This window comes from Halochromatium roseum (assembly GCF_016653315.1).
Lineage (GTDB): Bacteria > Pseudomonadota > Gammaproteobacteria > Chromatiales > Chromatiaceae > Lamprobacter > Lamprobacter roseus.
In genome coordinates this window covers 1-57,671 of the sequence record NZ_NHSH01000042.1, presented here as the reverse complement: position 1 = coordinate 57,671, position 57,671 = coordinate 1, and the positions used below count along the sequence as shown (strand labels likewise).

Below are 57,671 nucleotides of genomic sequence, written 5' to 3'. Positions count from 1 at the left end.
CCATCCTCGTCCCCTGCCTCCAAACTATCACGCACGGCTTCGATCAGGTCGATCAGGTCCTCTTTATCCTCATCGCTCGCGCTCTGCAGCAGGCGCTCCGCCTTGTCAAGGAGGGCCTTGGCGCGAACCTGCCCACGGTGCTGCTCGGTGTCGGCATCCGCGCTCCCTTCAACCTCAGCGTCGCCATCGATGAGCGTCGCGAGGCGTTGCTTGGCCGCATCAAGCTGCTCGGATTCAAACCGGGCCGTCGCGTTATCGATCTCGATATGCTTTTCCAGCCCAGAGCTCTTCTCGATCGCCGTGACCTTGAGGATGCCATCCAGATCCAGATCAAAGCGCATCAGGATCACGTTACCCGCAGGCACATCACTCAATCCTTCGACCCGGAACGAGCCGATCTCGGTATTGTTGAGCGCATCGCGATCCTCACCCTGATAGATATGCACGTCAACCGAGTCCTGACCATCGAACATGGTCTGGAAGGCCTCGGTCTTGCTGGTTGGGATCGGCGTATTCTTGCGGATGACCGGCACGAAGCAGTACGGATAGGGCATGCCATTCATCTCGCTAAGGGCACTGGTGCCGAAGGTATAGGGCGTCACGTCCACCAGCACGGTGCTGGTTGCCTGACCCGCGATCACCGCAGCCTGGATCGCAGCGCCCGCAGCCACACAGAGATCGGGATCGATCTCGGCGCGTGGCTGCATCCCAAGCAGTTCCTCGAGTCGCGCTTGGATCACCGGGGTGCGCGTGGCACCACCCACCAACACCACCTCGTCGATGTCGGACACCGTCAGCTCGGCCCCCTTGAGCGCCGTATGCACGGCATCTAGGGTCTCGTCGATGTAGGCTTCGATCATCGCCTCGTAGTCGAGGCGACTGACCTCCAACGACAGGTTGACTGGCGGGTTGCGACCGGGCAGCAGGTATTCCTCGTCGATGCGCGCATAGGGGGCATCGCTGAGCGCGATCTTGGCCGTCTCGCAGGCGCGCGTGATGCGCGCCATCGCGGCCTGATCCTGGCTGGGATCACAGTCGTGCTGTTCCTTCAGATGGGTGACCACATGCTCGATGAGCTTGGCGTCGAAATCGTCGCCACCGAGATGGTTGTTGCCGTGGCTGGCCAACACCTCGGTGATCTCGCCGCCGGCACGCACCACCGAGCAATCGAAGGTGCCACCGCCCAGGTCGTAGACCAGGATGGTGCGCGGCTGCTCGGCATCGACCTCGTAGGCCAAGGCGGCAGCGGTCGGCTCGTTGATGATACGCACCACCTCGAGCCCGGCCAGCTCGCCGGCATTGCGGGTCGCTTGGCGCTGGGCATCGGAGAAGTAGGCCGGCACCGTGATCACGGCCTTGCCGACCGGCTCGCCTAGCTGTTCTTCGGCGGCGCGCTTGAGCCGCTTCAGGATCAGTGCCGAGATCTCCTGCGGGCTGTAGGACTGATCGCCCATCGGCAGCCGGACATCCTCACCCATGCGTCTTTTCACCGAGCGAATGGTCCGCTCCGGATACAGGGCATACTGATTACGCGCGGCCTGGCCGACCAATAGGGCGCCGTCATCGGCAACGCCAACGATCGAGGGTAGGATGCGGGAGCCATCGACCTCGAGCACCTCCGCACGGCCATCGCGTAACACCGCGACCTCCGAGTTGGTGGTGCCAAGATCAATGCCGATGATGATGTCGCTCATGGAGAAGGCTCGGTCGGTGTCTGGTTAATGGGTTCAGCAGCGGGTGCAGGCGGTGTAGATGCAGGAGGTGTAGACGCGGTCGTTGCAGAAGCGGCCGGTGCCGCTTCAGGCCTGGTCGGGGCGGCAGTGCGCACAGATGATGCAGGTCCAGGTGGCTCAGCCGGTCCGACCGCCTCAGGGCGGTTGACGACCACCTCAGCGATCCGCAGCAGCTCGTCCTCGAGCAGGAAGCCAGGGCGGCGTTCGGCGATCACCTGACCAACGGGGATCTCGGGATCAAAGGCCAGCTCAGCGGCATGCATGCGATGTGGATCAAAGGTCTTGCCAAGCGCCGGTAGCGGCCGCACGCCACGCCGCGCTAGGGTCTCATCGAGCCGGCGCAGGTTCATCGCCAGCCCCTCGGCCATGGCCGCTGCGAACTCACGCGCGCGGCGCCGACCGAACAGCCCTTTAGGCTTATAACCAGCCGTGCTCGCCTGTCCGGCCTGCAGCCGGTCGCGCAGCTCCAACAGCTCGAGCAGCAGCGCTTTGTGCTCACGCCGGCGCGCGCCGCGCTCTTGCTCGCGCCGCCGCTGCTGTTCCTGCTCAAGGCGCGTCTGAGCCGACTGCAGGGCCTCAAAAAGCCCACGAAATTCATCGAGCGCCATCTTAAACTGGCGCGATTCGAGCTTGACCTCGTTCTTCAGCGCCGCGACCTCAGCCAGCAGGCTGAACAGATCCGGCGCCTTCGGGGCGTTCTCCTCAGCATCGCCAAACAGACTCGCATTGGCTTGGGTAGCCGCGGGCGGTTGATCCAGGTAGAGACGAAAACGTTCCGCGAGCCGATCCTTGGTGGCCGTATCCATTTAGGGCTCTCCTCTCAGCAAGGCTTGAAACCGCTCCGGCGCAGGTCGCTGCCTGCCCGAAGCGTCTGATCCAGGGGACCGTTCATTAGCCGGCTTGGCGTGGGAATTAGCGTTGGGCTTGGCGGAGGGCTTGGCCGCAGACGAGGTCGTCGACTGGGCGGCGCGCCGATTCACCTCGGCCCGGCGCAAGATGTCGATCGGTTGCGGCGGTGCGGTCTCGAACAACCGATAGGCAATCCGATCACGCCGGGTGCGCAGCTGCTCATAGGCCTCGCGCACGGCCTGAAACGCGGACGGATCGCGGTCGGGCGGACAGCGCTTGATCGCACTACGATAGGCCGTTTCTACGGCAGCATCGTCGGCATCGGAATCGATGCCGAGCACGAGAAAGGGATCAGCCATCAGAATAGATCTAAATTAAAAGGGAATTTCTTGGACTTGCGTTTGCGCTGTTTGGAACCGGAGCCGGAATTCGGCAGCGGCAACCCATCGAGACTGTCCGCAGCACTCAACACAATCGCTTCGAGCATCTCGACCACCGATTCCTCGCCCTCTTCTTCCGCTATTTCAAGGAAATGGGCACGTAAGACCCCGGGCATGCTGGATTCCTCGAGCGCCTGCTTCAATGGCTTGCGTTGTAGGGCGTCGAGCAGTTGATCGAGCCCAAGCGCACCGGTGAGCAAGGCCGCCATCTGATCGGGTGAACCCTCACCCCAGCCTGGGTCCAAGTCCGGATCAAAGTCCGGATCAAAGTCCGGATCAAAGTTTGGCATGGGCAGGCCACCGAACGGGAGAAACTGCCGCACCAGCTCGCGCAGCTGGTTAGCCACGCGCATGTCACCAGCCTCCTCGGCTCGCTGCAAGGCATCGCGCATCCGCTCCAGTTCTTTTGGCTTCGGGTGGCCCTGATCGGCATATTGGCTGTGATAGAGGTGAAACTCGAAGATCGGCGTGCGCGGCCAGCGCTTCAGGGCCGCGCGGGCAGCCTCCTGACGTGCGGCGTGGAGCCGCATGCGGCGCAGGAGCTCGCAGGCCACCTCGAGCTCCGAGCGCTCGAACTGCTTCCAAGGAGCCCCCTTCAGCATCGCCTTGAGCTGATCGCTCAAGCCCTTGGTGAAACGTTCTGTTTGATCGAGAAACTGTCGCAAATGGGCGATGATTGACCGCAGATCAGCAGCATCACGAACCTTCTCCGGCTTCCACTCCAGCAGCTTGGCAATCTGTGACTGGCTCAGCGCGAGCTCATCAATGGCGACCATCAGCTCGACACGACCCGCGAGACCCTCGCCCCGCTGCTGCAGTCGCTCCTGCAAGCGGGCACGTCCCGCATCGCGATCGACGTAATGCATCGCCAACACATCATCGATCCAGGTCAGGCGCTCACGCAAAGGGTCTTGACCCGCGCCACGTGCGACCCAGTTCCGCGCCTCGCTGACCTCCTTGAGCGCGAGATCGCCGCGCCGGTTGCGGATCTGTTTCGCAGCATGCTTAAGATGCGCCTTGACCAGTTGCTGACGTACACCGGTATTGATCGGATCGACCTTGAGCATCTGCTGCGCCAGCCCGGCAGCCTTCTTGAAGGCATTGCTGGCAAGCGCCGTTTGCATCGCAGCCTCCAACACCGCCATATCCCGGGGCCAGCGCTTCTGAGCGGTGCCCAGGATGCGCCGAGCGTCCTTCAATCGATCGGCGCGCCGATACCAGTTGATCAGCCGCAGATAGGTCTCGCGATGGTCCGGGTCGAACGCTAGGCTGCGCTCAAGCTGCCGAGCCGCAATCGCTTCGCTCGAATCGGGATCGGGGTCAACAGGGCCCTTGCTCGGATCGGTCTCGAGGAGTTTGTAGTACGCATCGAAACGCCGCAGGGCGAGGGCCGCCGCGAGCAATCGATCTTGCGCCGCAAGGCCTGCGCCAGTGCAATGCGGGTTGCTCAGCGCATCGGCCACCGCCTCCCAGGCCTCGGGTGGATCCCAGCCGAAGCCGCCCTGTGGATTCTCCGCGTTCCAGGCCTCGACCAAGGCCTGCTCCAAGTCAGTCAATTCGCGCCAGCCCTTCGGACGCGGACCCCAGGGCTCGGAGATGGGCGGCAACAATCGCAACGAGGCCTGTTGCACCCAGTCTGCGCCGAGCAGATCCCGATAGCGTTGCAGCAGTCGCAATAGACCTTGATGATCCATCGCTTGCCGATTGGGCGTTTGTCGATCAGCGAACTTGGTTGACTGCGACCTGGTTGGCTGCGACTTGGTCGACCGCGACTTGGCGCCCAGCGCAGCCAGCGCCTGAGCCAGCTCGAACTGCTGTGGCGACCAACCACGCAGCTCTGCGGCGAAGGCCGCTTGCTGTGGTCCAGCGTGCTCGAGCGCACGAATGAACCCGGCGTCATCGAGCAACGCCAGTTCGGCCGCACGCCTTAGCGGGGCAAAGGCTGAGTCATCGCCGATGCGCTTGAGCATCGCACGTGCCGCCTCCGGCTCGTGCTCGGCGCGCACAAGCGCCTTTAACAACGAGGCCCAGGACCGATAAGGCGAGCGGAACGGGATCTGCGCCAAGGCCGCCTCGAGCGCCTGCGCCTCCTTGGCGCAGTAAGCCTCGAGCGCGGTGCGCGCCGGCTCGGCATGGCGTCGAATCAGGTCATCGGCATCGAGCCGCGCAAGGAGCTGCTGATCACCAGCCAGCACCGCCGCTGCCAGCTGCTCACCGATGCGCTCGCGCTCGGCAGGCGTCAGCGCATCGCGGTGTGACCAGTGCTTGAGCACCGGCTCTAGATTGCCAAGACGCAGGCACAGCAGGCCGTGCTCCAGGGCCGGCGGCACCTCGGGGCCAAGGCCAGCACGGTTCTCCCAGATCACCAGTGCCTCCTTGAGCATGCCCTTCTCGGTCAACTCATGCGCGCGTCCGGCATAGGCCTCGGCGAGCGCGAGCCGCCGCGCGGCACTGCGCTCGCTGGCCGCATCATCCTTGAGCAGCGCCTTGAGATCGGCAATCGCTTCGCGGTAACGCCCGGCCTCAAGGGCTTGCAGCGCCTCGCGCTCGCGCACCTCGGGACTCTGCGTCGCGGCCGCTTTGGCGCTCGCCCGATTGACTGGTTTGTTTCGTTTCTTTGCCATGCTGTAAAGCCTAACGAATCCATCTGCAATACGCGAGAGTTTCAACATGATTGATCCGGGGCTGAAGACCCTGCCGGCATCGGGTAATCGGCGAGCGGCCGCGGCCGACCCAAATGGTAGCCCTGCGCATAGTCGACACCGATCTCGCGAAGCACCTCAAGCACCTGAGCATTCTCAACGAACTCGGCGGTGCTCTCGAGCCCCATGACGCCGGTGATGCCCACGATTGCCTCCACCATCGCCCGATGCACCTCGTTGCTGTCCAGCTCGCGCACGAAGCTGCCGTCGATCTTGACCAGATCGACGTTGAGATCGCGCAAATAACCAAAGGAAGACAGGCCGCTGCCGAAGTCATCGAGAGCGAGGCGACAACCAAGTTGCTTGACCTCATCGATGAAGCGCTTGGCCAGATCAAGGTTCGACATGGCCGCCGTCTCGGTGATCTCGAAACAGATCGACGATGGACCGATCGAATGGCGCCTGAGGCACTCGAGGATGCGTGCCGTATGCTTGTCGTTGCCCAGCGTCGCGCCAGAGAGGTTGATCGCGCAATGCTTGATCTGCGTGCCACCTTGGGCTTGGTAGGCTGAGAGCCACTGCAGCGTGTGCTCGACCACCCAGTAGTCGACCTCTGGCATCAATCCGTAGCGCTCAGCGGCCGGGATAAAGGCACCTGGCGGCAACACCTCGTCATCCTCGCCGGCGATGCGCAGCAGGATCTCGAAGTGGCTGCAGCTATCCTGCGCTTGATCAAGCGGCACGATGCCTTGGTAGAAGAGCCGGAAGCCATCCTCATCGAGCGCTTGCTGAATCCGCGAGACCCATTTCATCTGTCCCTTGCGCAGGCTCAGCTCGCGGTCATCCGGGTCGTACAGGTGCACCCGGTTGCGCCCGGTATCCTTGGCCGCATAGCAGGCCGCATCGGCGCGGGCGAGGGCATCCGCGAGGTTGCCGAGGGCACGCGACAAGGGCACGACACCGATGCTGGCGCCAACCCCGAAGACCCGATCCTCCCAGGGGAAACGCAAGGCATGCACGCGCTCGCGCATCCCCTCGACGATCTTGAGGCCGCGTTCAATCGGGCAGTTGGTCAGGATCACGCCAAACTCGTCACCACCCAAGCGCGCCAGGGTATCCGCGCTGCGCAGTCCCCGCTTGAGCAGCGTGGCGATTTGGCGCAACAGGGCATCACCAGCGGCATGCCCGCAGACATCGTTGACCAGCTTGAACTGGTCGAGGTCCAGATAGCAGAGCAAATGCTGAGCAGGACCGTCCTCGAGCTGGTCGATCAGCTCGGTCAGACGGTGCTCGAACTCGCGCCGATTGATCAACCCGGTGAGGGCATCATGCTTGGCCTGATAGGTGAGCTGACGCTCCATCGCCCGCGCCTGGGTCTTGTCATGAAAGACGACCACGAGTCCGCGCAGCCGGCCTTCGGCATTGCGAATCGGCGCTGCCGTGTGCTGCACCACATGGACGTTACCGTCACGGCAATAGAGGAGACGAGATGTCGACTCGACCAGGGTCTCACCATCCCTCAACACCCGCCGCGTAATCCAGTCGGTCGGCATCTCGGTGGGCGAATCGACCACCGGAAACACCCGGTAGAGCGGCTGACCACCGGCTGCCTGCAGCGACCAACCGGTCAGCTCCGCGGCGATCGCGTTCATGTAAACCACCCGACCGACACTGTCGGTCGTGATCACACCGTCGGCAATCGCCTCGAGGGTGATCTGCGCCAGCTCCTTCTCCTCGAACAGCTGCTCCTCGACCCGGCGCCGGTCGCTGACGTCGCGCATCAGGCAGGTATAGCTGCCGGTCGCGCGCGAGTCCGGGGTCACCGCCAGCTCGACGAACACCGGTTGACCCGCCTCGCGCCGGCGCAGGGCAACCTCAACCTTGCCCTCTTTCGAGAGCAAGGCCGGATCACGATGCCAGACTGCATGTAGCTCAGGGTGCTCATCCCCGCCCTGACCTCGGCTAACGCGGTGGCTGTCAAGATCGAAGAAATCAGTGAAGGCGGTCCCAACCGCCGCTTCGCCGGCAACGGCAAGGATCTTCTCCGCGCCTGGATTGAGGCTGGTCAAAATACCTGCCTCGGTGAAGGTGAGGATGCCATCGCGCAGATCACGCACAATCGCCTGACTACGCGTGACCGCCTGCTGCAGCGAATCCATCAACCGATTATGTTGCGCGGCGATCTGCCCCACCTCGGTGAAGGGCTCGACGGGCACGCGCAACGAGAGATCTGCCGAACGCTCCTGACGTCTGAGCGCGGTCATCAGATCGACCAGTTCGGTCTTCGCGCCATGCTCGGCAACGTTGAGGCCAATCTCCTCTTCAGCCACACCAACCCGAAGCCGGTAATATCGATTGATGAGGCGCAGCAATAGGTAGGACAGGGGAAACGCCCAGGCGCCGGCAATGACGATGCCGAAGGCTTGCACAGCCAACTGCTCGATCATCGAGAGGCCGGTGCCAAGCAGCGCTGGGGCGCCGAATAGGGCAACCGCCAAGGTGCCCCAGATGCCGGCAATCAGATGCACCGGTATCGCACCAATGGCATCGTCGATCCGCAGACGGGCTAACAGCTCGATCGCGTAGACCATGAACAGGCTCGCCAGCGCACCAATCAGGATGGCCTCCCAAGTGGCAACCACATGGCAGCCAGCGGTGATGGCGACCAGGCCAGCAATGACACCGTTTAATGGCACCGCAACCCGATCCAACGAGCGCCAGGCAAGCCAGCGCGTCAGCAGATGAGCCGCGACGCCAGCGGCCGCCGCCGACATCAAGGTATTGACGATAATACTCGGCACCGCCGCATCCAGTGCTAGGGTGCTACCACCGTTGAAGCCGATCCAGCCGACGAGGAAGAACAGCACACCGAGCATGGCGAGCGGCAGGTTGCTGCCGGGAATCAGCTGTGCCTCACCCGCGGAGAAACGACCCGTGCGCGGGCCGATCACCAATACGGCGGCCAGCGCAATCCAGCCGCCGACGCTATGCACCACGGTTGAGCCGGCAAAGTCGACGAAGCCCAGGGTCGCCAGCCATCCGCGCTCACCACCTAGCGCACCGCCCCACGCCCAGTGTCCAAACAGCGGGTAGATCAGCGCCACCGTGATCAGGGTAGCGAGATGGTAGCCATTAAAACGCATCCGCTCGGCGACTGCGCCGGAGACGATGGTCGCCGCTGTTGCGCAGAACATGAGCTGGAAGAGGAAGAAGGTCGCATCCCAGGGATCGCTCGTGGAGAGGTCGGGAACGAAGCGATCGCTACCGATCCAACCACTCTTCGAAGCACCGAACATCAACCCGTAGCCGACGAGGTACCAGGCCAGGCTTGTGATCAAGAAATCCGAGGCATTCTTCAACGCGACATTGATCGCGTTCTTGCTCCGCGTCAGCCCAGACTCCAGACACAGAAAGCCGGCCTGCATGAGCAACACCAACACGCTGCTCATCAGCACCCAGAGAATATCGATTCTGGCAATCTCGTCCATGGCCTTTCGGTCGCTACGGCTGACTATGCATCGATTATCGGTGATCAGCCAGCCGCATCAATAGCTTCAGCGCAACGTCACTCGAGATCAGTTGGTCATCATCCGGCTGAGTGGTGGCGCACCATCATGGCGGGGTGCCAGGCTGGGGATGCGCTACATCACCTCAGCCAGATGCGAGCCCAACGCCATGTCTGCACCATAGATGTGGGCGCTGAGCCAATGTTCGAGAAATTCGATCTCCTGCGCCGATAGCGGAGCCCCAGACCGCTGGAGTTGCTGTTGCAGCGCCTTACCACTGCTGATCAACTCCTGATGCTCGGCCCGGTGTTCATCCAGCCCCGGATAGTCATACTTCTCCATCAGCCGTTCTTCATGCTGGAAGTGCCAAGCCGTGCAGCTGATGAGCTCATCCATCAACGCTTCGATATAGGCCTGCGGCTCCCCCTCCTCGGTGGCATGGCCAAGCCGATTGAAGAGTTCAAGCAGACGGCGATGATCCTGATCGATCTCCAGCACATCAACACTCAGCGTCTTGTCCCACAGCAGCTCTTTCATGGCAATCATCCAGCAGCGTTGAACCCGTTGTGGCGAGAAGCTTGACTGCCCAGGGGGCGGACGTCAATCACGCCAAGGTTCACTGCCCAGTGGCCAGCAGCGCTACCCAATAACTTGCCAAGGCGAGCCAGGCCGTCTTAACCCGTGCCAACACGCGGTTGTTCTGCCCGATGTCATCGCCGGCTCCCCACCCGGCTGCGATAAGATCGACAGCATCTTCAAGCAGTGCCATGGTCCTTCATGCTCGATCCAGACCGCTCACAGCCGGAAACGCTCCTGTCGCCGATCGCGACGCCAGACAGTCTCGACAGCGCTGAGCGCGCGACCGCAACCCCTCGCATCCGCGAGATCCCCTACAACTACACCTCGTTCTCGGACCGCGAGATCGTCATCCGCTTCCTCGGCCTGGAGCACTGGCAGCGCATCGAGCAACTGCGTGGCTCGCGGCGCACCGGGCGCTCGGCGCGGATGCTGTTCGAGGTGTTGGGCGACATGTGGGTGGTGACCCGCAACCCCTATCTGCAGGACGATCTGCTCGAAGACCCGAAACGCCGCCGGCTCTTGCTCGACGCGCTGCGGCATCGACTCGAACAATTCGAGCGACGCCTGAACGAGAACGCCGAGGCCGCCGCCCTGCTCAGCGCCGCGCGCGAGGCCATCGCCCGCTTCGATGCCCAGCTCGACGCTGATCGCGCGCTGCGTCAACGCCTGCGCAAGCGGCTCAGCGGCATCACCCGCAAGGACAACATCGACTTCGGCGGCCTCGCGCGGGTGTCACACGCGACCGACGCCACCGACTGGCGCGTCGAGATGCCGTTCGTCGTCATCCTGCCGGATACCGAGGAGGAAGTCGCACCGATCGTCGCCGCCTGCATCGACTGCGGCCTGTCGCTGATCCCGCGCGGCGGCGGCACCGGCTATACCGGCTCGGCGGTGCCGCTCTCGCCGCGCTCGGCGGTGATCAACACCGAGAAGCTCGAGGCGCTGTCCGGCGTCGAGCGCATCGCGCTGCCCGGCGTCGCCGAGCCGGTGCCGACGGTGCGCTGCGGCGCCGGCGTGGTCACGCGCCGGGTCGCCGATCTGGCCGATGCCCATGGGCTCGCCTTCGCCGTCGACCCCACCTCGCAGGACGCCTCCTGCATCGGCGGCAATGTCGCCATGAACGCCGGCGGCAAGAAGGCGGTGCTCTGGGGCACCGCGATCGACAACCTCGCCTCCTGGCGCATGGTGACCCCGGATGCCGATTGGCTCGAGGTCGAGCGCCTGGATCATAACCTGGGCAAGCTGCAGGACACCGAGGTGGCCCGGTTTCGCATCAGCCGCTTCGAGGCCGATGGCCACACGCCCAAGGGCGAGCCCGAGCTGCTCGCGATCCCGACCGCGCGGATGCGCAAGCCGGGACTGGGCAAGGATGTCACCGACAAGGCCCTCGGCGGGCTGCCCGGGGTGCAGAAAGAGGGCTGCGACGGGCTCATCACCTCGGCCCGGTTCATCCTGCATCGGATGCCGGAGCATGTGCGCACGGTCTGCCTGGAGTTCTTCGGCACCGATCTCAATCGCGCCGTGCCGGCCATCGTCGAGATCAAGGACTTCGTCGATGCGCGCACGGATGTGCAGATCGCCGGCCTCGAGCATCTGGACGAGCGCTATGTGCGCGCGGTGCGCTATTCGACCAAGGCCGCCCGGCGCGAGCTGCCGAAGATGGTGCTGCTCGCCGATCTGGTCTCGGACGATGAGACGGCGGTGGCTGCAGTCGCCGAGGCCGTGGTCGAGCTGGCCCAGGCGCGCGATGGCGAGGGTTTCATCGCCATCAGCCCCGAGGCGCGCAAGCGCTTCTGGCTCGATCGCGCCCGCACCGCCGCCATCTCACGCCACACCAACGCCTTTAAGATCAACGAGGATGTGGTCATCCCGCTGCCACGGCTGGCCGAATACAGCCGCGAGATCGAGCGCCTGAATATCGAGCAGTCGATCAAGAACAAGGACGCTATCATGGCGGCGGTGCTCGACTATCTGAATGGCCCACTGCGCGAGGCCCTGCCGGCCGGCGAGTATCAACGCTCGGATGAGGCGCTGGCGATCCTTGAGGCCAAGTGCGCCGCCGCCCGTGACGCGGTGCGCGCCGCCCGTCAGCGTTGGCAGCAGATCCTCGCCCGACTGGATCAACCCGCCACCGAGCAGACCTTTTTGCTGCGCGACCCCGAGCGCGCGCTGATCCGCGACGGCGACAGCCTGCTCGAGATGATGCTGCGCCGCGACCTACGCCAGACCTATCGCAAGGAGGTCGGCAACCGGCTTGCCGAGATCTTCGCGGGTCAGGATCTCACTGGCGTGCGCGAGCGCCTCGCCGAGATCCATCGTCAACTGCGCGGCGCGCGGCTGTTCGTCGCCCTGCACATGCATGCCGGCGATGGCAACATCCACACCAACATCCCGGTGCACTCGGCCAACTATCAGATGCTGCAAGAGGCCGATCGGCTGGTCGATCGCATCATGGCCATCGCCGAGCGGCTCGATGGCGTGATCTCGGGCGAGCATGGCATCGGCCTGACCAAGGTACGCTACCTGGCGCCGGAGAAGCTCGCCGCCTTCGCCGAGTACAAACAGCGGGTCGATCCGCAAGGACGCTTCAACCCTGGCAAGCTGCTGCCCGGCTCCGGACTCGATGGCGCCTACACGCCCTCGCTGCAATTGGTCGAGCAAGAGGCGATCATCCTCGAGGCCACCGAGCTCGGCGCGCTCAACGACGACATCAAGCACTGCCTGCGCTGCGGCAAGTGCAAGCCCAAGTGCATGACCCATGTGCCGCGCGCGAACCTGGACTATTCGCCGCGCAACAAGATCCTCGGCACCGGGCTGATCATCGAGGCCTTCCTCTACGAGGAGCAGACCCGGCGTGGGCTCTCGGAGCGGCACTTCGATGAGATGAACGATGTCGCTGACCATTGCACCATCTGCCACAAGTGCCTGACGCCCTGCCCGGTCGATATCGACTTTGGCGATGTCACCATGCGCATGCGCCGCATCCTGGTCGAGCGCGGCAAGAAACGCTCGAGCCCCGGCGCCAAGGCGGCGATGGCGTTCTTGAATACCCAGCATCCGCAGGCGATTCGGCTCATGCGCAAGGGGCTGGCCGAATGGGGCTTTCAGGGGCTCAACCTGGCCAATGCTGTCGCCAAGGGCCTGCAGCTGACCGAGCAACCCAACGCGCGCCCGGGCGCCAGCAGCGGCACGCCGAATCCGGTCGGCCAAGCGGTGCAGCTGGTCAGTCGCTCGATCCGGGTCGATCTGCCCAAGCGCACCTTCCGTCAGGTGCTCGGGCTCGAAGACCGCACCCGGGTGCCGATCCTCGCCGATCCAGCCAAGGTGACCGAGGACTCAGACGCGGTGTTCTACTTCCCCGGCTGCGGCTCCGAACGGCTGTTCTCGGACATCGGCCTGGCGACCCTGGCGATGCTCTATGAGCAAGGCAGCCAGACGGTGCTGCCACCGGGCTATCTCTGCTGCGGCTATCCGCAGCGCGCCGCTGGGCTCGAGGACTCCGGCCACCAGATCACCACCGAGAACCGGGTGCTGTTCCACCGGGTCGCCAACACGCTCAACTATCTGGACATCCGCACCGTCATCGTCTCCTGCGGCACCTGCATGGATCAGCTGCTGCAATACGAGTTCGAGCGTATCTTTCCGGGCTGCCGGCTGCTCGATATCCATGAGTATCTAATGGAAAAGGGCGTGAGTCTGGAGGGCGTCAGCGGCAAGCAGTATCTCTATCACGACCCCTGCCATACGCCGATGAAGACCTATCAGCCGACCTCGGTGGCGGAAAAGCTGATGGGTCAGCCAGTGCCCTTGTCAGACCGCTGCTGCGGCGAGGCCGGCACGCTGGGCACCAGCCGACCGGACATCGCCAATCAGGTCCGCTTCCGCAAGCAGGAGGAGCTAACCAAGGGCATCCAGGCGCTCACCGGCAAGCCCCGCGTCGAGCACGGCGAGGTCAAACTGCTCACCGCCTGCCCCGCCTGCCAGCAGGGCCTGGCCAAATATGCCGACGAGACCGGCCTGATGACCGATTACATCGTCGTCGAGTTGGCCAAGCATCGCCTTGGCGAGGGCTGGCAGCAGCGGTTCTTGGAGCAGGTGAAGGCTGGGGGGATTGAGCGGGTGTTGCTCTAAGACCACAGCAGCCAGTGGACATAGACTGGACCATCGAGCGCGTCGCCAGCGAGGTTACCGCTGAGCCAGACATGGTGATTGAGGCGTCGGCTTCGATGAAGCACGGTGCTTCATCGTCGGGGGCGGTGACGCGCTACGAAATATGACGGGCGCTGTTATCATGCCGACCTCGGCACAACACAACGCCCTGGGTTCATCGACTCGACATCTGGATGTTGATGACCTGCCCTCAGTGGGCATCACCCCAATCACTTCCCGAACATGAGAGTGTCCCAATGGCGCTTGACCAAAAAGCTTTGCAGAAAAAGCGAGCTAAACGAGAAAAGAAACGTCAGCAAACGAAGACGAAGTCTGTCAGAGCCTCCTCCGGTGCGCTATCGTTGACGCGCGAATGGGCCGTGGTGGGCCAGGCGCCCATCGCTGACGTGTTCGTTCCGACAAACCTCTTCGAGCAAGGCATTGGCACGGTTTGGTTATCTCGTCACCTGCCTGATGGTCGGTATGCGATCGCAGGAATCCTCGTGGATGTCTTTTGTCTTGGCGTCAAAAACGCCTTGTACAAGATCGCCGAAGCAGCCGAGTATCCTGAGATTCTGGATCGCATCCATTCGAACCCCGCGGAATCCATGGAACCTCAACATCCGAGTTGCGCACGCAAAATAGTCGAAGGGGCACTGGCCTATGCCGAAAACCTCGGTTTCGAGCCGCATGCGGACTACCGGATCGCACGCTTGATCTTCGGTGACATCGAGGCAAATGCATGCCCGGTGAGCTTTACCTTTGGCCAGAACGGCAAGCCGTTCTATATCAATGGCCCCAACGATACTCCAGCGATGCAGCGACGGATCCTAAAACAGCTCGAACGCCGCTGCGGACCCGGAGCTTACGACTACCTGATGATGATGTAGAACCCGCGCATGTTGCGCTGAAGCAGGCAGGATCGCGTCACCGCTACAGGAGTCATGTGATTCAGCGCGTCCTCAGACAGCGCTGGTACCATGAGCCCTACCCAAAGAAAACGCCACCGCGGAGGCAACAGGCAAGATGGAGATGACAGGCAAGATCACGCAGGTACTGCCGGAGAAGAACGGCACCTCGGCACGTGGCCCCTGGCGTAAGCAAGAGTATGTGATCGAGCTACCGGGCGACTTTCCGAAGCAGGTCTGCTTTATGCTCTGGGGCGACAGGATCGATCAGTTCGGCATCCGTGAGGGGCAGGAACTGACCATCAGCTTCGACCTGGAGAGCCGTGAGTTCAACGGTCGCTGGTACACCGATGTGAAGGCCTGGCGCGTAGCGCCAGCCGGCAATGGCGAGCCGGGCGGTGAGCCGTTCCGCGATCAGCCGCCGTCCTTCGATGAAGAGCCGCCGTTCTAGTCGAGAACCGAAGCCTTATGCCGACGCCAACACAGTCCCCATTGATCGACGTCGAAAGCCTTGAGGCCCAGCTCGCGACCCAGTCGGGCGACATCGTCGTCTTCGACTGCCGCTGCTCGCTCGACGACAGGGGCCTCGGCCATCGCCACAGGTCACGACTAGCCCAATCGCCGTTCGGCTCAGCGCCGGATCGGATCGGATCAGCTCAGATCATCAGTCTGAGCGTCCGTTTGCGTCGACCGCATCAGCGACAACCCGCTGTGCGACCGAGGCCCCACGGTAGAAGGTCGTCGCAAACGTGCCAACCAGGCGGTTGGCATCGACAACCCGCCATTTGATTGCCCCACGACCGGCACGATCGCCATTGCGCTCAAACACCCAGGCAATGATCTGACCACGCTCACGCACACCATCGACAACCTGCAGCGTGGTCTGCTCCCTCGCTCCGGGGCGGTCACCATTCACCAGCAAGGTGACACCTTCGCCGTACAGCCGCCCGCGCTGCTCGCGCAGACTGAGCCGATAGTGAAAGCTCCAGGTCTTGTAGGGTCCCCACTGGACCAGATGATGGATATCCCAGTTGCCGTCTAAGGCGATGTAAGGGGTAGTATCGAGGCGACTCTGAACCACGGCGACCGAAGCGAGCAGCAGCACCACGCCCGCCAGGGATAACAGAAAGGCACTCAGCGGACGTATCTTCATCGCTGACTCTCCAGGCTTGGCATAATCGGGCCAGCATGAATGCCTTTGCCGTCAGACTGTGAGGTGATTTCTTGCATTCTGGCCCTTAGGTTCTTTACCCTGCCAACTCGTTCGCTGCTTCACGCCAGCATCCCTGCGTCAACGGTCGCGAGGTCGCAGACCCTGACGCGAAAGACAGGCCTCAAAGCCGGCCGTCAACGATACGAGTGATCTATGTCTCAAGAACAGCCCATCCGTCAAACGCTGCCGACTGGGGTGATGCTCAATGCCTATCCAGACAGCATCGGTGGAAAACTTGCCGACATCGTCGCCGTACTGAAACGACCGGAGTTCAAAGACAGCTTCTCTTTGTTCTACATCCTACCAACCTTCTTCAATAGCGACCTCGATCGCGGATTCTCGATCATCGACTACGGCCTCAACGAAGAATTGGTCGCCCCCGAGGATCTCGCAGAACTGAACGCGCTCAATATCCAATTCAAGCTGGATCTGGTGCTGAATCACCTCTCGGTGCAGTCGCACCAGTTCCAGGACCTGATTGAGCACGGCAACGACTCCCCGTACAAGGACTTCTTCGTCGACTGGAACGAATTCTGGCACGAGCACGGCACCGAGGCGCCGGATGGGACCATCATCCCGACCGAAGAATACCTACAGAAACTGTTCATGCGTAAGCCCGGGCTGCCGATCCTCAAGGTACGCTTTCCGGACGGCTCAGATCGCTTGTACTGGAACACGTTCTATCAGGATGTCAGCTACAAAGAACTCGAGCCCGAAGACCTCGCCGAGGTTGAGGGCCTCTCCAAGGACGAGGCCCCGGCGGTCGCTTCCCTGGTCAACCAAGCCATCGCCGCGAAAACCGATCCAGCGGCGATCGACCTCGACGGCTATACGGAGCACAAGGACGCCATCCTGGGCGTGATCGAGCGCAAGCGCCAGTACCTCGGGCAGATGGATCTCAACGCACGCTCCGAGAAGGTCTGGAGCTTTTACGAAGAAACCTTACGCAGGCTGCGTGACTATGGCGCCAAGATCATCCGCCTCGATGCCTTCGCCTATCTGCATAAGGTTCCGGGCGAGCCCAACTTCTTCAACCGCCCCGGCACCTGGGATTACCTCGAACGACTGAAGCGCATCGCCGAGGCCAACGATCTGATCGTCTTCCCCGAGATCCACGCCGAGTACGGGACCGGACTGCACGAGGAGGTCGCCAGCAAGGGCTTCCCGATCTATGACTTCTTCTTCCCTGGCCTGGTCATCGACGCGCTCGAGCGCGGCAGCAATCAGGCCCTGCTGCGCTGGATCGACGAGATTCGCACCAAGGGTCTGCAGACCATCAACATGCTCGGCTGCCACGACGGCATCCCGCTGCTGGATCTGCGTGGCAAGGCCGAGGCCGGCAGTTTCCGTGAAGGTCTGCTCGACGAAGAGCAGATCGAGGCCACCATGGCCCGCGTCACCGAGCGCGGCGGACGGGTCAAGAACCTCTATGGCCCGGATGGGCGCAAGATCGCCTATTACCAGATCAACGCCACCTTCTTCAGTGCCCTTGGCGAGGACGAGCAGAAACTGCTGATGGCGCGCGCCATCCAGCTCTTCATGCCGGGCATCCCTCAGGTCTGGTACCTGGATCTGTTCGCTGGCAAGAACGACTACGAGGCCGCCGATCGCGGCGGCGCTGCCGGCCACAAGGAGATCAATCGCACCAACCTCTCGCTCGAGGATGTCGAGGCTGGGCTCAAGCGCCTGGTCGTGCGCGACCAGCTCAAGCTGATTCAGCTGCGCAATACCTGCCCAGCCTTTCAGGGCAGCTTTGAGGTGCATCCGACCGACGAGCACCACCTGCGCATCAGTTGGCGCAATGGCGACAGCCTCGCAACCCTCGACGCCGACCTACGCAATAGCAGCTTCAACATCAGTGCGAGCGACGGTACAGGCGAGGAGAAAAGGCTCTCTTACGATCGCTGAGGCATGCCGCCGACGTTGGCGGAGTGGAATTTCTAGACTCGCCCTAGCTGATTGGTGCGGGCAAAACGGATTGACTTGACCGACAGCATGCCAGCTAAGCCTGGGGAGACAGCACGACTGATTGCTATTGCTATACTTCCGTGCCCGGGCATTGAGTGCCAAACCCTAACCGTCAGGGCATTGACCTACTTTTGCTATGAAGATGCTGGTTGTCGATGATTCGCGCATGGCTCGGCGCATCCTCATTGGGATGCTGCCTGAGCCTCTGCGCGACAGCGCCGAGATCCACCAGGGCGTCAACGGCGAAGAGGCCGTCGCACTCTGGCACGAGCAACGCCCTGATCTGATCTTCCTCGATCTCACCATGCCAGTGATGGACGGATTTGATGCCCTGGTGGCGATCCGAGGGCAAGATCCGGACACCCCCATCCTGATCGTCTCGGCGGATATCCAGGCTGGCGCCGTGGCCAAGGTCATGGCCAGCGGGGCCAATGGCTTCATCGACAAATCAAAGCTCGCGGCTGAGCTGCATGACAACCTAAAGCGTTTAGGGTTTCTCTGATGCAGCAGCTGAACGAGGATCAGATCGATTGTCTGGGCGAGCTCATCAACGTCGCCTATGGCAAGGCCACTGCTCGGGTTGCCGACATCATGGGCGCCTTCGCCACCATGCGCCCGCCGCAGATCGCGGTGATCGATCGCGAGCGCTTCCGCGAGCTCCTGCAGCAGGCCTGCGCATCCGCAACCAGCTGCTATCTAGCGCGACAGATCTTCATGGGCGATGTCAGTGGCGAGGTGGTCTTCCTGCTCGATGAAGCCTCTGCCACCAACATCACCGCCTATCTGCAGGCGCAGCTGGGCTCGGACGACAACGATGACGATGATGTGCTTCTTGAGTTGGGCAATATCGTCACGGCCGCAATGATGAATGAACTCTGTGCGCAAATGGAGGCCCGCGTCACACTCGGCGAGCCCGAGCTGCATCGGATCAGCGTCCTCCCAGAGAGCAGCCAGAGTTCTGCGCCGGCAGCCTTCGATCATGTGATCAAGGTCGAGACCGTGATCGAGTTCGCCGAGCAGCAAATCCACGGCCGCATCTTCATCTTGACCCACGGACAATGCTTCGAGTGGATTCGGCGGACCCTCGATCGGATGCTAGACGACCTGCCGAGTTGATGACCTCGCTCGCCGATCATCTGTCGACTGGGCTTGTGATCGTCGACCCAGAGCTGACTGTGCAGGCTTGGAATCGTTGGATGACCGAGCATGCCAAGCTCGCGCCCGAGGAGGCGATTGGCCGCTCGCTAGAATCACTGTTCCCAGACCTACCGGTGGCAACACTGCGACGGCGGGTGAAGGCCGCCCTGCAATTGCGCTCGCCATCTTATGTGCACCCGCGCCGAGGCTATCTGTTTCCGGTCCCACTCGACCGGGTCACAGAATCCAATTTCGTTCACATGCAGCAGCGTATTCGAATCCTGCCCTATCAGGATGACGCGTGTAGGGCGATCATCGTCGTTGACGATGTCACCGCGACGCGCGAGGCCGAGGCCCGCGCCGCCACCGCGGCAAGGGCGTCAGAACGCTATCTGGAGTTGCTTGACAGCAACGTGATGACGCTGGCCGTCAATGCCGACGATGGTCGCATCATGCGCGCCAGCTCCGCGCTCCTCGAAAGCACCGGCTGGAGCGCCACGGCCATCGCTGGCCAATCGTTGCAAGCGCTCGGTCTCGGGCCACTCGACGCGCTCACTGAATCCGCCGATGGCGTGCTCCCAGAACGGCCGCTGCGCCGGGCTGATGGCAAAGCACTTTGGGTCCGCGTGCGCCAAGCCCGGGGGTTGATCGAGGATGAGGTTGGCGCCGAACGCCATCTGGTGATCCAAGACATTAGCTTGCAGAAAAAGATCCAGACGCTATCAGAGCGCGACACCCTGACAGGCGCATACAATCGGATGAAGTTCGATCAGCTCCTCCAGGCGGCCATCTCCGCTCACGCGCGTTATGGCCAGCGCTTTTCCATCGCGCTCTGCGATATCGACCACTTCAAACGCGTCAACGATGAGCATGGCCATCTCGCCGGTGACGCAGTGTTGAGGCAGTTCGCTGCGCTGCTGCAAGCGCAGACACGCGCCAGCGATGCGCTGGCCCGCTGGGGCGGCGAAGAGTTCGTCCTCCTACTCCCGATGACCGGTGCGCAAGCAGCAACCACGGCTGCAGAAAAGCTACGACGAGCCATTGCTAGCGATCACTGGCCAGTCGTCGATCAGCTCAGCGCCAGCTTTGGCGTGGCTGCCCATTCGCCGGGCGAGTCGGCCGATGCCTTGCTCGATCGCGCCGATCACGCCCTCTACCAGGCCAAGGAGACAGGACGCAATCGTGTCTGCACTGCTGAAGAACCTGATGCCAGCCCCGATCGACCCCGAGATGGCGAGCACGACTGAGTAACCGCACCAGCCAACAGGTGGAGCAGCGATCAGTCATCAGTCATCGTCACGACAGACCGTCAGCCGCGCCAGCTCACCCCAGGCGTCGATCTCAGCCTCGAACTCGATCGGCCGGCAACAGACCGGACAATCCTCGATATAGCGGTGACTGAACGAGCCATCGACCTCAGTGGCAATGGTTTCGCCGCAATACGGACAGTGCACCTCAGTATGTTCAAGCATTAACGGACCTCTAGGACAATGACATGCTGATCCGGCCGTCCCTGCTGAACGAGCGCCCGCCATTTGACGGGCCTCGGTCGATCTGTCGAAATGGGCGAAGATAGCGCTGCGGCGCTCAACTGGACTGAAACGGAGACACCGCGATGCGAGTCCTTGCGACCGATCTTGACCGAACCCTACTTCCAAATGGCAGCTGGCCCGCTGATCCTAACGCGATCGAGCTGTTCAACGACCTGACCGAACGCCAAGGGATCTTTGTCGTCTATGTCACCGGGCGAAACCTGCGCCTCGCCGAGAATGCGATCCACGAGTTCGGTATTCGTCACCCGAATGTACTCATTGGCGATGTTGGCACCTCGATCCGCCGTTTCGAGGGCGGTCAGTGGCAGATCGATCAGGCCTGGGTCGAGCACGTACAAAGGGTCTGTCCACGCTGGGACGCCGCTGCCGTGCGCGAGGCCGTGGCCGACATCGACGGCATGCGCGAACAGGAGGCCGAACATCTAAGCGCGTTCAAGCAGAGCTATTACGTCGATCACGCGAACCAGGATGCAGTGATGGCACAGGTGATCGAGCGCACCCAGGACCGCTTTGACGAGGTCGCGATCTACAGCTTCGACTCACAGAGCGGCGATGGTCTCCTCGACTTTCTGCCGAAAGCAGCCACCAAGCAGACCGCGCTCGAGTTCCTCGCCGAGGAGCTGGGCGTGCCTAAGCAAGAAGTGGTGTTCTGCGGCGATAGCGGCAATGACATCTTTCCCCTCACCGCCGGCTTCTCGGGCGTGCTGGTGCGCAACGCCGATGAGCAGCTCGTTGAGAAGGTGCGCGAGGCCATGGCTGATAACCCGAGCCTACGCGCCTATTTCGCCAAGGGCGGCTTCAAGGGGCTGAGCGGCTACTACAGCAGCGGTGTGCTTGAGGGTGCACAGCATTATGGGATATTAGCGCAAGATTGAGATGCCAACACACAAGGCGATTGCCGGAAAAGCGCTTACCGAATTGCGCAGTATTTTCGTTTGCCTAAGACCGCTTAAATCGGAGACCAGGCCATGACCGAGAACATAGAGAACTTGGTGCTCGAGCATCTAGGAGGGATTCGCGGCACCCTGGCAGAACACGGCGAGCAAATGGATCGAATCGAGCTGCGACTCTCGACCGTCGAGTAAACCCTGGGCGGTCTGTATGCCCTATCCGCTAGCGACCGCCACGCACTGACACACCTAACTCGGCGCGTCGAGCGCATCGAGCAACGCCTTAGCCTGAGCGACGCTTGAGCGGCAAACCGCAAGGCTAGTCTGGGTCGGGATAACCATCCGGGTTCTGGCGCTGCCAGCGCCAGGCATCGCTGACCATCTGCTCGAGGCCACGCTCGGCCTGCCAGCCGAGCAGCGCACGGGCTTGGGTCGGATCGGCATAGCAGGCAGCGATGTCGCCAGGGCGCCGCCCGACGATCCGATACGGCACCGGCCGGCCGCTTGCGGCCTCGAACGCGCGCACCATCTCGAGCACGCTATAGCCCTGCCCGGTACCAAGATTACAGGTCAGCAACCCAGGTGCATCCCGCAAACGCTCCAGCGCCGACAAATGACCAAGCGCCAGATCCACCACATGGATATAGTCGCGCACCCCGGTCCCGTCTGGGGTTGGATAGTCATCACCAAACACCTGCAGTGCCTCGCGTTTGCCGGCCGCCACCTGGGCAACGAACGGCATTAGATTGTTCGGAATCCCATTCGGATCTTCACCGATGCTGCCACTCGCGTGCGCCCCGACTGGGTTGAAGTAGCGCAATAACGCGATGTCCCAACTCGGATCGGCGCGGTGCAGATCGCGCAGGATCTCCTCGATAAAGAGCTTGGTCCGGCCATAGGGGTTGGTTGCAGAGAGCGGAAAATCCTCGCGGATCGGCACCGTTGCCGGGTCACCATAGACCGTTGCCGAGGAACTGAACACCAACCGCTTAACACCAACCTTGCGCATCGCACGGCAGAGCGCAAAGGTACCGCCAAGGTTGTTGTCGTAGTATTCGAGCGGGATCTCGCTTGACTCACCGACCGCCTTGAGGCCAGCAAAATGGATCACGGCATCAAACGCATGCGCCGAGAACAACGCCTCCAGTGCAGCCTCATCGCGCAGGTCAGCCTGTACGAAGTCGAGAGGCCGACCGCTGATCACGCGCACCCGCTGCAGCGACTCGGCCTTGCTGTTGCAGAGATTGTCGACCACGACCAATTCGTGCCCAGCAGCCAGTAGCTCAACGCAGGTATGACTGCCGATATAGCCCGCCCCGCCGGTGACTAAGACCTTCATCGTTGCACCTCTCGCTGCAATGCCGCCGATCAACTCGCCGACCGATAGTGTATGGATGGATGGATGGATGGCTTGCCCGCAGTATATCGCCATGCACGCTGATTGCCGGGCATCCGCGTCTGTTAACGCGCCAGGTTCTGCACGCCTTCAGCTGTCGGTTACCGTGAAACGAACGCGTCATCGTCCAGAGTGGCAAGCCCCCTGCAACCGCAGCCGCGCCCTGAGCTGCCGCATCAGCTCGGCGTCAATCACCTCCTCAGTCAGCACCAGTTGCGGATAACGCAGCCAACCAACCCGAAAGTGCAAGATCAGCAAGCGCACCGAGATCAGCGTGCTCGGCAGCAGCACCGCCTCTCGCTGGCGGCCGTTCTGAAAGCGGAGCTGCCAGCCCTGTTCCGACCAAATCGCCTCCCGCAGCGACCAGGGTGCCAGCGCCAAGACCTGCGCCCAAAGCCCATAGCCAAGGCTGAGCGCGACGAGCAGCATCAACAGCATACGCGGCCCCAGCTCGAGCGGGATCAGCAGCAGAACCCAGGCTGCAAGCAGATGCATCACCACCAGCAGCACTCCCAGCCAGATCGAGCGACGCGGCTGCAGCCGCAGTGCCGACCGACGCCGATGATCGCTCACCGATACAACCCGCTAAGCCCCAGCGCTGCACCCGCTCCAGCGACTCGGAAACAGGCTCTCCAGATCGCCAGATCGATGCAACACGGCAACCCCGAGCGTGAAGCCGCGATAACGCACCAGGACTTGGCCTGGACGGCAGTCGACTCTCTGCCCAGGGCTTGGACGCCACAGCTCGCGGCGCAGATAGCGATCGCGCTGCTCGCTACTCAGCTCGAGCGTCTGACGACTCGCGGCCGCGCCGAGCAGCAACGCCGCGCCCGTGGTGAGCTTCGGCGGGCGAATATTGGTTCGATAGGCAAACAGACCACTCCCCTGCAACGACGGCACCGCTGGTGGCAGGTGATCCGCAGCCATCAAATGCAGCCCGCGGCGCGTTTGGCGATGAAAGCAGCGTCCGGCTAGCGCTGATGTCGACAGCCCATAATGCTCGTCGAGCCCCTGCAGCCAACCGTCATCATCGGGCTCGAGCTGCAACCGGGCCGGATTGGGCGCATCCAAGCTCGGCGCCTGAGCGGCTTTCTGCAGGACCGCAACAAAGAAGCCTCCAGTATCGTTTGCATGCGGCCAGATGCGTAGACAGCGCGTCAGGCTCGGATCAAGCTGGCGGCCTTGCCACTGCGTCACCCCCGCAGCAGCCACCAAGCCGGGTAGCTCGCACGACAGCAGTTCCAGGTTGCCGTTCTGCTCATCGAGAATCTCCGCCACAACCAGCTCATTCTCCTCTGGCGCAAAGGTGCAGGTCGAATAGACGATGCGCCCGCCGGGCCGGCACAGCTGCACCGCCTTGCGCAACAGCGCACGCTGGCGGCCCGCCATTCGCTGCGAGCGCTCGGGACCGATGCCAGCCTGCGCGCGAACACGCTCGCCGCCGCCCTGGCCGCTCCCCTGGCTGCTGCGCTGCACTAAGCTCGGGTTACGTCTGAGCGTGCCCTCGCTGGAGCAGGGAGCATCGACCAGGATGCGGTCGAAGGCACCGGCCGCCGCCGGATAATTGCCGCCATCGCAGCGCGTTGTGCTGCAGTTCAGCACCCCAAGCCGATCCAAGTTGCCTTGCAGCGCAGCGATGCGCTCGGCGGCGAAGTCGTTTGCAAGCAAGGTCCCGCGATTGCCGAGTGCGAACGCGAGCTGCGCGGTCTTGCCGCCAGGCGCCGCGCACAGGTCCAGCACGCGCTGACCAGGGCGAATATCGAGCAGCATGACCGGCAGCTGTGAAACGGCCTCCTGCGCATGTGCCAGACCCGCGCAATACCACCAGCGCTGACCGGCCTTAAAGCCTGGCGGTAGCCGCAATGCGATCGGCCGCACAGCAATGCTGGGCGAAGCCGAGCTGGGCATGCCGGCACCTATGGTGCCGCTGACAGCGAATTCGGCGCCTTGCCCGACGGCCACAGGCGCATCGGAGCCGACGGCAGAACAGTCAGGCAACAGATCAGCACCGGGCGCTGCAACGCGTGCCGCAATCGACGACCACCAAGAATTCAACCAATGCACCGGCTCAGCGCTCACGCCTTCCTCAGCGATCAACGCGCGCAATTGCTGCCCTTCGATGCGCAGCGGGTGGGCCCAGATCCAGGTCGGCAGCGGCCGCATCAGCGTGCTGATGAAGGCGTCCCAACCCTCGACCTGCTGATCGAACAGGCAGCGGTAACGGCCGAGTGCGGCCTCGAGATCAGCGCTCGCAGTCGACGGGGGGATCATTCAGAGGGCCTCGAGGTTACCGTGGATCTCACGCGATTCATGCTCCAGGGTAGCACCGCGCCATCAGCGTTAGAAGGCGGGTAGACAAGTGGTCAGCTGCGCCGGCAGAACCTGCGAACAGCAGGTGCAGACAAAATGTGCAGGCAGATCGAATCCCCGCTTGCAGCAACCGCCCGATCCGTCCCATCTTAACGGCATCGGGATGGATCAACCATCCAGCCGCTCAGGAGCCCCTATGTCTCAGCGCTCATCCTCCGCAGCCCCGCCGCTCCGCCAGATGCTCGAGGGACTGATCTCAGTGCCCTCGGTCAGCAGCGTCAACCCGCATCTCGACCAGAGCAACCGGCCGGTGCTCGAGCTCCTGTCGACCTGGCTCGAAGACGCCCGCTTTCGGGTCGAGATCTTGCCGCTTCCCGGCCAGCCCGAGAAGGCGAATCTGATCGCCACCTTGGGCGGAGAGGGGCTGAGCGGCGCGGGTTTGGCTGACTCTGCGCAAGACCACAAACCGCTAAGCGGACTCGTGCTCTCCGGACATGCCGATACGGTGCCCTTCGATGCGCACCTGTGGCGCTACGATCCGCTCCGCCTCACCGAAGCCGACGGACGCTTGTACGGTATCGGCACCGCCGATATGAAATCCTTCCTCGGACTCGCAATCGAAGCCGCCCGCAGCTTCAGACCCGCAGATCTGAAACGACCGCTGATTCTGCTCGCCACCGCTGATGAAGAGTCGGCGATGCACGGCGCACGGGCATTGGTCGAGTCAGGGCGCAGCCTTGGCCGTCACGCAGTGATCGGCGAGCCGACCGGCCTGCGGCCCGTGCGCGCGCACAAGGGGGTGATGGCCGAGGCCATTCGGCTCACCGGCCGCAGTGGCCACGCCAGCGATCCAAGCCTGGGCAACAACGCCCTAGAAGGGATGCACGAGGTCATGACCGCCCTCCTCGCCTGGCGTGATGCGCTGAAACAGACGCATCGCGACCCGGCCTTTGCGATCGACCATCCGACCATGAATGTCGGCCACATCCATGGCGGCGACAACTTCAATCGCATCTGCGGTCACTGCGAGTTGCACATCGATATCCGCCCACTGCCGCATCAGGACCCTGAGCAATTGCGTGCCGAGCTCCGCGAACGCATCGCGCCGATCGCCGAACGGCGTGAACTCGCGTTCGAGGTCGCCCCGCTGTTTCCAAGCATCCCGCCGGCGGAGACTGTCGCCGGGGCCGCGATCGTCCAGGCCGCCGAGGCGCTCACCGGCCATCGCGCGGAGAGCGTCAGCTTCGGCACCGAAGCGCCGTTCCTGAATGCGCTGGGGATGGAGACCATCGTCTTTGGTCCAGGCGATATCGAGCAGGCGCATCAGCCCAACGAGTATCTTGCGCTAGAGCGCATTCCGCCGATGCTCGGCTATCTGCGCCAACTGATTCAGCGCTTCTGTGTCGACGACTGATGCGCCCTGTGATGCCAACTGGGCAACGAGCTGAGTGGGTGCTACCTCATGACGGACGCAAACCGTCACGCGGCACAAGGCGCAGCCGTGATGACCTCGGCAGACCGCGGCGATACCTGCCGGCGCTGCCGAAGCCGCGCCCAGATATGCTCGTGGATGGCGTAGCCGACCGTATTGACCAAGGGCTCAATCAGGGCCACCGCACCACCGACGACGATGTCGCCAGTCAGGGCGTAGGCGACAGCAAAGGCGACACTAAAATGCATCACAGCGAAGGTCAGGGTCTTGATCATGGTGGAACCTCTAGCGTTTGCCGACTTGGTGCGTTAATGATAATCGCTCTCATAAAAATATCCAGACGATCATTCTGATGGACTCGATCGTCAGGGCCGATCGTATTGGCTGGCCCCAACGCCAGCTGATCCTGCTCGATGGCGAGCGTGAGCACGGCCTACAAACCGCTGCTGAGCTCATCGCCAAGCGCCAGCCTGAGCGACTGGTCTGGGTCAGTAACGCACCCATGCCGGACAGGATTTCCGAAGTGTTCCCCGTTGGGGCCTCTCGGCCGGCATCCAGGCCGGCATCCAGGCCAGTATCCAGATCCAGGCCAATATCCAAGCCGCTGTCCCAGCCGTTCTCCCGCGCGAGCAGGAGCGCGAGCGCAACCCACAGCTTCATCGCCGAGGCCATCCCGCCCGCCAAGGTCCAACGGCTGCTCGGTGGCGAGTGCGACCTGCTGGTGATGGACCTCTGGACGGGTCTCGATGCCGACGCCATCGGTGCAGCCGTCGGTAGCCTGCGCGGCGGCGGTCAGTTGCTGTTGTTAAGCCCCGAGCTCGCCGATTGGCCAAGCTGGGCAGACCCAGAGGCAGCCCGCATTGCGGTGCATCCCTTCACCGCAGCCGCGGTCGGCAGCCGCTTCATCACACGCCTTGCGCGGCTGTTGCAGGCCTGTACCGCCGCAGAGCGACCGCATCAATTTGGCCGACAGGGCCGAATCGATGCCCAACAACCGGAAGATGACCTCAGCGCGCTGCCCCAGCAGGCACGCCTTGCCGACGCTCGAGACCAGCCAGCAAGCGCCGATCAAGCGGAGGCGATTGCAGCCATCTGCACGCTGGCCGCAGGTCGCGCGCGGCAACCCCTGGTGCTCACCGCTGACCGCGGCCGCGGCAAGTCGGCCGCGCTCGGGATTGCGGCGGGTCGCCTCATCGCGAAGCGCCGCTTACAGATCATCGTCAGCGCCCCAAGGCGCAGCGCGGTCGACACCCTGTTCGAGCACGCGCGCGCCACGCTGCGGGCGGAATCGGCCGCTGAGTTGGAGCCCTTGCTCGGCTTTCAGGCGCCCGATGCATTGCTCGCGACCACCCCAACCGCTGATCTGCTGCTGATCGACGAGGCCGCGGGGATTCCCGCACCCTTGCTCGAGCAACTGCTGATGCACTATCGGCGGATCTGTTTCGCGACCACGGTACAGGGGTATGAGGGCAGCGGACGCGGCTTCGAGATCCGCTTTCGCGCCCGACTCGATCAGCGCACACCGGGCTGGCGGGCACTGCGACTGCGGACGCCGATCCGTTGGAGCCAAGGCGATTGCGTCGAACAGTTGATGAATCAGCTGTTGCTGCTCGATGCCGAGCCAGCATTGGATGCGCAGGTTACCGACGCCGATCTCAGGGCGGTGCAGTTCGTGCTGCACGACCGCGACGCCTTGGCCGCAAACGAGCCCCTGCTGCGACAGCTGTTCGGACTCCTGCTGCTCGGACATTATCAGACCCGGCCAAACGACCTCCGCCACCTGCTCGATGGCCCGAATCTCTCGGTGGCGAGCCTGTGTGTCGACGGGCTGGTGCTGGCGACCGCGCTGATTGCCCGTGAAGGCTGGCTGGAGCCTGCACTCATCCAGCCGATCTTTGAGGGTCGCCGGCGACCACGCGGACACCTGCTGCCACAAACCCTGTCCGCTCATGCTGGGCTGCGCGAGGCGCCACGGCTGGGCTATGCGCGGATCGTGCGCATCGCCGTGCATCCTGCAACGCGGCGGCGTGGGCTCGGGCGGCGACTGACCGAAGCCGTCGCCGGGCGGGCGCGCCAGGATGGGCTCGATGTCTTCGGCGCGAGTTTCGGCGCCAGCGCCGAATTGCTGAGCTTCTGGCGCCACTGCGGCCTCGCGCCGCTGCATCTCGGCACGCGTCACAACGCCGCAAGCGGCGCGCGAGCGGTGGTGGTGCTGAAGCCGCTCAGCCCCGCTGGGGCCGACTTGATCGAGCAGGCGCGTCAGCGCCTCGACCGGGATCTACCGATCCTGCTCACCGGCCCGTTGCAAGACGCCGAGCCGGCACTGATCGCGGCGCTGATTCAGGAAGCAGCTTGCCGACCTCAGCGCATCGATCCGGCTCAGGAGATCACCCCTCGTCAGGCCACCAATCCCGCCCGGGAGGTCGGCCCCTGTCAAGCTATCGATCCTGATCAGGAGATCGACGCTCGGCAGATCATCGATCACGATCGGGAGATCGACCCAGCGGATTGGCAGCAGATCGACGCCTTCGCTGACGCGCACCGCGGCCTTGAGGCGGCATTACCGGCGCTCGCGCGACTGGTTCGCGCGCATCTCGCCGTCGCACCTAATGCGCATGGTGAGGCCAACGTCCATCAGGCGTCACCACCGCCGACGATGAAGCATTTGGAACCGGGTCAACTCTCGACATCACAGCGCGACCTGCTCATCCTCAGCATTCTGCAGCGACGCAGTCCGCAGACCAGCATCGCGGCTCTCGGACTCAGCGGCCACGCTGAATGGCTATTGCTGTTGCGTGAGGCGATCGCTGCGCTGCGCTCACTGACGCTCACTGGGTCGCGAAAGAGGGTAATGTAGCGCTCCAGCATGGCCGCGCCGTCAACAGACAGCAGAACGTCGCGCCAGAAGCCCCTTAGTCGGAGATGAAGCCCATGACCCCCGCCACGCTGCAGTTGAAGAAAGACCAGGAACGACGCATCCTGGCCGGACACGACTGGGTCTATAGCAACGAGATCGATACCGGTCAGACCCCGCTGAAGCCGCTCGAGCCAGGCCAGCCGGTCGAGGTGCTCTCCAAGCGCGGTCGCTGGCTCGGCTATGGCTATGCGAATCCGCGCTCGCTGATCGCCGTGCGCCTCACCAGCCGCCAACGCGGGCACCCCTTGACCGCCTCGCTGTTCGTCACGCGCATCCAGCAGGCGCTGGCGCTGCGCGAGCGCCTTTATCCAACCCCGTTCTACCGACTGATCCATAGCGAGGGTGACGCCCTGCCTGGCCTGATCGTCGACCGTTACGGCGACCTCCTCGTCGTGCAGATCACCACAGCAGGCATGGAGCGCGAGCGCGGCAACCTACTCGCAGCGCTTGAACAAGTAGTGCGCCCAGCACACATCCTGTTGCGTAATGACACCGCGGTGCGTGAGCAGGAAGGGTTGGAGCAGGGGACCGAGTGGGTGCTTGGCGAGGATCAGGGCGACATCGAGCTCAGCGAGGGCGGCTTGCGCTTCCAGGTCTCGCCTGCCCAGGGTCAGAAGACCGGTTGGTTCTTCGATCAGGCCGATAACCGTCGCCTGCTGCATCGGCTTGCCCCGCGCGGCCCGGTGCTCGACTGCTGTTGCTATCTCGGCGCTTGGGGCTTGCAGGCTGTCGCTGCCGGCGCCAGTTCGGTCACCTGCATTGATAGCGCTGCGAGTGCGCTGGCGGCAGTGCAGAGCAATGCGGCGCTCAACGGCCTGCAAGAGCGCGTCAGCACGCTCCACGGAGACGCCTTTGATGGACTGCGGTCGCTGCGCGACGACCAGACCCAATTCGCGATGGTGATTGTGGACCCGCCGGCCTTCATCAAGCGCCGCCGCGACGAAGCGGAGGGACAGCGCGCCTATCAGCGGCTTAATCGACTCGGCCTCGAGGTGCTCGAGCCTGGCGGGCTCTTACTGACCTCGTCTTGCTCCTTCCACATGGGCCGTGAGGCCTTCTTGCAGACCGTCCAACAGGCAGCGCGTCGGTCAGGACGCCGGCTGCAGCTGATCTTCAGCGGCAGCCAGGGGCCGGATCATCCGATTCATCCAGCGATTCCAGAGACCGCCTATCTGAAGACGCTGGTGCTGCGGGCCTTGGACTAAGGCGATTTCTGTCAAAGCGCATGGCGCCGCGCCAGCCTGGCAGATGAATCGAGCGAGATTCAGGTTAGGAACCGCCCATCAGACGCTTCCCGATTTGAAACCCGCTGTAGACTGACCATCGGGCCGTTGGGGCTAGGAAGCTTGCTCTTCCTTCCACAGTCAGCGCGATGGCCTGAACGCCCTAGGACCACCGCATCTCGAAGATACAGGCGTCGGCACCCATGGCCTGACATTGGGTCTCTGTGACCTGGGTACGGCGATTCACCAGGGTTGTGAACAAGCGCTCAAAGGCGCCACGGTAGAAATCGCAGACCGGGGCATCGGCCTGGCTACCGCGACACAGCGGACAGTCTTCGATGCGGACCCGCACCGGTCGACCGATGGTGTAACTGAAATGCCCACTACCGGAGAAGGTCCAGGCGTGTTTGCCGACCGCCTTCAGCAACATGCCGCTAGCCGGCCCCGACGGCAACAACTTGAGGATGCGCTGGGCCGGCTTGGGAATGCGGTGGGCAAGCAGGTAGTCGCCGGTGCGCAGGCCGGCGTCATGGGCGATAAAGGCGGCGGCTTCAACATCCAGCTTGGCCCGCAGCGCACGTTGCAGCGCAGTGACGTCGCGCTCATCGACCATCGTCTCGGGTGGGTCGACAAGATAATGCCCGAGGCCAGCCGCGGCGAAGACATCATCGGCCGAACCTCGCGCCGCATTCAGCGCCTCGGCGATCCGGGTGATGGCGTTCGGGCCGATACGGACGATGCCGCTGCTGTCGTCGAGAGGACTCACGTCGAGAGGACCTATAGCGAGCGCGAGAAATGCCAGCGAGACCGATCCCACTCAAAGTAGGCACCGTGCTCACTGCAGAGTGTGCGCAAGAAGTAACGCCCTGAGGCTGTGATCCGCAACCGATCCGGCTCGACATGAACCAGACCATCCGCAGCGTAGCTAGACAGCCGCGAGTATTCATCGTCGAGACAGCCAGCAGCGATCTCGGCCGGTAGTTCGAGATTGCAGATCATGTGTTCGATCGCATCGCGGCGGCGCCGATCACGGTCGCTGACTCGATGGCCGTGTGTGACCGGCAGCTCGCCGTTTTCCACCCGCGCTATCCAGGTGTTGATATCCACCTCATTTTGCACACAAAATTCGCCGACGTCACCGACCGCCCCACTGCCGAATCCCAACGTGTGGTCGGTTTCGATGCTGGTATAGCCGATACAGTTACGGCGCAGTCGACCTTCTTCCTGTGCGATCGCAAGCTCATCCGTATCCAACGCAAAGGCGTCAAGACCAATCCACGCGTAGCCAGCAGCGGTCAGGGTGCTGACGGCACGATGAAACAGCGCCTGTCGTTCGGTCGCGGAGGGTAAGCGATGCGCATCGATCGCAAACTGATGAGTCCCCTGAGCGGTGGTCCGCGCATAGCCGAAACAGGCGATGCGATCGGGGGCCAGATCGACAATCGCATCTAGAGTGGCTTGAAAACTCGCCTCGCTCTGCTCGGGTAGGCCGTAGATCAGATCAAACGCAATGGCATCGAAACCGGTCTCGCGCGCCATCGCATAAACGTCGCGAATGAGATCAATCGATTGCAGCCGTCCGATGGCACGCTGGACCTGCGGATCGAGATCTTGAACCCCAAAGGTGATCCGCCGGTAGCCCAAGGCATGCAGTAGATCGAGCTGACCGGCGGAGGTTCGGCGTGGATCGCACTCGATGGAGAGGTCGGTATCAGGAATGATGCGAAAGCGACGCTCGATAATCTCGGTTAACCGCGTGAGCTGAGCGTCATTGAGGTAATTCGGCGTGCCTCCAGCGAGATGTAATTGGAGCACGTCATGGTCGCCGCGCAACTGCTCGGCTGCCAGAGCCATCTCCTGATCGATTGCGTCGAGATAACGATCGATCCAGGCGGTATCATGCGTCACCGTCGTATTGCAAGCGCAGTACAGGCAACGTCCGGGACAGAACGGGATGTGAACGTAGAGCGAGAGGGTTTCGTCTGGATATTGGGCGATGCTCCTGAGGGCGTTCTCGTACTCTGTGCTGTCAAGACGATCAACCCAGATCGCAGGCGCGTTAGCGCTCTGCGCGTATAGGGGTCCTAGCTCAGCGATGCGGGCAAGCTGTTGCGGTGACACCTCCGTTGGCGCGACGTTGCTCATGGGGGAACCTCAGTGATGCGAGAGCGAAGGAAACCATAGCCACACAGCTCCTTGACCCGATGTTTTATTCTGTCTTCGGATCTGACCTCTGCGGACGCGGTGACACCGGTTGCGTCTCCGTGCTGACAAACTTAGTGAACCCGACCTGTGTGGGCGTTGACGCACATCAACCCACAGGCTAATCCACTGTTTCCTGATCAACCACCTCCAGCACGACCGGAGCGGAAATGCTCGTGCGATCACCCGAGGTGGTCACCCAGCGCCAGAGGGCCGCATCGGCCAAGGGTAGCACCAAAAACCAATGCTCAAGAACCGCCAGCGCCAACAGGGTTGCCGCGAGGATCAACGATACACCAGCAAAGCTTGTCGGCGGCAGCTCCAGCGCCGCCTCAACCAACAATGACATGACCACTGTTGCGACGCTAACCGAGACCGGAAACAGCAGATTCATCGGCCGCTTACGAAGATAACTGGTGATGAAGCGAACATGCTCTGGCAGCCAATCTTCATTCAGATTCGGGACACCCAAGAACAGATTCAACTTCGCACTCCAGCGCATCAGCCACAGGATCACGAAGGTCCAGGTGCCGAGCTGATTAGCCGCATCCCAGGTCAGGGCGATCAACAACGCAGCGATCAACAGGAGCAAAAGTTCATGGTAGATACTGGTCCCGAGCGCCAAGCGAAACCGTTGCCAACCGGCACAATTCGGAGGACAGGCTTGCTTGTGCGGCCCGGTCACCAGACCCATGAAATAGACCATCTCCAGCCAACCCCAAACGAGCACGCCAGCCGTGAAGCCAAGATAGGCCCCCCAGAGGTTATCCTGATCACGTACCAAAGTCATAACCCCGAGCAGCGCGAGCATCAACGCTGTCGCTGCGATCAAGCTGAAACGGTAAGTGCGTTGCGGCAGCCCATTCAGATAGAGGATGACACCGGTGCTGAACCACCAAAGGAATAACGCATAGCCGATCGCTAGGGTATAGGTCGACATTCGGACCCTAGTCTTCAGTCGCCGGGGTCAGTGCAACCACATCGGCAAGCGGCTTGGGCTCGACGCGCAGAAGGGGAGTGAACGAGGCCATGTTGGTTGGACCGAAGGCGCGAAGATCGATCTCGGTACCCACGCTCGGATCACGAAAAACGAGCCGACGATCCTCGAGTAGCGCGAGTTGGTAAGGCGCATCGAGCGGTAGATCACGGGCCTTGCGATCCCGCACCATACCGCGCATGACCCCCATCGCAAAACCATCAGCCCCAGACTCCAATAGACCGAGTACAGCGTCACGATCGGCACCAGTTGGACCCGGCAAGGCTACCATCGTCACCCCACCGCCAAGCTCTTCGAACACCAGTTCCCGGGCCTCGATCACCGGTGCAAACGGCATCTCGACCCCGCCCACCCCCGTCAGGCGGACCATCGCGGCCGCCGCGATAACAAAGGTGATAAGCAGCGCAGCGCCGATCAACACACCGCGCGGAAAGGGGCGGCCCTCAAATGGGTCGCTCATCGCTATAGTCCTCGCCGCAAGATTGAAGTAAAAACGTCATCGCACTCAAGGCGAGACGAGGCGTAGCAGACTGATCATTGACCACCCGCCTTCGCAGCCGAGGGCTCCAGCCTGGGCTCACTCGCAGGCGCGCTGTCCTCACGGTCTGCGTCCACCGTCTGCTCGGTCACGGCCATAGACTCGGCCGCCATCTCGGCAGTGGCCGAGCGCAACGCTTCAGCCAAGATCTCGGCCACCTTCGCCGCGTCGGGGATACTCCGCAACATCGGCTGCGCGTTTGAGAACTGCCAGGGACGCACATTCGGCCACATGATCAAGTAGCTGACATTCTGACCTTTACTCAGCACCAGCGGAATGTCCCCTGAGCCGTCCGCATAGGTTCGTAGACCAGCACTTTCGACGATCTTAAACGGAATATTGACCGCCATCGGCAGGGCAACGCCAAACCGGATGACCACTCGGTAGTCGGTAATGCTATAAACCGTCGACCGGCTATAGAGCATGGCCAGCAGAGTCAGGATACCGGTTGCCAAGAGGCCCAAGGTGGCCAGCCAAAGCGCGGACAGGATCACGGTCGGGGCCGGGGCACCGCTCGCTAGCAGATACACGACCCGGAGCACGATCAGTACGCCAAAATAGAACGCGACTGATCGCACATAGAATGCACGCCTAGCCAAGACGCGCCAATGTGGCGCGCCCTGCCAGCGGAGCGCCTCCCCTGGGGGGAGGTTCTCCGGCAAGCCGTGAACCGGCTCGAAGGCAAACTCACTCACAGAAACGGCTCCGCGCGCTCTGGGGTGGCATACAGGGTTCCACCACCATAGTAGGCGGTGACCATATCTTCTTCACGCATCGTGATTTGGTCGTAGCTCTTCAGGGTCGGCGCGCCGGCGAACTGAGCGCCCGTGATGCTGTTAACGTCAACATAGCCCTTCTTGCCTTTGACCACGCACATGGTGATCGGTAGCAGCACCCGCTTGCCGCCCGCCGCCTCGAGCTCGAGGTAACGGATCTGAGGCTCGGACTGATCGACCCAGAGCTCCTTAACGGTGCCGCCTTGCGCACCATCACAACCAAGCACCGGCATGCCGCGCGGATCAGGATCTTTGTCGACGACCGTGAAGTGCTTGGCAACACGCATCGGCACGATCCTTGCTCGACCATCCTCGGTCAGGTCTGGCTCATCGAGTCGCATCGCATAGGAGCCAGGTCCTACATTGGCCTTCATGGGATCGCCAACTGGCGCTAGTGGAGCGCCCGGGAAAGGAGCGATCGGCGCGGCATTGACCTTGTATTGCGCCTGTTCAGGACCCGGCTTCACGACCTCAAGACCCGTGTGCGGCATCAGGAAGGTTTTAGGCTTCGGCATTGGCGGGAAGCCTTCCATCATCTTCACGCCGCGCAGGCGCTGGGACTCGACCGGGTAGCCTTCACGTTTGTCTTCGCGACGAATCCAGAAGATGAGCGCGAAGAAGAAGAACCAGAACGCATAAAGCGTGAGCTGAGCAACATCGATGTAGTTGGTAATCGCACCAGTAGGCATCGGATAACCTCCGTTGGCAAGGTGACTTAAGGAAGCTCGGTCAATCCGAACTTCGAGGAAGACCGCGCAGCGTGACCGCCCTTCAGGGCAAGCGGTCCGATTGCGATCAGGGTTGCGAAAAGCAGCAAGATCTCCAGGTTGTAAACAAAGGCATAGCCGACAGCCGGCCCCATCAGGTCCGGACCAAGGCCTCCCGTGGAGGCGAGTGACGTCACGAGATCGCGGATCGCGCCGCCGAGGAACATCGCAAGACCATAAGCGGTGGCTTGAACCGCGCCCCAAGCCCCTAGCGCTAGTCCGCTCCCCTCGACATCAGCCAGGTTCATTGCCGCGCTCAGGGTGCCGACCGCGAACAGCCCACCGCCAAAACCGATCAGCAGCGCACCGAAGCGAAACAGCAATGGCGAGCCGAGTGGATCAGCGGCGATGACAGCGATGAAGGCGAATACGCCGATCAGCGCTCCGGCCACCGAGATACGGTAGTAGTCTACGCGGCGCCCGAGCAGGTAAGCCGCCAGCCCAAACGCCGCCAGCGTCCCCAAGGCCCAGACCGCTGTTAGACGCGTGGTCTGCGAAACGGTCAGCCCAAGCACCTGTCCACCATAGGGCTCGAGCAAGATATCTTGCATCTGAAAGCCGGCGGTGCCGAGGCCAAGCGCGACCAGCAAGCGGGTCGCACTGCCGGCTTGGATGAAGTGGGCCCAGGTCTCAGCGAAGCGCGGCGGCTCCTTATGTGCTTGGCGCTCGGCCTCGATCTGTTCGATGCGCTCGCGATTGATCGATTCCTGCTTCCACAGCGCGACCATGTTGAAGACGACCGCCACCAACGCCGCACCCTGCAGCACGCCAATCAAGCGCTGGTTCGACTGGCTGACGCTCATCTCGTCAAAGCCGCTCAGCAAGGCGCCAAAGGCCAACGAAGCGACTAGCATGCTCAAATTCAGCACGACGAACAGCAAGGCGATCACGCGCGGACGCGTCTCCTCGTTGGCCAGGTCCGTTGCCAGAGCCAGCCCGGCGGTCTGTGTCGTGTGCAACCCGGCACCGGCAACCAGGAATGCAAGCCCGGCCGCCAGCCAGGTGACAAAGGTCGGCACGCTGCCGCCTTCGGCCATCAGCAACAACGCAAAGGGCATGATCGCCAGCCCCCCGAATTGCATCAGGGTGCCGAACCAGATGTAAGGCACTCGGCGCCAGCCAAAGGCGGACCGGTGATGATCGGATTTAAAGCCAATCAGGGCACGGAATGGGGCTACCAGCACCGGCAATGCGACCATCAGCCCGATCAACCAGGGCGGAACGCCCTTCTCAACCACCATGACACGATTCAGAGTGCCATAAAGCAACACCATCATCATGCCGACCGAAGCCTGAAACAGCGCCAACCGGAGCAATCGTGCGAGCGGTAACTCCTTCGTCGCCGCATCCGAAAACGGCAGAAGCTTAGGCAGAACCTCTTGGTAAAAGAGACGCTTGAGCTCTTCCGTCGAAGACGACATCGCTAATTGGTCTCCGTGCAGCGGCGCAGCTCGAGCGCCTGCGAGGTATAGAACCCTTTCGCGACCCGCTGGCTGCGGCCAATCTCCCAACCAGCAAACCAAGCCGAGGCTCGAATCCGTCCCTGCATCGTCGCTTCAGGGATCGGGATGATCGCCGGTGAGCGATCGCTGCGCGGAAAGAACTGCCCAACGGCGTGCATCAGCGCCAGTGCCGGCGTGCGCGGCGCATAGGTGAACAGCACCGAGGTGCGCGCGCGCGCGACGAAGCCCGCGACCACATCAAGCGCGTCCTCGAGCTCATAGTGGATCAGGCTATCCATCGCCACGATGTGATCGAAGTCACCCTGTTCGGGCGCCAGCATGTCGCCGACCGCGAACTCGATCCGTCCCGGTAGATCGTTCGGCAGACGCTCGCGCGCATGCTCGATCAGTGTCGGTGAGAGATCCACCGCGTAGACCTCCGCCCCGCGCCTTGCCGCCTCGATCGACAACAGGCCGGTGCCGCAGCCGGCATCGAGCAGGCGCTTGCCGCTGAGATCCGCCGGCAGCCAATCGAGCAGGGTCGCGCGCATCCGATCGCGACCGGCGCGCACGGTGGCGCGGATGCCGCTCACCGGGGCATCCGAGGTGAGTCGCTTCCAGGCCTCCACCGCGGTGCGGTCGAAATAGGACTCGACCTGGTTGCGGCGTTCTTGATACGAAGGGTTGGGCATCGGTATTACTCAGTCGCGGCGCTCAATCGAAGCCCAGGAAGTCAAACAGATCGCGATCCCGCATCGGCGTCACCTCAAGCGGCGCGGGGCCTGCCAGCAGCGACTCGGCCAGTTGCAGGTACTGCTGCTGGGCGTGCGCCACATCCGGATCATCGGCGTCCATCTCGAACAGGGTCGCCTTGCGCAGCCGCGAGCGGCGGATCACGTCGAGCGCCGGCAGATGGGCCATGGTCTTGAGGCCAGTGGCGGCATTGAAGCGATCGATCTGATCGGTCTCGTCGCTGCGGTTGGCGATCACGCCGCCGATGCGCACCTTGTAGTTCTTGGCCTTGGCCAGGATCGCGGTCGAGATGCGATTCATCGCAAAGATCGAGTCGAAGTCGTTCGCGGTGACGATCAGCGCGCGGTCGGCATGCTGCAACGGCGCGGCAAAGCCGCCGCAGACGACATCGCCGAGCACATCGAAGACGACGATATCGGTGTCATCGAGGATGTGATGCTGCTTCAGCAGCTTCACGGTCTGACCGACGACATAGCCGCCGCAGCCGGTGCCGGCTGGTGGCCCGCCGGCCTCGACACACATCACGCCGTTGTAGCCGTCGTAGACGAAGTCTTCGAGCCGTAGCTCCTCGGGGTGAAAGTTGACCGACTCGAGCACATCGATGACCGTCGGCACCAGGCACTTGGTCAGGGTAAAGGTGCTGTCGTGCTTTGGATCACAGCCGATCTGCACCACACGTTTGCCGAGCTTGGAGAAGGCCACCGAGAGGTTGGAGCTGGTCGTGCTCTTGCCGATGCCGCCCTTGCCGTAGACGGCAAAGACCAGCGCCTTGTCGATACGCTCACTCGGATCGAGCTGCACCTGCACGCTGCCCTCGCCATCGAGCCTGGGGTCGGCGCCCCTCGGCGCACCGCGCTGTGCATCACCGCAGTCGGGTGCATCACAATAGCCCTGAGCAGGCGCTGCCGCCGGCTTGCCGCCACCGTAGATCGTGGTTGGCAGGTCGTCGAGGGTCATGCCGCGACTCCTTCGGTGATGCCTTCGAGGCGGTCTTCGAGCTCTTCGCCGGCTTGGCGCAGGGCCTCCAGGGTCTCGGCGTCCGGCGCCCAGTAGTTGCGCTCATGGGCCTCGATCAGGCGCTGCGCGACCTTTGCCGAGGCGGTCGGATTGAGCGCGGCCAGGCGCTCGCGCATCTCTTCGTCGAGCACGAAGGTCTCGGTCATGCGCTGGTAGACCCAGGGCGCGACCTGACCGGTGGTCGCCGACCAGCCCATGGTGTTGGTGACATGGACCTCGATCTGGCGCACGCCCTCGTAGCCGTGCTCGAGCATGCCTTCGTACCATTTCGGATTCAGCATGCGGGTGCGGGTCTCGAGCGAGACCTGCTCGGCCAGCGTGCGCACCTTGCCGTCGCCGCGCGTCTGATCGCCGATGTAGACCGGCACATCGCCGCCCTTAGAGCGACTGACCGCGCGGCTGATGCCGCCGAGGGTGTCGAAGTAATGGTCGACCGAGGTGACGCCCAACTCCACCGAATCCAGGTTCTGATAGGCCAGTTGCACATCGCCGAGCACGCTGTTGAGCAGCTCGGCCTGGCGCACCGGCGCACCAGCGCGGCCATAGGCAAAGCACTTACGGCGGGTGTAGGTCTCGGCCAGTTCGTCCTCCTGATCCCAGCCACTGTTGTCGATCAGGTGATTGACGTTGGAGCCATAGGCGCCATCGGCGTTACTGAACACGCGCAGCGCGGCGGTCTCGAGATCACAGTCATGGGTCTGCTGGTAGGCCAGCGCATGCTTGCGCACGAAGTTCTGCTCCAGCGGCTCATCCGCCTCTGCCGCCAGGAAGGCCGCCTCGGCCAAGAGTTTAGTCTGTAACGGCAGCAGGTCACGGAAGATGCCGGAGAGGGTCATCACCACATCCAGACGCGGCCTGCCGAGCGTCTCGAGCGGCAGCAATTCGGCCCCGCAGACCCGCCCATAGCTATCCAGTCGCGGCTTCGCGCCCATCAGCCAGAGCGCCTGGGCGATCGGACCCCCCTCGGTCTTCAGGTTGTCGGTGCCCCAGAGCACCAGCGCGATGCTCTCCGGCAACCCATTGCCATCGGCCAGATGCCGATCGAGCAGTTGCTGCGCATGACGCGCCCCTTCGCGCACCGCGAACGGGCTCGGGATGCGGAACGGATCGAAGCCATGCAGGTTGCGGCCGGTCGGCAGGATCTCGGGCGTGCGCAGCAGGTCGCCACCGGGCGCCGGCCGCACGAAGCGCCCTTCGAGCGCGCGCATGATCGCCGGCAGCTCATGGTCTTGGTTGAGCAGCTTGTCGTAGCTGGCCAGATCGTTCATCAGCTTCAGGCTGGCCTCGGTGACCTCCATGCCGCCCTTCTGCAGCGCCAAGGCGGGCGCGCCGCCGTTGACCAGCGCCTCGACCGCGCCGCGTTTGAGATCGATCGGATGCTCGGGATCGATGCGCGACTCGGCCACCGCCATCAGCATATCCAACCGCTCGGTCGGATTCGGCGGCTGCCCGACCACATGCAGACCATGCGGGATCAGGGTGTATTCCAGCTCGAGCAGTTCATCGGTGAGGCGCTGGATGCGCTCGCCGGCGCTCGCATCCCACTCCGGCTCTTCGTCAGAGGCCATGGTCGCCAGATCCAGCTCGGCGGCTTGCGCCTGGATCAGCGAGGCGAGTTCATTGCGCTCCTCATCCGGGGTCTCCGGTGCCAGGGTGCGCCAGCGTTCGATCGAGCCTTTGAGGTCGACCAAGCCCCGATAGAGCCCGGCATTGGCGATCGGCGGGGTCAGATAACTGATCAGGGTCGCGGCCGCGCGGCGCTTGGCGATGGTGCCCTCGGAGGGGTTGTTTGAGGCGTAGAGATAGAGGTTCGGCAGATCGCCGATCAGTCGATCTGGCCAGCAGGCGCCGGACATCCCAGCCTGCTTACCGGGCATGAACTCGAGCGCGCCATGGGTGCCGAAATGCAGCACGGCGTTGGCGGCGAAGTCCTCGCGCAGGAAGCGGCAGAAGGCGCTGAAGGCATGGGTCGGCGTGAAGCCCTTGTCGAACAGCAGCCGCATCGGGTCGCCTTCATAGCCAAAGCTGGGCTGGACACCGACGAAGACGTTCCCGAACTGCTCGCCGAGCACGAAGATCGAGGCACCATCGCTCTGCTGCTTGCCCGGTGCCGGTCCCCACTGCGCCTCGATCTCGGCCAGATAGGGCTCGCGACGGACATGATCATCCGCCGGGATGCGGGTGAAGACATTGGCATGGGCGCCATACTGGCTGGCATTGCCGTTGATGATCCGCTCGCGCAGTGCATCAACGCTCTCCGGCACCTCGACCTGATAGCCCTCGTCCTTCAGCCCTTGCAGGGTGCGATAGAGCGAGGCGAACACCGACAGATAGGCCGCGGTGCCGGTATTGCCGGCATTGGGCGGGAAGTTGAACAGCACGATCGCGATCTTGCGGTCCTGGGTCGGCGTCTGCCGCAGCTTGATCAGGCGGGCGACACGGGCGGCCAAGGTATTGGCACGCTCGGGATGCGGCTGCATGTCGCGCGTGCGGTCGGTGCCGGCCGCGGCTGAGCGACCACCGAAGACGATCGGGCCGGTGGAGCCATCGAGTTCGGGAATCGCGACCATCATGGTCGCCTCGACCGGCATCAGTCCGCGCTCCGAGGCCTGCCACTGCTCCAGGGTCTGGAACTCGACCGGATGCGCGGCGATGTAAGGCACATCGAGCCGCGCCAGGACCTCTTGCGCCGCTGCCGCGTCGTTATAGGCCGGCCCACCGACCAGCGAGAAGCCGGTCAGCGAGACCACCGCATCGACCACGCATTTGTCGTTGCGGAAGAAGAACTGATCGACCGCGGGCCGGGCGTCGAGACCGCTGGCGAAGGCCGGGATCACCCGCAGGCCCTTAGCCTCGAGCGCCTTGATCACGCCATCGTAGTGACCGGTGTTGCCGGCCAGCACATAGGAGCGCATCACCAGCAGCCCAACGGTGCCGGTGGCCTGCTTGCTCGCGGGCAGCTTGCTGACCTGATCGGTGATCCGCCCACGCATGCGCGGATGAAAGACACCCACCTCGGGATACTCGGCCGGGGGTGCCGCCTTGAGCTTGCCGCGAAACACCTCGCGCGGGCCGCTGGCGTAGCGATCGAGCAGCAGCCGCACCATGTTGGCGACGTTCTCGTCCGAGCCCGCCAACCAGTACTGCAGCATCAAAAAGTAGGCGCGGACATCTTGAGCGGTGCCCGGGATAAAGCGCAGGATCTTCGGGATGCGGCGCAGCATCGCCATCTGGCGCGCGCCATCGCTGCCGCTCTTGCCGTCCTTGCTCTCCGCCGAGCGATTGCCGCGCAGCTTCTTCAGGATCGCCATCGGCCCGCTCTGCGAGCCGTCCATGGTGAACTTGCCGAGTCGGGTCAGGCGCATGATCTCGCCGGCGGACATGCAGCCGACCATCGCGTCGCAGTGATCACGCCGCGCCTGCAGCGCCGGCAACACCGCCTTGATGTGATCTTCCATGAACAGCATGGTGGTGACCACGATGTCGGCCTTGGCGATGTCGGCGCGACAGCGTTGCAGCTTGCACTCGCCATTCGCCGAGCAACGGCCGCAGAGATCCGCTTCGCGCGCAACGCCACCGCAACGCTCGAGACCGTCTTTGTTGTCATCCCATTCCGCGGCCGCGTGCAGGGTCAGATTGAGCCCCGGCAACTGCTGCTTCAGGGCCGGACGCGCGCGCTCGACGGCACTCGCCAAGTGGCTGTCCAGGGTCACAATGACAACGTTGACAGGGGTCGTATCAACGACCGAAGTAGGCTTTGGCATCGTAAAGTGTCTCAACCGTGATTCTGGCGACACCGCGCTCGGCGGCATAGCGTTCTGTGTTTCGGCGCGCCTTCCCACGCACGAAGAAGGGGATCTTCTTCAACTCCCGCTCGGCCTCGGGCTCCCACGCCGGCGCAGCATCAGCCCCCATGCCGTCCGCGCTCGTGGTTGGCTCAGCCGTCGTCGCGGGTCCGGGTGCGGTGTCCGCGCTCGCCGCGGTCAGCTTGCCAGACCCGAGGTGGGAGGCGACCGCCTCGTCATTAAACTCCTCGTCTTCCCGGAACATCGTAATCAGATGCTCTTCCAGGCCCATCATCAATGGATGCACCCAGGTATCGAAGATCACGTTGGCGCCCTCGAAGCCCATCTGCGGGGCGTAGCGCGCCGGAAAATCTTGTACATGCACCGGCGATGAGATCACCGCGCAGGGGATGCCGGCGCGCTTGGCGATGTGGCGCTCCATCTGCGTGCCCAGCACCAGCTCGGGGGCCAGCTCCAGCACCGCCGCCTCGACCTCGAGATAATCATCGCTGATCAGCGCCTCGACGCCATGGCGCTCAGCGGCCGCGCGCAGCTCGCGCGCGAATTCGCGACTGTAGCTGCCGAGCCCGACGACCTCGAACCCCAGCTCTTCGGTGGCGATGCGCGCGGCGGCGATCACATGGCTGGCATCACCGAAGATGAACACACGCTTGCCGGTCAGATAGGTCGAATCGACCGAGCGCGAGAACCAGGGCAGACGGGTGCGTCCGGCGGCAATCGCGGCGCTGGTGTCGATCCCGGCGACCTCGCCGACCTCGATCAGGAAGTCACGGGTCGCGCCAACCCCGATCGGCACCGTCTTCACCCAGGGCTGCTTGAACATCCGCTCGAGCCAGACACAGGTGCTCTGCGCGATCTCGGGATAGAGGCAGACATTGAAGTCGGCCTCCGGGATGCGCAGCAAGTCCTCCGGCGAGGCACCGGCCGGGGCACTCAGATTGACGTCCACGCCAGCGCTGTCGAGCAGTTTCGTCACCTCGGCAATGTCATCACGGCAGCGGAAGCCGAGCGCCGTGGCACCCAGCAGATTGGCCCTTGGACGGCGACCCTCGGCCACCGGGTCCAGCGTGCGCGGCTGTTGGCCGCGCAGCAGCGTCCGCACCAGTTGATGGAAGGTCTCGCTCGCGCCCCAGTGCTCCTTGCGGGTAAAGGCGGGCAGCTCCAGTGGCACCACGGGACAGTCGAACCCCATCCCCTGCGCCAAGGCGGCCGGCTGATCCTGCAACAGCTCACCGGTGCAGGCCTCGCCGACCAGCAGCGCGCGCGGCTGAAAGCGCTCGACCGTCTCGCGCAGCGTCTTGCGCACCAATTCGGCCGTATCCGCGCCCAGATCACGTGCTTGAAAGCTAGTGTAGGTGACCGGCGGCCGCTTTGCGCTGCGCGCGATCATGGTAAACAGCAAATCGGCGTAGCTATCGCCTTGCGGCGCATGCAGCACGCAATGCACGCCCTGCATCGAGGCGGCGATGCGGATCGCGCCCATGTGCGGCGGGCCTTCGTATGTCCAAACAGTCAGTTGCATGCGCTTGAGTAAACCCGGCGGATCAGAACGCGAGGCGCTCACGACGGTTGAGTGGACGCACGAACAGCTCGGCCAGATCGGCGGCCTGATCGAAGCCGTGCACCGGCGAGAACACCAGCTCGATGGACCACTTGGTGGTCAGCCCCTCGGCCTCGAGTGGATTGGCCAGCCCCAGCCCGCAGACGGTGAGGTCCGGACGATCCGCGCGTAGCCGATCGAGCTGGCGCTCCAGATCCTGGCCCTCGGTCAGCCGCAGCGCCGCGGGCAGCCAGTCGAGTTCGGCGCCCATCATGCGCCGATCGAGATAGGGCACGCCGACCTCGACCAGCTCCATGCCGCACTCGCGCTGCAGGAAGCGTGCGAGCGGGATCTCGAGCTGCGAGTCCGGCAAGAAGCTGATGCGTTTGCCGGCGAGCTGGGCGCGATAGCGCTCGAGGCCGACCGCGGCGCGCTTGGCCGCGGGCGCGGTGACCGCTTCGACCCGCTCGGCACTGATCCCGAAGGCCTCGGCGGCGACGCCAATCCACGCGCGCGTGCCCTCGATCCCAAAGGGATAAGGCGCCGCGATCAGGGTCGCACCGCGATCGATCAAGGCCGCCGCGGTATCGCCGACGAAGGGCTGCGCGGCTAGCAGGCGCGTCCCCGGCCCCACCGGCGGCAGCTCGCTCCCGCGTCGCGGCGGCAGGAAGTGCAGCGATGGGATGCCCAATGCCTCGAACAGGCGGCGGAACTGATCCTCGACCACATCCGGCAAGGTGCCGAGCACCAAGAGCGCATCGCTGCCAGCGGCGGCCTCGGGCAGGACCGGAACCAGCGCGCTCAGGCAGGTATCCTCGCCCTGCGTGAAGGTGGTATCCAAACCGCTACCGCTGTAGGCCAGCACCCGCACCCGCCCCTGCTGCGCGCGCGCCAGCCGCTCGGCGGCATTCTCGAGGTCGAGCTTGATCACCTCTGATGGGCAGGAGGCGACCAGGAACAGGGTGCCGATATCGGGACGCCGCGCGAGCAGTTCGGTCACGACGCGATCCAGCTCTTCGTTACAATCCGCCAGGCCGGCGAGATCGCGGTCGCCGAGCACGGCGGTGGCGAAGCGCGGCTCGGCGAAGATCATCACCCCCGCGGCCGATTGCAGCAGGTGCGCACAGGTGCGCGAGCCAACCACTAAGAAGAAGGCGTCTTGGATCTTACGATGCAGCCAGACGATCCCGGCCAGACCGCAGAAGACTTGGCGCTGGCCCTGCTCATGCTGGACCTGAAGATTGCCCGCCAGATCGCCCGCACCGAGCTGGCCCGCGCTGAGCTGACCGGCGCCCTGATCGCCAATGCCGGCGCCGAGTCCATTGGCGGCACAGGCGGGCGACGCCTTAGCCTGCGACCTGCTACGCATGTCGGTCATTCGGCAACTCCGGTTGCCGCGGCCTGCTCGGCATCGAGCTGTTGCGCCGATAGACGCGCGGCGCGCAGCTTGAGAATGAATTGAGTCGCATTGATCACATAGGCGGCATAGGCCGCCAGTGCGAGCAACAGTTGCCCACGCACATCCATGAAACCGCCGAACACCGCAACCAGATAAGCCGTGTGCAACGCCAGCACCAGCATGCTAAAGACGTCTTCCCAGAAGAACGCACGGGCAAACAAGTATTTGCCGAAGACGACCTTCTCCCAGATCGACCCAGTGACCATGATCAAGTAAAGGATCAAAGTTTTGATCACGACCGAGACGGTCGCGGCCATCTCACCCGCGCCCGTCGCCAGATAACGGATCACCAACACCAAGCTGACCAAGAACACCAGGAACTGCAAAGGCGCTAAGATGCCTTGAACCAGCGTCCAATGGGTCTCGTCGCGCCGTTTACGCTCTTCTGGCGTATACAGCAGTTGATGCTGGTCATGCCTTTTCACGGGCTGACGCATTAGCCTCCTCGTGCAGTGTTTGAGAATTGCCGCCGTATAAGGAATCTAGTCTGCATCCCCAAACATGTCAACTCAGCTTAACGTAAAGAATACTTGACAGATCGGCGCCTCACGACTACCTAATAAGGGGTCAACGGCGTTGCGCGCTGTGCTGTCTTAGTGTTCGATCAATCCTGCCCGGCCAAACCACGAGGTAGGCGATACACCGCAAGGCACGCCACGTCGAACGTTGCCCGCAGTGCCGCGCAAGTCGCGGATCATTTCCCACAAAAATCAATGGGTTTTGATCATCGCCCTTCGGGCTCGGCGGGTGCAAACCGCCCCGCTGCAGTATGGGGGAGCCGAGGTGATGACGTGAAGCGAGTTAGCGCAGGCGCTATCGCTAGAGTCCGTTGCGAACAGAACACTGAACAGGCTCTGGGCTGGCCGCAGCCCGGAGGGCTGCAAGTGGCGGCTTGGAGCGGGCTATTGTGAAGCCTTTTGACGCACCGCAAGCCGCACTCGGAAAAGTCGACACCGACCGTGTCGCAAACCTCATCGCTGCAGCCTCGGATATCGCCCTCATCCTCGACCAAAAAGGGATGATCCGCGACGTCGCGCTCGGCAACGACGAACTCAGCGCACAGGTCTCCGACGACTGGGTCGGCCGCTCTTGGAGCGACACGGTCACCGCGGAGAGCCGCGGCCGGGTCGAGAGCCTGATCACCGACGCCTTAAAGGACACTGGCGCGCCGATCTGGCAACAGATCGCCCATATCTCGCGCAGCGGCGGCGAGGTTCCCGTGCGCTATTGCGCGACCCGCCTCGGCAGTCACGATCATCTCATCGCGGTCGGTCGCGACCTCCAGGGCTTTGCCGCGCTGCAACAACGTCTTGTCGATGCTCAGCAATCGTTGGAGCGCGACTATTGGCGGCTGCGACAGCTGGAGACCCGTTATCGGCTCCTGTTCCGATCGTCGTCGGACGCAATTCTGGTGATGGACCCAACCACCGGTAAGGTCGTAGAGGCCAACCCGGCCGCGAGCCAGTTGCTCGCCGCCGAGCCGAGGCGCCTGGTCGGGCGCCACTTTCCGGAAGGCTTCGACGAGGCTGGCACGCGCGCGGTCGAGTCGCTGATTGCAGGCGTGCGCGCCGCCGGCCGCGCCAGTGATATCCGCGCGCGCCTGCGCAGCGGTACCGAGGTCAGCGTCTCCGCCGCGCTGATTCGTCAGGAGAACACCGCATTGGTGCTGCTCCGGCTCGCACAGACCGCAGGAGGCTCCTCAGAGGACAAAGCGGAGACATCAGAGCCGCGATCGCGGCTTGCCAAGATCATGGAACGAGCACCCGATGGCATCGTGGTGACCGCACAGGACGGCCGCATCCTGAACGCAAATACGGCCTTTCTCGATCTCACTCAGGCCAACAGCGAAGACCAGGTCCGCGGCGAATCGCTCGACCGCTGGCTCGGCCGCCCTGGCGTCGACCTCAATGTCTTGCTTGCCAACCTGCGCCAGCATGGCGCAGTCCGGCTGTTTGCAACCACGATCCGCAGCGACTTCGGAGCCAGTAGCGAGGTTGAGATATCGGCGGTTGCCATCCAGAACGGCGATCAGCCCAGCTTCGGTTTCATCATCCGTAATGTCGACCGCCGCGTCTCGGCAGCGACCGGGAACGAGCAGGCGCTACCGCGTTCAGTCGAGCATCTAACGGAGCTGGTTGGACGAGTTCCTTTAAAAGAGGTTGTGCGCGAATCCTCCGACATGATTGAGCGCCTCTGCATCGAGGCCGCGCTCGAGCTCACCGGCGATAACCGTGCCTCCGCGGCCGAGTTGCTCGGTCTAAGCCGCCAGAGTCTCTATGTTAAGTTGAGACGCTTTGGCCTGAGCGACGCGGTCGCCGATAGCGGCGGTGACCAGCCACCTCGAGACCCCTAAGGCGTCGCACCTCGGCGCCTTCCCACTCGCATCGACACAAGCGCGGACGCAAGACGCGGCTTGACCCTGATCAGCGTTCCTGTGCAACACAGCGCCCGCACCCTGGGCTTCAGGCTAAACTCGTGCGATTTCCGTCCAAACCTAACCGATCCAGACACGACCCTCTGAACCTATGATAGAGCCGGCTACCCCCGCTGCCACGGCGAACCGCCCCGAGCCCTCGGCCATCCTTGAGGTCCTACACCCCATTACCTGGTTCCCGCCGATGTGGGCCTTCGCCTGCGGCGTGGTCTCTTCTGGCGCCTCGATCGTCGAGAATTGGCTGCTGCTGCTCGCCGGCGTCATCCTGGCCGGCCCACTCCTGTGCGCGACCAGCCAGGTCGTCAACGATTGGTTCGACCGTGACGTCGATGCCATCAACGAGCCGAACCGTCCGATCCCGTCCGGTCGCATCCCGGGCAACTGGGGCTACAAGCTGTCGATCATCTGGACCCTGATGTCGCTGCTGCTGGCGCTCGTGCTCGGTCCCTGGGTATTCGGCGCCACGCTCGTCGGCTTAGCACTCGCTTGGGCCTATAGCGCACCACCACTGCGACTAAAACAGAATGGCTGGTTCGGTAACGCCGCGGTCGGATTCTCTTATGAAAGTCTGGCTTGGATTACCGGCGCCGCGGTGATGATTGGTGGCGCAATGCCGGATTGGCGCATCCTCGCGCTGGCGTTCCTCTATGGACTAGGCGCACACGGCATCATGACCCTGAACGACTTCAAGGCGATTGAAGGCGACCAGCAGATGGGCGTGCGCACGCTCCCGGTGCAATTGGGTGTGCGCGGTGCGGCGTGGATTGCCTGCATCGTCATGATCGTGCCACAGTTGGTGGTCGTCGGTCTGCTCTTCTCTTGGATGCAGCCGGTGCACGCCGCCGCCGTGGCCGCCTTGGTGATGGTCCAGATCACGTTGATGTTTCGCTTCTTGGAAGACCCCATCGCTCGCGCAACCTGGCTCAGCGCGCTTGGCGTCACCGTCTATGTCAGCGGCATGATGGTGAGCGCATTCGCAGCGCGTGCCGTGATCGCCGCGGCCTCCTAGGCAAGAACACAGACCGCGTGACCCACGGGCACGCTTGGCAATGCAATGCTACGGCTAGGCGGATACCGCGGCCATTGCCCTTAACAACAGATAACGTCCAAAGGTGAGACTGATGGCACATTCCGAGACCTATGACGTCGTCGTCGTCGGCGGCGGCCCAGCCGGGGCGACTGCCGCCACCGATCTGGCCAAACGCAACCGCAAGGTGCTGTTGCTCGACCGTCCCGGCCGCATCAAGCCCTGCGGGGGCGCGATCCCACCGAAGGCGATCGAAGAGTTCGAGATCCCGGACGAGCAGCTGGTGGCCAAGATCAGCTCGGCCCGCATGGTGGCGCCGAGCGACCGCCATGTCGACATGCCGATCAATGGCGGCTATGTCGGTATGGTCGATCGCGAGCCCTTCGATGAATGGCTGCGAGAGCGCGCTGCCAGCGCTGGCGCTGAGCGCCGCAACGGCACCTTCACCCGGATATTGCGCGACACCGACGGCACCGCGCTCGTCGAATTCCGTCCGGCGGAGGCCAGCGATCGGAGCGCAACCGAGACAGTGCGCGCCCGGACAGTGATAGGCGCTGACGGGGCCATGTCATCAGTCGCCAAGCAGTGCGTACCCGGCGCCAAGGAGCTTCCACATGTGGCTGCCTACCACGAGATCGTCCGCTCGCCCGCGCCAACCTCCGGTAAAGGCCTGCACGACTTCGACCCCACGCGTTGTGACGTCTACTATCAGGGCAAGCTCTCACCCGACTTCTACGCCTGGATCTTCCCCCACGGCGATACCACCAGCATCGGTGTCGGCACCGAGTTGAAGGGCTTCTCGCTACACGACGCGGTCGATCAACTGCGCAAAGAGACCGGGCTCGACCAGTGCGAGACCCTGCGCCGCGAGGGCGCGCCGATCCCACTGCACCCGCTGAAGAAATGGGACAACGACCGCGATCTGGTCCTGGCCGGCGATGCCGCCGGGGTTGTTGCCCCGGCCTCTGGCGAAGGCATTTACTACGCCTTGGTCGGCGGCCGCCTCGCCGGCGATGCGGTCGAGGAACTCCTGGCCACCGGCAATACCAAGGCGCTCGCCAGCGCCCGCAAGCGGTTCATGAAGGCCCATGGCCGCGTGTTCTGGATACTCGGGATCATGCAACGCTTCTGGTACAAGAGTGACAAACGCCGCGAGCGCTTCGTCAGTCTTTGCGATGACCCTGACATCCAGCATCTGACTTGGGAGGCTTACATGCACAAGCGCTTGGTGCGCGCAAAGCCAGCCGCCCACCTCAGAATCTTTCTGAAAGACATGGCTCATCTGCTAGGGATCGTCTCGCCCTGGCAGAAGGCCGAGCGCCGCATCGACTGAAGCACGAAACCGAAGAACTGTTCCTGCTCCCATCCGATGACGGGTTGACCGTAGCAACGGGGCTACCCTATGGCCCCTACTGAATCTGAACGCTCAGGCTGCCATCAAGGCATGGCACGAATAGCCTCCGCAATCAGAAGCCCGGGGCACCGAGCGCCGGCTGCGCGGCTTATTGCAGATGCCGGAGGCAGAGGAATGAGCTTTGGGAGCTGGCGCCGGCTGTTGTGGGTGGCCACCAAGGCGCGCCTGCTGGGGTGTCAAGGCAGAGCCGACACTCGCTATTTGAGCGTCTTAGGCCGCACAATCGTTGAAAGCTGGGCCGATCCGGCCTCAAGCGAGAACCAGTCGTCAGGCATTTCTAATCGCGCCAAGGCAGCCGTTGGCAGCAGCTTCTCATCCGTGATCTCATCTAGATCATCGTCGGCCAGATACCGCAGCAGGTCCTCAAGCCCAGGATTGTGGCCAACCATGAGCAAGATACTCGGAGCCTGACCATAATCTCCAAGAACGCGCAGCAGCGTTTTGAGATCAGCCTCATAGATGGCCGGCTCCCATTTGATGTCACGTTTCTTGTAGTCGAGCCCCTTGCAGACGCGCAAGGTCGTCTCGCGAGCGCGCTCGGCTGGCGAGCTTAGGATCAGGGACGGCACTAAGCCTTCCCGGTAAAGCCATTCGCCAATTCTGGGCGCATCACGCTTGCCGCGTTTTGCGAGCGGGCGCTCAATATCAGATGCCGCCTCGCTGTCCCAATCGGACTTGGCGTGTCGCAGCAATAGCAGCTCACGGGCCATTGAAGAAGATCGTTATCGAAGCGCGGGTTGGGCGAGACTGAGGGGATTCATCGGCAAGCCGAGAGCACCCACCGAGGCGTACTTTTAACATAACGGTAACGGAGACGAAACCTGCACCGCCAAGAAATGACTCAGACAACGGCTCAGACAGCGGCTCAAACGGCTTGAGCCTGAGCCACAATCGCTCCGTCTTCGATGCTGGCGACGCGTTTCAAATCTCGCCGTAACGGAATCGCCTCTTCCAGCCATCCCCCTTATTCCTTAAACATAGCTGGGGATGCGGGACGCACCTTAACCGAGCTCGGCCAGCAGTCGGTCGATCATGCGCTCGGCCTGGCTGAGATAGCCTCCGCCAAAGAGGTTCAGATGGTTCAGGATGTGGTAGAGGTTGTAGAGATCCTTGCGCACTGCATAGCCCGGCCTCAGCGGCCAGGCATCCTCGTAAGCCGCACGAAACTCGCCGCCAAACCCACCGAAGAGCTCGGTCATGGCCAGATCCGCTTCGCGATCGCCGTAGTAGCAGGCCGGATCGAAGATCACCGGCTGACCGTTGGCTGCGTAGCCAATATTTCCGCCCCACAAATCGCCGTGCAGTAGCGAAACCGCGGGAGAGTGGTCAAGCAACCCGCCAAGCCCTTGGCGCAGACGCTCGCCCTGCCGCTGAACCCTGCCGCTATAACCATTGTGAGCCGCAAGCTCGAGTTGAAAACCGAGCCGTTGATCGGACCAGAAGGTGGCCCAATCGTCGCGGGCGGCGTTGTGCTGCGGTGTCGAGCCAATGGTGTTATCCCGATCCCAGCCGAAACGGGGTCGGGTAGCACGATGCATCGCCGCAAGCTGCCGGCCTGCCGCGATGGCATCTCCACGCCCGCCACCGAGGGCAACGTATTCCATGGCGATAAACGCCTGCCCCCCATCAACACCGGTGCAGATCGGCGCCGGGACCCGAATGCTCTTGGTTGCCGCCATCTCGGACAGGCCAGCCGCCTCGGCCTCGAACATCGGCAGCAGGTCGGCGCGATTGAGCTTGATAAAGACGCGCTGCTCCGCCTCACCAAGAACGACGGCTTGATTGATGCAACCGCCGCCAATGGCCTGTGGCCTTCCCGACTGCAATCGGCGTCCGGAAACAGCGCTGATCTGATCGACGATAGCCTGCCAGTCCGTCATCAGGGTGCTCTCTTCAAGGCCCGCCAGATCAGGCATCGGCCAACCGACGAAGCAATGGGCTGGTGCGAGGGAAGTGCGCTCGCAAGAATGCCATTTGATCGGCCAACACGTTTCGGCCCATCAGATAGATGTACTCGACATGGGTCGGCGCGAAAGGCACCGCCAATAACTGCATCTTCGCATCTTCGGGCGTGCGTCCGGCCTTGTAGTTATTGCACCGCACACAGGCCGTGACGACGTTGCTCCAGTCATCCTGACCGCCTTTGCTAACCGGGCGCACGTGGTCGCGTGACAGATAGCGCGCAGAGAAGCGACCGCCACAGTACATGCAGAGATGATCATCACGCTGGAACAATGTTCGGTTGGACAGCGGCGGGACGTAATCGTCGGCGAACTTGGTCGGGCCATGATGCGCCCCCTGGGTCGCGATGATCGAATGAATCTGCAGCTCGCTTTGGAGGCGAGTGCGCGCGTTGATACCGCCACGCAGCAAGATCATCGGCTTGCCGCAGGCATAAGCAACCTGCCCGAGAAAGTAGAGTCGAGCGGCGGCCTTGTAGTCGATCCACTCCAGCGGCATGCCGGCTAGATCAGTGCGCAGGATCTGTTGGCTTAGTGACAACATAGCTTGGAACCCGGCTCAGGAGCGAAAGGATTCGACAGCGACCAGAGCGTCGCGGCAATAATACACGGATGCCGATATCGGGCAAGCCGCAGACGCACCCAAGCGTTAGCGCTCGAATCCTGATTGCAAGCCTCAGCGCAACCAGCAAAGCCGCCGACACGTCTTAAAGGAGCCTGCCTTGGCGATCGTTCAAGTTGCCGTTGCGGCACCACTGCCCGTAGTCTTCGACTACCTGCCCCCGCATTCGGACACGGCCTACAGCATCGGCCAGCGTGTGCTCGTTCCCTTTGGTCGCGGCCAGCGAATGGGAATCATCGTCGGCTGCCGTCGAGAGTCAGCGATTGCACCAGACCGACTCAAGCCGATCGAACGCTGTCTCGACCAAGAGCCATTGCTGTCAGCCAAGGATATCGAACTGATCGGTTGGGCCGCTGACTACTACCGCTGCCCGCCTGGGGAGGCGATCTTCAGCGCCCTGCCGACTCGCTTGCGCAAACCCGTACCGAGCAGCTCAGCGCAGCCCAAGGGCTGGCGTCTCACCGCAACCGGCGATACCTGTGCGCTCGAGCAGCTCGCACGCGCGCCTCGCCAAGCCGCGACGCTGACAGCCCTAAAGGCGCAGCCTGCCGGTCTCGAAGACATATCGCTGCGCGATCAGCTCGGTGACTGCCGCGCCGCGCTCAGAGCGCTCGCGACGAAAGGACTCATCGAGCGTTGCCTGGTGTCGGCACCGCTCGATGGCTTAGGTGCGCAGCATCGGGGTATTCCGCCTATCGGGTCACCAGCCACAGCGCCAGAAGCAGTACCAGACTTATCGCTAGCAACAGCGCCGACAGCATCGCCAAACGCACCACCAGACGGTCTAGCAACCAGCTCGCTCGCTGCCACGTCAGCTTCACCAACAGCCCGCGAACCGCTGCTCGGCCCAGCGCTCAACAGCGAGCAGCAGGCCGCCGTCGAGGCCGTCAGCCAGGCCAGTGGATTCAACTGTTTCCTGCTCGACGGGGTCACCGGCAGCGGCAAGACCGAGGTCTATATCCGACTCATCCAAGCTGCCCTGGAGCGAGGCCAACAGGTCCTCGTCCTCGTTCCCGAGATCGGCCTCACGCCGCAGCTTGCCGAGCGTTTTGCGCAGCGTATTCGCAGCGAGCGCGCGGTGCTGCACTCCGGCCTCGGCGAGCGCGAGCGTGAAACCGCTTGGCGACGTGCCGCTCGTGGCCAAGCGCGGCTGGTGCTTGGAACCCGCTCCGCCATCTTCACCCCGCTACCGGATCTCGGACTGCTGATCGTCGATGAGGAGCATGACGTCTCGCTCAAGCAGCAGGACGGCTTCCGCTACTCGGCCCGCGACCTCGCCGTGCGTCGCGCCCAGATCAGCCAGTGCCCGATCCTGCTCGGCTCGGCCACCCCCTCGCTGGAGACCCTGCGCAACGCCGAGCGCGGGCGTTATCAACATCTGCGCCTGCGCCACCGAGCCGGTGGCGCCCAGGCACCGCGCTTCTTGCTCGCCGATGTGCGTTCACAGCCACTGGTCACCGGCCTCTCGCACGCGCTGTTGGCGCGCATGACGGAGGTCATCGAGGCCGGCAATCAGGTGCTGTTGTTTCTCAATCGACGTGGCTTCGCACCGGTGTTGACCTGCCATGACTGCGGCTGGATCAGCGTCTGCCAGCATTGCGATGCGCGCATGACCCTGCACCGCGGTCACGGCCAGCTGATCTGCCATCACTGCGGCGATCAGCGCCCGCTGCCGGTGCAATGTCCGTACTGCGAATCGCCCGACCTGCGGCCACTCGGGCAGGGAACCGAGCGCGTCGAGGACAGCCTGCGGCAACGTTTCCCCGGCATCCCCCTGGCCAGGATCGATCGCGACAATACGCGCCGCAAAGGTGAGCTGGAGCGCCTGCTAGCAGAAGCACGCGATGGCGCCTATCCGATCCTGCTCGGCACCCAGATGCTGGCCAAAGGGCATCACCTGCCCGGCGTGACCCTGGTCGGCATTCTGGACCTAGACCACGGACTCTATGGCAGTGACTTTCGCGCCACCGAGCGCATGGCGCAACTCTTGATCCAGGTTGCCGGGCGTGCCGGGCGTGCTGAGCGTCCGGGCACTGTGCTGGTGCAGACGCGGCATCCCGATCATCCCCTGCTGATGCGGCTGCTGCGACAAGGTTATACGGCCTTCGCTGCCGCAGCGCTCAGCGAGCGTGCTGAGGCTGGGCTACCCCCGTTCAGCTTTCAGGCCTTGCTGCGCGCCGACAGCCGCACTGAGCAGCTCGGACTCGACTTTCTCCGCGACGCGCGGGCGCTCGCCTTAGCGCTCGAGCCTGGACCGGTCGAGATCTGGGGGCCGGCACCGGCGAGCATGGAACGCCGAGCCGGTCGTTTCCGTGCCCAGCTGCTGTTGCAGTGCGGCCAACGCGGCCCGCTGCATGCGTTGATCGATCGTTTGCTGCCCGCCCTGCGCGCCCAAGTGAACAACCGCAAGCTCCGCTGGAGCATCGACATCGACCCGCAAGAGAGCCTGTAAGCCTCCCATCGCTATCAGATCAGCGACCGGCTTGGCTTGGCTTGGCTTCTTGGCTTGGCTCAAGGCGCATGCTCCTTTAAGCGGACGGGATGCCGGGGGATAATCAGGCATCCGCCACCGACCGCAGTTGGACCAGATGCCTACCCTTTCGTCTCCCCAAGCCTTGCCCCCAATCAACATCAAGACCCGGCTTCTGAGCCTGTTGTTCTTCGGCCTTTACAACCTCATCGGCATCGTCCATAGCCTGCTCTCGCTCAGCCTGGCCCCTTTTCAAACCTTCGAGCAGCGCTACTGGTTCGTCAACCTCTGGTCAAGGGCCACCATGTGGCTGTTGCAGCGGCTTAACGGCGTCAACATCCAGGTCGACGGACTGGAGAATATCCCCAAGGGGAAGCCTGTCGTGGTGATGTGTAACCACCAGAGCCAGTGGGAGACCTTTTATCTCCAGCTCCTCATCTCGCCACAGGCCACCATCCTCAAGCGCGAGCTGCTTTGGGTGCCATTCTTCGGCTGGGCGCTCACCCTGTTACGACCGATCGCGATCGATCGTGCAAAAGGCTCGCAGGCGCTGAAAACGCTGTTGCGGGTGGGGCAAGAACGGCTGCAGGAGGGGATCAGCGTCGTCATCTATCCGGAGGGAACCCGTCAATCACCCGGCACTATCGGCACATTCAACCTCGGTGGCGCGATGCTCGCGGCGCGCGCGGGAGTCGAGGTGTTACCGATGTCCCACAACAGCGGCGACTGCTGGCCCAGCCGCTCCTTGCTGCGCCTGCCCGGAACCATCCGACTGCGCATCGGCCAGCCAATCGCGACCGAGGGTAAGTCGCCGAAACAGATCTCGGCTGAGGTCGAGGCCTGGATTCGCCAGCATTATCCCGGCGAGCTGCGCGCCGTTGCCGCGGATTGAGACCCGCGCTCGATGGTCAGCATGGCGCCTCTGAACACGATAGGAAGCAGCCTGAACAGCCACGGCCTGAACAGTCTCATCGCGAGGCATCAGGCTCATCCGGCGTCAGGCTTATCAGGCCTCGCCCGCGCTAGAATCCGATCCAGGGCGTTGGCGAAGGCTTGACGATCTGCCTGGCTAAAGGCCGGTGGCCCGCCAGTGTCGAGACCGCTGGCGCGCAGGGTGTCGAGAAAGTCGCGCATATTCAAACGCTGACGAACCGTTTCCGTCGTAAACAGCTCGCCGCGCGGACTCAAGACCTGACAGCCTTTAGCAACGAGCTCGGCCGCCAGCGGAATATCCGCGGTGATGACCAGATCGCCGACACCGGCATGCTGAACGATATAGTCATCGGCCACATCAAAGCCGGCGCCAACCCGCACCGCCTTGATCCGCGCGAGCGACGGCACCTGCAGCGGCTGGTTAGCGACCAGCGTCAGCGGCAGATCCACGCGCTCGGCAGCGCGATAGAGGATAGCCTTGACCGGATTTGGTGTGGCATCGGCATCAACCCAGATCTGCATGTGCTCTCCCCGCCGGGGCCTCCCCATGACGATTGTTCCAAGCTCGGCAGCAAAGCTGCGCTACACTGTTGGGCTGATTCGACCTGCAGGCCCCACGCCTGGTGCCAATGCGCCCGTCGACCTGCCTTCCTCTTCCCGCCCTTAGG

General features: G+C 63.2%; 46 protein-coding genes (1 of these 46 running past the window's edge). 16 read left to right on the top strand and 30 right to left on the bottom strand.

Annotated elements, in window-relative coordinates:
- The 7 genes from CCR96_RS05265 to CCR96_RS05235 all read right to left on the bottom strand — a co-directional run.
- Nucleotides 1-1,694 carry the 5' portion of an Hsp70 family protein gene (locus CCR96_RS05265; protein WP_201218551.1) on the bottom strand. The gene continues 55 nt to the left of window position 1, outside the view, so the window shows 1,694 of its 1,749 coding nt (coding positions 1-1,694); the start codon lies at nt 1,692-1,694; the stop codon falls past the left edge of the window.
- Nucleotides 1,691-2,539 carry a nucleotide exchange factor GrpE gene (locus CCR96_RS05260; RefSeq protein WP_201218546.1) on the bottom strand — a complete coding sequence of 283 codons (849 nt, stop codon included), beginning with the start codon at nt 2,537-2,539 and terminating at the stop codon, nt 1,691-1,693. Before CCR96_RS05260 ends, CCR96_RS05265 begins: the two co-directional genes overlap by 4 nt.
- The gene (locus tag CCR96_RS05255; RefSeq protein ID WP_201218541.1) at nt 2,540-2,941 is read right to left on the bottom strand and encodes a J domain-containing protein; all 402 of its coding nucleotides are present in this window, start codon (nt 2,939-2,941) and stop codon (nt 2,540-2,542) included. It lies immediately after the preceding gene.
- Nucleotides 2,941-5,646, bottom strand: a complete 2,706-nt coding sequence (locus CCR96_RS05250; RefSeq protein ID WP_201218536.1) for a tetratricopeptide repeat protein — start codon at nt 5,644-5,646, stop codon at nt 2,941-2,943. The genes CCR96_RS05255 and CCR96_RS05250 overlap by 1 nt, the downstream gene beginning before the upstream one ends.
- A gap of 41 nt (nt 5,647-5,687) precedes the next feature.
- The gene (amt, locus tag CCR96_RS05245) at nt 5,688-9,152 is read right to left on the bottom strand and encodes an ammonium transporter (RefSeq protein WP_201218531.1); all 3,465 of its coding nucleotides are present in this window, start codon (nt 9,150-9,152) and stop codon (nt 5,688-5,690) included.
- A gap of 153 nt (nt 9,153-9,305) precedes the next feature.
- Entirely contained in the window at nt 9,306-9,707 is a 402-nt protein-coding gene (locus CCR96_RS05240) for a bacteriohemerythrin (RefSeq protein ID WP_201218519.1), read from the bottom strand.
- A gap of 79 nt (nt 9,708-9,786) precedes the next feature.
- Nucleotides 9,787-9,939 (bottom strand): hypothetical protein, encoded by a 153-nt coding sequence (locus tag CCR96_RS05235; RefSeq protein WP_201218514.1) that lies wholly within the window; start codon nt 9,937-9,939, stop codon nt 9,787-9,789.
- Nucleotides 9,940-9,947: 8 nt separating this feature from the next.
- Between CCR96_RS05235 and CCR96_RS05230 the strand changes: the two genes are divergently transcribed.
- The 3 genes from CCR96_RS05230 to CCR96_RS05220 all read left to right on the top strand — a co-directional run bounded on the left by CCR96_RS05230 (nt 9,948) and on the right by CCR96_RS05220 (nt 15,257).
- Nucleotides 9,948-13,880 carry a DUF3683 domain-containing protein gene (locus CCR96_RS05230; protein ID WP_201218509.1) on the top strand — a complete coding sequence of 1,311 codons (3,933 nt, stop codon included), beginning with the start codon at nt 9,948-9,950 and terminating at the stop codon, nt 13,878-13,880.
- Between the two features lie 275 nt (nt 13,881-14,155).
- Complete coding sequence (locus CCR96_RS05225; RefSeq protein WP_201218497.1) at nt 14,156-14,788, top strand: hypothetical protein; 633 nt, start codon at nt 14,156-14,158, stop codon at nt 14,786-14,788.
- Nucleotides 14,789-14,924: 136 nt separating this feature from the next.
- A complete protein-coding gene (locus tag CCR96_RS05220; RefSeq protein WP_201218492.1) occupies nt 14,925-15,257 on the top strand; it encodes a DUF3127 domain-containing protein in 333 nt (110 codons plus the stop codon).
- 213 nt (nt 15,258-15,470) lie between these two features.
- On the opposite strand, the gene CCR96_RS05215 is transcribed toward CCR96_RS05220, so the two are convergent.
- A complete protein-coding gene (locus tag CCR96_RS05215; protein ID WP_201218487.1) occupies nt 15,471-15,959 on the bottom strand; it encodes a hypothetical protein in 489 nt (162 codons plus the stop codon).
- Nucleotides 15,960-16,172: 213 nt separating this feature from the next.
- On the opposite strand from CCR96_RS05215, the gene CCR96_RS05210 reads away from it, so the two are divergent.
- The 4 genes from CCR96_RS05210 to CCR96_RS05195 all read left to right on the top strand — a co-directional run bounded on the left by CCR96_RS05210 (nt 16,173) and on the right by CCR96_RS05195 (nt 20,371).
- Nucleotides 16,173-17,927, top strand: a complete 1,755-nt coding sequence (locus CCR96_RS05210) for an alpha-amylase family protein (RefSeq protein ID WP_201218482.1) — start codon at nt 16,173-16,175, stop codon at nt 17,925-17,927.
- Nucleotides 17,928-18,123: 196 nt separating this feature from the next.
- Nucleotides 18,124-18,489 (top strand): response regulator, encoded by a 366-nt coding sequence (locus CCR96_RS05205; protein WP_201218478.1) that lies wholly within the window; start codon nt 18,124-18,126, stop codon nt 18,487-18,489.
- Nucleotides 18,489-19,103 (top strand): hypothetical protein, encoded by a 615-nt coding sequence (locus CCR96_RS05200; RefSeq protein ID WP_201218465.1) that lies wholly within the window; start codon nt 18,489-18,491, stop codon nt 19,101-19,103. The genes CCR96_RS05205 and CCR96_RS05200 overlap by 1 nt, the downstream gene beginning before the upstream one ends.
- Nucleotides 19,103-20,371 (top strand): sensor domain-containing diguanylate cyclase, encoded by a 1,269-nt coding sequence (locus CCR96_RS05195; RefSeq protein WP_201218461.1) that lies wholly within the window; start codon nt 19,103-19,105, stop codon nt 20,369-20,371. The genes CCR96_RS05200 and CCR96_RS05195 overlap by 1 nt, the downstream gene beginning before the upstream one ends.
- A gap of 39 nt (nt 20,372-20,410) precedes the next feature.
- On the opposite strand, the gene CCR96_RS05190 is transcribed toward CCR96_RS05195, so the two are convergent.
- Complete coding sequence (locus CCR96_RS05190; protein WP_201218449.1) at nt 20,411-20,596, bottom strand: CPXCG motif-containing cysteine-rich protein; 186 nt, start codon at nt 20,594-20,596, stop codon at nt 20,411-20,413.
- A 143-nt stretch (nt 20,597-20,739) separates the two neighbouring features.
- On the opposite strand from CCR96_RS05190, the gene CCR96_RS05185 reads away from it, so the two are divergent.
- Nucleotides 20,740-21,552: an HAD-IIB family hydrolase gene (locus CCR96_RS05185; protein WP_201218444.1), complete on the top strand. Its 813-nt coding sequence runs from the start codon at nt 20,740-20,742 to the stop codon at nt 21,550-21,552.
- A 334-nt stretch (nt 21,553-21,886) separates the two neighbouring features.
- Here the strand turns inward: CCR96_RS05185 and galE are convergent, their stop codons facing one another.
- The 3 genes from galE to CCR96_RS05165 all read right to left on the bottom strand — a co-directional run bounded on the left by galE (nt 21,887) and on the right by CCR96_RS05165 (nt 25,234).
- Nucleotides 21,887-22,906: a UDP-glucose 4-epimerase GalE gene (gene galE / locus CCR96_RS05175; RefSeq protein ID WP_201218439.1), complete on the bottom strand. Its 1,020-nt coding sequence runs from the start codon at nt 22,904-22,906 to the stop codon at nt 21,887-21,889.
- 177 nt (nt 22,907-23,083) lie between these two features.
- Nucleotides 23,084-23,536, bottom strand: a complete 453-nt coding sequence (locus CCR96_RS05170) for a hypothetical protein (protein ID WP_201218428.1) — start codon at nt 23,534-23,536, stop codon at nt 23,084-23,086.
- A gap of 12 nt (nt 23,537-23,548) precedes the next feature.
- Nucleotides 23,549-25,234, bottom strand: coding sequence for an RsmB/NOP family class I SAM-dependent RNA methyltransferase (locus CCR96_RS05165; protein ID WP_242518538.1), 1,686 nt, complete (start codon nt 25,232-25,234; stop codon nt 23,549-23,551).
- A gap of 235 nt (nt 25,235-25,469) precedes the next feature.
- On the opposite strand from CCR96_RS05165, the gene argE reads away from it, so the two are divergent.
- Complete coding sequence (gene argE / locus CCR96_RS05160) at nt 25,470-26,687, top strand: acetylornithine deacetylase (protein ID WP_201218422.1); 1,218 nt, start codon at nt 25,470-25,472, stop codon at nt 26,685-26,687.
- 65 nt (nt 26,688-26,752) lie between these two features.
- On the opposite strand, the gene CCR96_RS05155 is transcribed toward argE, so the two are convergent.
- The gene (locus CCR96_RS05155) at nt 26,753-26,980 is read right to left on the bottom strand and encodes a DUF2061 domain-containing protein (protein WP_201218410.1); all 228 of its coding nucleotides are present in this window, start codon (nt 26,978-26,980) and stop codon (nt 26,753-26,755) included.
- A 77-nt stretch (nt 26,981-27,057) separates the two neighbouring features.
- Here CCR96_RS05155 and CCR96_RS05150 point away from each other — a divergent pair, with 77 nt between their 5' ends.
- Both CCR96_RS05150 and CCR96_RS05145 read left to right on the top strand, forming a co-directional pair.
- Nucleotides 27,058-29,562 carry a tRNA(Met) cytidine acetyltransferase TmcA gene (locus CCR96_RS05150; RefSeq protein ID WP_201218406.1) on the top strand — a complete coding sequence of 835 codons (2,505 nt, stop codon included), beginning with the start codon at nt 27,058-27,060 and terminating at the stop codon, nt 29,560-29,562.
- 74 nt (nt 29,563-29,636) lie between these two features.
- Nucleotides 29,637-30,827, top strand: coding sequence for a class I SAM-dependent rRNA methyltransferase (locus tag CCR96_RS05145; RefSeq protein WP_201218395.1), 1,191 nt, complete (start codon nt 29,637-29,639; stop codon nt 30,825-30,827).
- A gap of 181 nt (nt 30,828-31,008) precedes the next feature.
- On the opposite strand, the gene bchJ is transcribed toward CCR96_RS05145, so the two are convergent.
- From bchJ to bchF, 13 genes are all read right to left on the bottom strand, one after another.
- Nucleotides 31,009-31,611: a bacteriochlorophyll 4-vinyl reductase gene (gene bchJ, locus CCR96_RS05140; protein WP_338035815.1), complete on the bottom strand. Its 603-nt coding sequence runs from the start codon at nt 31,609-31,611 to the stop codon at nt 31,009-31,011.
- A gap of 11 nt (nt 31,612-31,622) precedes the next feature.
- The gene (gene hemN / locus CCR96_RS05135) at nt 31,623-32,990 is read right to left on the bottom strand and encodes an oxygen-independent coproporphyrinogen III oxidase (RefSeq protein WP_201218390.1); all 1,368 of its coding nucleotides are present in this window, start codon (nt 32,988-32,990) and stop codon (nt 31,623-31,625) included.
- Between the two features lie 178 nt (nt 32,991-33,168).
- Complete coding sequence (gene puhE, locus CCR96_RS05130) at nt 33,169-33,987, bottom strand: putative photosynthetic complex assembly protein PuhE (RefSeq protein ID WP_201218381.1); 819 nt, start codon at nt 33,985-33,987, stop codon at nt 33,169-33,171.
- A gap of 7 nt (nt 33,988-33,994) precedes the next feature.
- Complete coding sequence (gene puhC / locus CCR96_RS05125) at nt 33,995-34,504, bottom strand: photosynthetic complex assembly protein PuhC (protein WP_201218376.1); 510 nt, start codon at nt 34,502-34,504, stop codon at nt 33,995-33,997.
- A gap of 74 nt (nt 34,505-34,578) precedes the next feature.
- A complete protein-coding gene (puhB, locus tag CCR96_RS05120; RefSeq protein WP_201218371.1) occupies nt 34,579-35,277 on the bottom strand; it encodes a photosynthetic complex putative assembly protein PuhB in 699 nt (232 codons plus the stop codon).
- Nucleotides 35,274-36,047 carry a photosynthetic reaction center subunit H gene (puhA, locus tag CCR96_RS05115; protein ID WP_201218367.1) on the bottom strand — a complete coding sequence of 258 codons (774 nt, stop codon included), beginning with the start codon at nt 36,045-36,047 and terminating at the stop codon, nt 35,274-35,276. The genes puhB and puhA overlap by 4 nt, the downstream gene beginning before the upstream one ends.
- Nucleotides 36,048-36,073: 26 nt before the next feature.
- Nucleotides 36,074-37,546 carry a BCD family MFS transporter gene (locus tag CCR96_RS05110; RefSeq protein WP_201218362.1) on the bottom strand — a complete coding sequence of 491 codons (1,473 nt, stop codon included), beginning with the start codon at nt 37,544-37,546 and terminating at the stop codon, nt 36,074-36,076.
- 2 nt (nt 37,547-37,548) lie between these two features.
- Complete coding sequence (gene bchM / locus CCR96_RS05105; protein ID WP_201218358.1) at nt 37,549-38,259, bottom strand: magnesium protoporphyrin IX methyltransferase; 711 nt, start codon at nt 38,257-38,259, stop codon at nt 37,549-37,551.
- Between the two features lie 22 nt (nt 38,260-38,281).
- Complete coding sequence (gene bchL, locus CCR96_RS05100) at nt 38,282-39,277, bottom strand: ferredoxin:protochlorophyllide reductase (ATP-dependent) iron-sulfur ATP-binding protein (RefSeq protein WP_201218353.1); 996 nt, start codon at nt 39,275-39,277, stop codon at nt 38,282-38,284.
- Nucleotides 39,274-43,101, bottom strand: coding sequence for a magnesium chelatase subunit H (locus CCR96_RS05095; RefSeq protein WP_201218348.1), 3,828 nt, complete (start codon nt 43,099-43,101; stop codon nt 39,274-39,276). Before CCR96_RS05095 ends, bchL begins: the two co-directional genes overlap by 4 nt.
- A complete protein-coding gene (gene bchB / locus CCR96_RS05090) occupies nt 43,076-44,665 on the bottom strand; it encodes a ferredoxin:protochlorophyllide reductase (ATP-dependent) subunit B (RefSeq protein ID WP_201218340.1) in 1,590 nt (529 codons plus the stop codon). Before bchB ends, CCR96_RS05095 begins: the two co-directional genes overlap by 26 nt.
- Nucleotides 44,666-44,687: 22 nt before the next feature.
- The gene (locus tag CCR96_RS05085) at nt 44,688-46,061 is read right to left on the bottom strand and encodes a ferredoxin:protochlorophyllide reductase (ATP-dependent) subunit N (protein ID WP_242518532.1); all 1,374 of its coding nucleotides are present in this window, start codon (nt 46,059-46,061) and stop codon (nt 44,688-44,690) included.
- Nucleotides 46,058-46,567 (bottom strand): 2-vinyl bacteriochlorophyllide hydratase, encoded by a 510-nt coding sequence (gene bchF / locus CCR96_RS05080; RefSeq protein WP_338035814.1) that lies wholly within the window; start codon nt 46,565-46,567, stop codon nt 46,058-46,060. The genes CCR96_RS05085 and bchF overlap by 4 nt, the downstream gene beginning before the upstream one ends.
- A 482-nt stretch (nt 46,568-47,049) precedes the next feature.
- Here bchF and ppsR point away from each other — a divergent pair, with 482 nt between their 5' ends.
- The 3 genes from ppsR to CCR96_RS05065 all read left to right on the top strand — a co-directional run bounded on the left by ppsR (nt 47,050) and on the right by CCR96_RS05065 (nt 50,936).
- Nucleotides 47,050-48,495: a transcriptional regulator PpsR gene (gene ppsR, locus CCR96_RS05075; protein WP_201218326.1), complete on the top strand. Its 1,446-nt coding sequence runs from the start codon at nt 47,050-47,052 to the stop codon at nt 48,493-48,495.
- A 172-nt stretch (nt 48,496-48,667) separates the two neighbouring features.
- Nucleotides 48,668-49,585 (top strand): chlorophyll synthase ChlG, encoded by a 918-nt coding sequence (chlG, locus tag CCR96_RS05070; protein ID WP_201218318.1) that lies wholly within the window; start codon nt 48,668-48,670, stop codon nt 49,583-49,585.
- A 112-nt stretch (nt 49,586-49,697) separates the two neighbouring features.
- Nucleotides 49,698-50,936 (top strand): geranylgeranyl diphosphate reductase, encoded by a 1,239-nt coding sequence (locus tag CCR96_RS05065; protein WP_201218306.1) that lies wholly within the window; start codon nt 49,698-49,700, stop codon nt 50,934-50,936.
- Nucleotides 50,937-51,214: 278 nt separating this feature from the next.
- Here the strand turns inward: CCR96_RS05065 and CCR96_RS05060 are convergent, their stop codons facing one another.
- The 3 genes from CCR96_RS05060 to CCR96_RS05050 form a co-directional block, all read right to left on the bottom strand.
- On the bottom strand, nt 51,215-51,727 hold the full coding sequence (locus tag CCR96_RS05060) for a SixA phosphatase family protein (RefSeq protein ID WP_201218302.1): 513 nt from the start codon (nt 51,725-51,727) through the stop codon (nt 51,215-51,217).
- Between the two features lie 291 nt (nt 51,728-52,018).
- Nucleotides 52,019-52,897 carry a fructosamine kinase family protein gene (locus CCR96_RS05055; protein ID WP_201218297.1) on the bottom strand — a complete coding sequence of 293 codons (879 nt, stop codon included), beginning with the start codon at nt 52,895-52,897 and terminating at the stop codon, nt 52,019-52,021.
- 28 nt (nt 52,898-52,925) lie between these two features.
- Nucleotides 52,926-53,522, bottom strand: a complete 597-nt coding sequence (locus tag CCR96_RS05050; protein ID WP_201218283.1) for an HNH endonuclease — start codon at nt 53,520-53,522, stop codon at nt 52,926-52,928.
- Nucleotides 53,523-53,700: 178 nt separating this feature from the next.
- Between CCR96_RS05050 and CCR96_RS05045 the strand changes: the two genes are divergently transcribed.
- Together CCR96_RS05045 and CCR96_RS05040 are read left to right on the top strand one after the other, a co-directional pair.
- The gene (locus tag CCR96_RS05045) at nt 53,701-56,052 is read left to right on the top strand and encodes a primosomal protein N' (RefSeq protein WP_242518528.1); all 2,352 of its coding nucleotides are present in this window, start codon (nt 53,701-53,703) and stop codon (nt 56,050-56,052) included.
- 136 nt (nt 56,053-56,188) lie between these two features.
- Nucleotides 56,189-56,962: a lysophospholipid acyltransferase family protein gene (locus tag CCR96_RS05040; protein ID WP_201218278.1), complete on the top strand. Its 774-nt coding sequence runs from the start codon at nt 56,189-56,191 to the stop codon at nt 56,960-56,962.
- 95 nt (nt 56,963-57,057) lie between these two features.
- Here the strand turns inward: CCR96_RS05040 and CCR96_RS05035 are convergent, their stop codons facing one another.
- Nucleotides 57,058-57,525 carry a YaiI/YqxD family protein gene (locus CCR96_RS05035; protein ID WP_201218273.1) on the bottom strand — a complete coding sequence of 156 codons (468 nt, stop codon included), beginning with the start codon at nt 57,523-57,525 and terminating at the stop codon, nt 57,058-57,060.
- Between the last annotated feature and the right edge of the window lie 146 nt (nt 57,526-57,671).

Coding starts and splice junctions, on each gene's coding strand:
- puhA (WP_201218367.1), bottom strand. CDS start 36,047: ATGCCTACTGGTGCGATTACCAACTACATCGATGTTGCTCAGCTCACG.
- CCR96_RS05220 (WP_201218492.1), top strand. CDS start 14,925: ATGGAGATGACAGGCAAGATCACGCAGGTACTGCCGGAGAAGAACGGC.
- CCR96_RS05230 (WP_201218509.1), top strand. CDS start 9,948: ATGCTCGATCCAGACCGCTCACAGCCGGAAACGCTCCTGTCGCCGATC.
- CCR96_RS05255 (WP_201218541.1), bottom strand. CDS start 2,941: ATGGCTGATCCCTTTCTCGTGCTCGGCATCGATTCCGATGCCGACGAT.
- CCR96_RS05155 (WP_201218410.1), bottom strand. CDS start 26,980: ATGATCAAGACCCTGACCTTCGCTGTGATGCATTTTAGTGTCGCCTTT.
- CCR96_RS05200 (WP_201218465.1), top strand. CDS start 18,489: ATGCAGCAGCTGAACGAGGATCAGATCGATTGTCTGGGCGAGCTCATC.
- chlG (WP_201218318.1), top strand. CDS start 48,668: ATGATAGAGCCGGCTACCCCCGCTGCCACGGCGAACCGCCCCGAGCCC.
- CCR96_RS05240 (WP_201218519.1), bottom strand. CDS start 9,707: ATGAAAGAGCTGCTGTGGGACAAGACGCTGAGTGTTGATGTGCTGGAG.
- CCR96_RS05095 (WP_201218348.1), bottom strand. CDS start 43,101: ATGCCAAAGCCTACTTCGGTCGTTGATACGACCCCTGTCAACGTTGTC.
- bchL (WP_201218353.1), bottom strand. CDS start 39,277: ATGACCCTCGACGACCTGCCAACCACGATCTACGGTGGCGGCAAGCCG.
- CCR96_RS05065 (WP_201218306.1), top strand. CDS start 49,698: ATGGCACATTCCGAGACCTATGACGTCGTCGTCGTCGGCGGCGGCCCA.
- CCR96_RS05035 (WP_201218273.1), bottom strand. CDS start 57,525: ATGCAGATCTGGGTTGATGCCGATGCCACACCAAATCCGGTCAAGGCT.
- CCR96_RS05060 (WP_201218302.1), bottom strand. CDS start 51,727: ATGGCCCGTGAGCTGCTATTGCTGCGACACGCCAAGTCCGATTGGGAC.
- bchM (WP_201218358.1), bottom strand. CDS start 38,259: ATGCCCAACCCTTCGTATCAAGAACGCCGCAACCAGGTCGAGTCCTAT.
- hemN (WP_201218390.1), bottom strand. CDS start 32,990: ATGAGCAACGTCGCGCCAACGGAGGTGTCACCGCAACAGCTTGCCCGC.
- CCR96_RS05040 (WP_201218278.1), top strand. CDS start 56,189: ATGCCTACCCTTTCGTCTCCCCAAGCCTTGCCCCCAATCAACATCAAG.
- CCR96_RS05205 (WP_201218478.1), top strand. CDS start 18,124: ATGAAGATGCTGGTTGTCGATGATTCGCGCATGGCTCGGCGCATCCTC.
- CCR96_RS05235 (WP_201218514.1), bottom strand. CDS start 9,939: ATGGCACTGCTTGAAGATGCTGTCGATCTTATCGCAGCCGGGTGGGGA.
- puhE (WP_201218381.1), bottom strand. CDS start 33,987: ATGTCGACCTATACCCTAGCGATCGGCTATGCGTTATTCCTTTGGTGG.
- CCR96_RS05055 (WP_201218297.1), bottom strand. CDS start 52,897: ATGACGGACTGGCAGGCTATCGTCGATCAGATCAGCGCTGTTTCCGGA.
- galE (WP_201218439.1), bottom strand. CDS start 22,906: ATGAAGGTCTTAGTCACCGGCGGGGCGGGCTATATCGGCAGTCATACC.
- CCR96_RS05085 (WP_242518532.1), bottom strand. CDS start 46,061: ATGACCGACATGCGTAGCAGGTCGCAGGCTAAGGCGTCGCCCGCCTGT.
- CCR96_RS05110 (WP_201218362.1), bottom strand. CDS start 37,546: ATGTCGTCTTCGACGGAAGAGCTCAAGCGTCTCTTTTACCAAGAGGTT.
- CCR96_RS05150 (WP_201218406.1), top strand. CDS start 27,058: ATGGACTCGATCGTCAGGGCCGATCGTATTGGCTGGCCCCAACGCCAG.
- CCR96_RS05225 (WP_201218497.1), top strand. CDS start 14,156: ATGGCGCTTGACCAAAAAGCTTTGCAGAAAAAGCGAGCTAAACGAGAA.
- CCR96_RS05210 (WP_201218482.1), top strand. CDS start 16,173: ATGTCTCAAGAACAGCCCATCCGTCAAACGCTGCCGACTGGGGTGATG.
- puhC (WP_201218376.1), bottom strand. CDS start 34,504: ATGAGCGACCCATTTGAGGGCCGCCCCTTTCCGCGCGGTGTGTTGATC.
- argE (WP_201218422.1), top strand. CDS start 25,470: ATGTCTCAGCGCTCATCCTCCGCAGCCCCGCCGCTCCGCCAGATGCTC.
- CCR96_RS05190 (WP_201218449.1), bottom strand. CDS start 20,596: ATGCTTGAACATACTGAGGTGCACTGTCCGTATTGCGGCGAAACCATT.
- CCR96_RS05185 (WP_201218444.1), top strand. CDS start 20,740: ATGCGAGTCCTTGCGACCGATCTTGACCGAACCCTACTTCCAAATGGC.
- CCR96_RS05050 (WP_201218283.1), bottom strand. CDS start 53,522: ATGTTGTCACTAAGCCAACAGATCCTGCGCACTGATCTAGCCGGCATG.
- CCR96_RS05165 (WP_242518538.1), bottom strand. CDS start 25,234: ATGATCCCCCCGTCGACTGCGAGCGCTGATCTCGAGGCCGCACTCGGC.
- CCR96_RS05250 (WP_201218536.1), bottom strand. CDS start 5,646: ATGGCAAAGAAACGAAACAAACCAGTCAATCGGGCGAGCGCCAAAGCG.
- CCR96_RS05195 (WP_201218461.1), top strand. CDS start 19,103: ATGACCTCGCTCGCCGATCATCTGTCGACTGGGCTTGTGATCGTCGAC.
- bchB (WP_201218340.1), bottom strand. CDS start 44,665: ATGCAACTGACTGTTTGGACATACGAAGGCCCGCCGCACATGGGCGCG.
- CCR96_RS05260 (WP_201218546.1), bottom strand. CDS start 2,539: ATGGATACGGCCACCAAGGATCGGCTCGCGGAACGTTTTCGTCTCTAC.
- amt (WP_201218531.1), bottom strand. CDS start 9,152: ATGGACGAGATTGCCAGAATCGATATTCTCTGGGTGCTGATGAGCAGC.
- CCR96_RS05145 (WP_201218395.1), top strand. CDS start 29,637: ATGACCCCCGCCACGCTGCAGTTGAAGAAAGACCAGGAACGACGCATC.
- CCR96_RS05215 (WP_201218487.1), bottom strand. CDS start 15,959: ATGAAGATACGTCCGCTGAGTGCCTTTCTGTTATCCCTGGCGGGCGTG.